The following is a 43,924-nucleotide window of genomic DNA, read 5'->3' on the forward strand; positions in this document are numbered from 1 at the left end:
TCCCGGCGGCTTCGTCAACCGCGAGGGCGAGGTGCACCCGGTGATCCAGGCCGCGCTCGATCGCGGCCTCAAGGTCGATGTCGGCCACGGCAGCCACTTCTCCTACCGGCTCGCCAAGAAGGCGATCGCCGCCGGCATCATTCCGACCACGCTGGGCGCCGACATTCACGGCTACAACACCCATGTGCCCGCGCCGGCCGGAACGCCCGACCAGCATGAGGACGACGAGAACCATCCGTTCGCGGGCCAGGCCAAGTTCAGCCTGGTGCAGGCCATGAGCTCGATGATGGCGCTCGGCCTGTCGCTGGAGCAGGTGGTGCCGATGGTCACCTCCAATCCCGCAAAAATGCTCGGACGCAGCAGCGAGATCGGCGCGCTCAAGGTCGGCATGGACGCCGACGTCTCCGTGCTCGCGGAGCAGAACGGCCGCTTCGTCCTGAAGGACAATGAGAAGAACGAGGTGATCGCCGAGCGTCTGCTGCAGCCGGCCTTCTGCCTGCGCGCAGGCACGCGCTTCGACGCGGTCGCGCCGATCCTGCCGCAAGCCGTCGCGGCGTAAGGCCCGGCGGTGAAGGAGGGCGCGGAGTTGCGCAACGAGCGAGAGTTTCCTTCGGGCAAGTCCGGGCAGGGCGTGGGCGCACGGCTGCCGCGCAAGGAGGACGACCGCCTGATGCGCGGCCGTGGCCTCTATGTCGGCGACGTCAGGCTCGCTGGCCTTCAGGACGTTGCCTTCGTCCGCAGCCCGCTGGCGCATGCACGCATTCGCGGCATCCACGTGCCCGAGCGCTATCGCGATCGCGTCTTCACGGCGGCCGATCTCGTCGGCATCAAGCCGATCCGCGCGGTGTCGGGACTTCCCGGTTTCAAGATTTCGGAGCAGCCGGTGCTGGCGACCGGCAAGGTGCGTCAGGTCGGCGAGCTCGTCGCGATGTGCCTCGCGCCGACGCGGGCCGAGGCGGAGGACATCGCGGCCTCCGTGACGCTCGATCTGGAGGAGTTGCCCGCGATCACCGACATGCTGAAGGCCCGCGAGCCCGGCTCGGCGCTGGTGCACGAGCATTGGGGCGACAACGTCTTCCTGGAGACCAACTACGAGGTCGACATCTCCGCCGCGCTCGATGCGCCGATCAAGGTAACGCGCGAGATCTCGACCGCGCGGCAATGCATGTCGCCGCTGGAAGGCCGCGGCGTGGTCGCGACCTTCGATTCCCGGCTGGACCAGCTCACGCTGCATTCGGCGGCTCAGATGCCGCACATCACGCGCAGCGGCCTTGCTGAATGCCTCGGCATGGAGGAGAGCCAGATCCGCGTCATCTCGCCCGACGTCGGCGGTGGTTTCGGCCACAAGGGCATTCTGCTGCCGGAAGAGGTCTGCCTGTCCTGGCTGACGATGCGCTGCGGCCATCCCGTGCGCTGGCTCGAAGATCGCCGCGAGCATCTCGTCGCCAGCTCCAACTGCCGCGAGCACCATTACAGGATCACGGTCTATGCTGACCGCGACGGCAGCTTGCGAGGCATCGATTGCGAGGCGACCGTGGATTCCGGCGCCTACTCGTCCTATCCGTTCTCGGCCTGCTTGGAGGCCGCGCAGGTCGCCAGCATCCTGCCGGGTCCTTACAAGATGCCGGCCTACCGTTGCCGCACCTTCTCGGTCGCCACCAACAAATGCCCGATCCTGCCGTATCGCGGCGTTGCGCGCACCGGCGTCTGCTTCGCACTGGAGCTGATGCTCGACCTCGTGGCGGCCGAGGCCGGCCTCGAGCCCGGCGAAGTGCGGCTGCGCAATCTGGTGCGCCCCGAGCAGATGCCGTTCGACAACATCACGAAGAAGCATTTCGACAGCGGCGATTATCCGGAAGCGATGCGGCGCGCGCTCGCCGCGATCGACATCGACGCCATCCGCACCAGGCAAAAGCAGGGCACGCCCGACGGCCGCCGCATCGGCGTCGGCGTCTCCATCTATTGCGAGCAGGCCGCGCACGGCACTTCCGTTTATTCCGGCTGGGGCATTCCGATGGTGCCGGGTCACGAGCAGGCCTCGGCGCGGCTGACGCCGGACGGCGGCCTCGAACTGCGCGTCGGCGTGCATTCGCACGGGCAGGGCATGGAGACCACGCTCGCCCAGGTCGCGCATGAGATCCTCGGCGTCGACGTCGCAAACATCCGCATCATCCTCGGCGACACCGCGATGACGCCTTATTCGACCGGTACCTGGGGCTCGCGCTCGATGGTGATGGCGGGCGGCGCGGTCGCAACCGCCAGCCGCGAGCTCGGCGAACGTGCCCGGCGCATCGGCGCGAAATTGTTACAGCACGATCCGGCCTCCGTGGTGTTGCAGAATGGCGAGGTGCGCGGCGTCAACGGCAGCGTCAGCCTGAAGGCGATCGCCCACACCTGGTATCGCCGCCCGCAGGACTTGCCGGCCGATGTCGATCCCGGCGGGCTGGAGGTGACGCAAGGCTACAAGCCCGTGCGCGACAGCGGGACGTTCAGCTACGCTGCCCATGCGGCCGTCGTCGCCGTCGATCCTGATCTCGGCGAGGTGGAAATTCTTGATTACGTGATCGTCGAGGATGGCGGCGTGCTGGTCAATCCGCTCGTCGTCGACGGCCAGATCTATGGCGGCCTCGCCCAAGGTATCGGCACCGCGCTCTACGAGGAAATGCCGTTCGATGCCTCCGGCCAGCCGCTGGCAACGACGCTCGCCGACTATCTGCTGCCCGGGCCGACCGAAGTTCCCGCCGCGCGCCTCGACCACATGGAGACGCCGTCGCCCTATACGCAGTTCGGCGTGAAGGGCATCGGCGAGGGCGGAGCGATCGCGCCGCCGGCCGCCATCGCCAACGCCGTCAACGACGCGCTGCGCCCGCTCGGCGTCGAGCTGATGCAGTCGCCGATCACGCCGCATCGGATTGTCGCAGCGGTGCTGGCCGCGCGCGCGACCGAGAGGAGCGCGGCATGAAACCGGCGCCCTTTGCTTATGAGCGTCCGCGCGATCTCAATGCCGCGCTGTCGATGCTGGCAGCAGGCAACGGGTCGGCAAAGATCATCGCCGGCGGCCAGTCGCTCGGTCCCATGCTCAATCTGCGGCTGGTACAGCCGGAGCTGATTATTGACATCTCCGGCCTTGTCGAGCTCAAGCGCGCCGAGATTTCCGGCGGCGAGCTCGTGCTGGGCGCCCTGGTTACGCATGCCGACATCGAGGACGGTCGCACCGCCGACGTGACGCGCGGCGCCATGCGCGGCGTCGCGACCAATATCGCCTATCGCGCAGTGCGCAACCGCGGCACGATCGGCGGCTCGCTCAGCCATGCCGATCCCGCCGCGGACTGGATCTCGGCGCTCGCGGCTCTCGGCGCGCGCGTGACGCTGCGCAGCCTTGCCGGTGCGCGATCGATGGCCGTCGAAGCGTTTGTGGTCGGTGCGCTGGAATCCGCGCTGCATGCCAGCGAGATCGTCGAAGCGGTCCATGTGCCGATGCGCGCGGCGTCGGCGCATTGGGGCTACGCCAAGAGCTGCCGCAAGACCGGCGAGTTCGCCCATGCCATCGGCGCGGTGCTGATCGATCCCGCCGCCGCCTCGGCGCGCGTCGTGATCGGTGCCATCGATACGACGCCGATCGTCATCACTGATGCCGCGGAGCTTTTCGGCGGCCGGATCGCCGCCGACTACAAGCAGCGTTTTGATGTCCGTGTCGCCGACGCGCTCCTTGCAAAAGCTGGTATCGACGACGCCGCGCAGCGCCACATCCATATCAGCGTGCTGAAGCGCGCCGTCCTGGAGGCTGGGGCATGACCACGATCGCGCTTCAGGTCAATCGCCGCGCGGTGGAGCTGTCGGCTGAGCCGCGCACCAGCCTTGCCGATTTCGTCCGCGACAAGCTCGACCTCACCGGCACGCATCTTGGCTGCGAGCATGGCGTCTGCGGCGCTTGCACGGTGCTGCTCGACGGCGTGCCGGCGCGGTCCTGCATCACCTACGCGGCAGCCTGCGAGGGCGCCGATGTCACCACGATCGAAGGCCTCGACGAGGACGAGATCTCGACCGAGCTGCGCGCCGCCTTCACCCGCGAGCACGCGCTGCAATGCGGCTATTGCACGCCGGGCATGCTGGTCTCGGCGCGTGACCTGGTGCTGCGTCTGCCCGACGCCGACGAGCGACGCATCCGCGTCGGCCTCAGCGGCAATCTGTGCCGCTGCACAGGCTATGTCGGCATCGTGCGCGCGGTGCAGTCCGTCATCGAGGCGAGGCGTGCGCGTAACGTCGCGCCGCTAGCCGATGGCGGCCGCACCAGCCTCGGCCCCGTCGGGTCTGGGCGCGCCACAGCTAGCCGCAGCGAGCGGCCTGTGCAGCAAGCGTTGGCTCCGGCATCAGAGAGTGCCACGCCGGGCAGCATTCCCGACTTCACGCCGGCAACCGTGCTCGACCAGCGCTTCACGCTGGCGCATCCGCCGGCCAAGGTGTTCGCGATGTTCGACGACATCGCGGGCATCGCGGCCTGTCTTCCCGGCGTATCGCTGAAATCGCCGCCAAGGCCGGAGCGCGTGGAAGGTTTGATCCGCGTCAGGCTCGGGCCGATCGCCGCGGCCTTCGAGGGGGCCGCGCGCGTCGAGCGCGATCCCGCGACGCTCTCGGGGCGCATCGTCGGCATCGGCACCGACCAGCGCAGCCATTCGGCGACGCAAGGCGAGATCCGCTACCGCCTGCTGCCGCTTGAAAACGGCGCGGCGACCGCGGTCGAACTGTCGATCGGTTACACGCTGACGGGAATGCTCGCTCAGGTCGGCCGGCCCGGCCTGGTGCGGGATCTTGCAAAACGTCTCGTTGCGGAGTTCGCCGCCAATCTCGACCGCCACATGTCCGGCGCGTCGTCGGGGCAGGCAGCCCCGGCGGAGCTCAGCTTCTGGTCGATCGTATCGGACGTCTTGCGAGCCCTGCTCGCGCGAATATTTGGCCGCGCCTTCACCGGAAGAGGTGGCGCGCAATGATCGGCGCGCCGGCGCCGCGTAGTGACGAAGCCTGGACTGCCTAGACATCAACAGCGTGGGATTTGGAGAGATAACATGACACGAACAATCCGACTGGTTCCGGCAATCGCGCTGGCAACGGCCTTGGTCGGCGGTGCTGTGCAGGCGCAGACCATCAAGATCGGCGTCAACGAGCCGCTCACCGGCGCCTTCGCGGCGTCAGGCACTTACGTCGTCAACGGGGCCAAGATCGCCGCCGACGAGATCAACGCCAAGGGCGGCATCCTCGGCAAGAAGATCGAGCTTGTCATCGAGGACAACAAGAGCAACCCGACGGAAGCCGCCGCCGTTGCCGAAAAGCTCATCACCAGCGACAAGGTGCCGGTGCTGATGGGCGCCTGGGGCTCGAGCCTGACGCTTGCGGTGATGCCGAAGCTGATGGAATATGAGACGCCGATGGTGGTGGAGACCTCGTCATCCGGCAAGATCACGACGACGGGCAATCCCTTCATCTTCCGTATCTCGCCGCCCTCGGCAGTCGAGGCCGCGGCCTTCAAGGGCATCGTCGACAAGCTCGCGCTGAAGAAAGTCGACTTCCTCGTCATCAACAACGACTGGGGCCGCGGCACCGCCGAGGACTTCAGCAAGATGATGAAGGACAAGGGCATCACCATCGGTCTCGTCGAGACCATGGACCAGGGCGCGCAGGACATGAGCGCGCAGCTCTCCAAGATCAAGAGCTCGGATTCCGAGACGGTCATCGTCACGACTGCGGTCGACCAGCTCACGCTGATCTTCAAGCAGGCGGCTGCCCTCGGCCTGAAGAAGCGCATCATCACCACCGGCGGCTCGCAGAACCCGGACCAGATCATCGCCCAGGCGGGCGCCGCCGCCAACGGCACCATGCATCTGACGACGTTCCTGCCGTGGTTCCCGGACAAGACGCCGAACCCGGAAGCCACCAACTATTTCATCACGGAATGGAAGAAGCGCGGCTTCGAGTTCGCCGGCTGCACCGAGAGTTTTCGCGGTTATGACGGCATCCGCACCGCTGCTGCGGCGATCGAGAAGGCCGGCAAGGCCGAGCCTGCCGCGATCAAGGCGGCGCTGTGGAACATCAACATCAAGGGGCTGAACGGCGACATCGTGTTCCGCAAGTCCGGCCCCGAGGGCAAGGAGAGCGGGCAGAGCCAGCCGAACGTCTATCTCATCGAGATCAACGACGGCAAGGTCGAGATGAAGACGCTTTAAATCACTGGGGACGAGGGCGGTACATCACCGCTCTCGCCTCTCTACCTAGGGCGATCGCATATGGCCAAAAACGTGGCGGGCAACTTGCCTGCGGCCCATCCTTCGAGACGCCCGCCTATGGCGGGCCCTCAGGATGAGGTCGCGTTTTGCGCCGAGATATTAGACCCTCATGGTGAGGAGCCCGCCAAAGCGGGCGTCTCGAACCATGCAGGCCGAGATCATCCGGCGGTCCCCACTGTCACAAGCGACAGCCGTAACTTACTGCGAGTCAGCCGGGAACAGCCTTGAGCGAATTCCTCCAGCATCTGATCAACATGCTCGTTCTCGGCGGCACCTATGCGCTGCTGGGTATCGGGCTGACCTTGATCTTCGGCATCATGAACGTCGTGAACTTCACGCATGGCGTGCTCTACACGTTCGGCGCCTACATCATGTTCATCGTGGTGCAGCAGCTCGGGCTCAACTTCTTTCTCGCTTTGCCCGTGGCCGTGCTGGCTGGATGGCTGTTAGGCGCGGCCATCGAATTGACATTGCTGCGTCCACTGCGCGGCTCCGACATCGACACCACCATGCTGGTGATGATCGGCGCCTGGATCGCGATGCAGTCGGGCACGCTGTGGATCTGGGGCGGCGTCGCCAAATCGGTGGCGACGCCGTTTCCGGAGGCGCCGCTGGTGCTCGGGCCGGTGTCCGTCTCCTGGCTGCGTCTGTTCGTGCTCGCCGCCGCGGCACTGTTGATCCTGGTGACGTATCTTTTGATCAACAAGACCAGCCTCGGCCGCGCGATGCGGGCGACGTTCCAGGACCACGACACGGCGTCGCTGATGGGCGTCAATGTCGACATGATCTACACCTCGACCTTCGCGATCGGCTCCAGCCTGGCCGCCGCCGCCGGCGCGCTGCTCGGGCCGGTCTACGTGATCTTTCCGCAGATGGGGGATCTCGCCGCGGTGAAGGCCTTCGCCATCGTCATCCTCGGCGGTCTCGGCAATATCACCGGCGCGGTGATCGGCGGCTTCATCCTGGCGCTCGCCGAGGAGCTCGGCGCGGGCTACGTTTCGTCCGGCTACCGTGATGCGATGGGCTTTCTGATCATCATCGCCGTCTTGATCTTTCGGCCGACCGGCCTGTTCGCGCGCGCGGAGCGCGTCGGATGAGGGCGATCATCACCATCCTCGTCATCGCAGCGCTGGCCTCGGTGCCGCTCTGGCTGCGCGATCCCTATCTCCTGAACGCGCTGATTACGACCGGGATCTTCGTCATCGGTGCGATGAGCCTCAATCTGCTGCTCGGATTCACCGGCCAGCTCAGCCTCGGCCATATCGCCTTCTTCGGTATCGGCGCCTATGTCAGCGCGCTGACATCGCTCGGCTTCGACATCGGCCTGCCCGGAGGCTTGCGGCTGGTTCACACGCCCTGGCCGCCGATAATAGGCTTCGTGCTGGCGATCCTGATTGCGGGATTGTGCGGCTATTTCGTCGGGCTGCTCTCGTTCCGCGTTCGCGGCGCCTATTTCGTCATCGTGACGATTTCCTTTGCCGAGGTGGTGCGGCTGGTCGCGCTGAACTGGGTCGAGCTGACGCAGGGTCCGTTGGCGCTGACCAACATTCCCTCCATCGCGCTGCCCTTGCCCGGCTTCGGCGAGCTGACGCTGCGCACCAAGATGCAGAACTACTATCTCGTTCTGGTCGTCGCGCTCACCGCCTACTTCCTGATCGCGCGCCTCGTTCATTCCCATTTCGGCCGCTCCATGCGCGGATTGATGGAAAATGAGACGCTGGCCGTTTCCGTCGGCATCGACGTGACCAGGACGCTGACGGTCGCGGCCGTGATCTCGGCCGCGATTGCGGGCGCGGCCGGCAGCCTCTATGCGCACTACATCCGGATCATCGACCCTGAGGTGTTCGCCTTCATCAACACCGTGACCATGGTCATCATGGTGATCTCGGGCGGCAAGGGCTCGCTCGCGGGGCCCGTCGTCGGCGGCCTGATCTTCGGGCTGCTGCCGGTCGCGCTTCGTCCGGTGATGGCGCCGGAAGCGCAATGGATCGCCTATGGCGGCGTTCTGATCGCGATCTTGTTCGTGCTGCCGCGCGGCATCGTGCCCTCGCTTGCGCAGCGGTTGACCCGGCGACGGAGCGCGACGACGGCGCTGGCACCGGTCGCGCTGACGGAAACCGGCGCCAAGGAGCCGGCGTGATGACGGCGCGCAGCATTGCCATGACGATCGATCAGGTCGCCGTCCGCTTCGGTGGGCTGGTTGCGATCTCCGACATGAGCTTTACGGTCGGCGACGGCGAGATCGTCAGCCTGATCGGGCCGAACGGTGCCGGCAAGACCACCGCCTTCAACGTCATGACCGGCTTCCTGACGCCGAGCGCGGGCCATGTCACTTATCAGGGCACCACGCTGACCGGATTGAAGCCGCATGAGATCGCCGATCTCGGCCTGATCCGCACCTTCCAGCGCACCAGCGTGTTCCCGAACGACACCGTCTACGACAATCTCCTGATCGGCCTGCATCGTCAGGGTCGGGTCCGGCTGCTCGACGCCATCCTCGGTCTCCCGGGTGCCCGCGCCTCGGAGCGCAGGCTGCGGCAGCGGGCGGGCGAGCTGCTCGAATGGGTCGGCCTCGAACGCCGCGCGCATGATGCCGCCGGATCGCTCTCCTATGGCGAGCAGCGCCTGGTCGGCGTCGCGCTGGCGCTGGCGGCCGAGCCTTCGATGCTGCTGCTCGACGAGCCCGTCTCCGGCATGAACGCCTCGGAAACGCACCGCTTCGTCGAGCTGATCCGCAGCATCCGCGACCGCGGCATCACGATTTTGCTGGTCGAGCACGACATGCCGATGGTGATGACCGTCTCGGACCGCATCGTGGTGCTCAACTATGGCCGCATCATCGCGGAGGGAACGCCGGACGTGATCCGCAACCATCCGGCCGTCATCGAAGCCTATCTCGGACATGGAGCGGGACGTGCTTGAGATCCGCGACATGGTCTGCGGCTATGGCGGCGTCACCGCGCTGCGCGGCATCTCGCTCGACGTGAGGGCCGGGCAGCTGGTCGCCCTGATCGGCGCCAACGGCGCCGGCAAGAGCACGACGCTGCGCGCGATTTCCGGCCTGGTGCCGCCGCGCTCCGGCCAGATGAAGTTCGAGGGCGTCGACATCACCGGCGCGAGGCCGCCGCGCGTGCTGGCGAGCGGGATCGCGCATTGTCCGGAAGGGCGGCGCGTGTTCCCGCACATGAGCGTCGAGGAGAATCTCGACATGGGGGCTTACCTCCGTCGTGGTTCGGGTGAGATCGCGGCGGACCGCGACCGCATCTACGCCGAATTTCCCCGGCTCGCCGAGCGGCGCCGGCAGGCCGCGGGCACGCTGTCCGGTGGCGAGCAGCAGATGCTCGCGATCGGCCGCGCGCTGATGTCGCGGCCGCGGCTGATCATGTTCGACGAGCCCTCGCTCGGGCTCGCGCCCAACATCGTCGAGCGGACCTTTGCGATCATCCGTGGCATCCGCGATGCTGGCACCACGGTGCTGCTGGTCGAGCAGAACGCCTTCGCCGCGCTCGAGATGTGCGATCATGCCTATCTGCTCGAGAACGGCCGCATCGTGCTGTCAGGCGCCGGCACCGAGCTGATCGAGAACGAGCATGTGCGCAAGGCCTATCTCGGTGGATGACGCGGCCGGGTGGATCCCGGTCTGCGATCTCGACCGGCTGAAGCTCGAGGCGATCGTCCGCGTCGCCGGGCGCGACCTGCTCGTGATCTGGAACGAGGGCAACATTGTTGCCTGCGAACGTGCGTGCCCGCACGAACAGGCGGATCTAGCCTTGGGGCAGGTGACGGCGGGGCGGCTCCATTGTCCGCGCCATGCGGCGTCATTCAACTTGCGCGACGGGACAATGACTGCCGGATGGCCAAGCCCGCCGTTGCGGCTCTATCCGGTGCGGATCACGGGCGAGCAAATCTGGATTGAGATGCAGGAGCGGCAGCCGGGGCGATGATGACATCATGCCCCTGTTTTGCCCGACGAGTCAAAGCGGTCACGACGGTGTCGATTGGCCTTCAAAAAATTCGCCTTTGAAAACAACGGGGTCTCTACTGTGCATGGGGTTGTTTTCGAACTTGTTCAATCCAGCAGCCGCCGCGCGGCCTTCACCAGGACGCCGTCGGGCCGACGTAGCGCCTCGAGAATGGTGAAATGATCGGCGCCTTCGATCGCAATGAGCTGGCCCGGCGCTCCCGCCGCCGCGCGCTTCTCATGGAAGTCGATTGAATCGCACACCAGCGCCGGCAGTTCGCTGCCGCCATAGGCGATGTCGAGGCGCTTGTTGGTCACCGGCAGGCGAAGCGGCGAGAGCGTTGCGATCTCCTCGTCCGTCAGCTTGAGCGCGGTGTTCAGTCCGGTATCGCGGATCGGCGCGAGATCGTATACGCCCGAGAGTGCGAGCCCGGCATGGACGCGCGGATGGTTCAGCGCCATCGCGACGAGATGGGCACCAGCGGACCAGCCCGACAGGATGACCGGCCCGGCAACGCCATAGGCTGCGCCGTGCGCGGCGAGCCAGTCGAGCGCACGCGGGATATCGGCGACGATGTCGGTGAGGGACACTTCGGGCGCCAGCGAATAGCCGGGAATGGCAACCGACCAGCCGTGGGCAGCAACGCCCTCGACCAGCATGGCGAACAGCTCGCGCGAATTGCGCTGCCAATAGCCGCCATGCACGAACACGAGGCAGGGCGCATCGGGCTTTGCGGCGGGGTAAAGATCGATCTTGTTGTTCGCCCGCTCGCCGTAAGGCAAGTCGAGATGGGATCTCAGCGTGCCGCGCAGCCGGGCGGACGCCTCGTTGCGCTCGGCGATCAGGGCCGGACTGTTCTTGACCGCCGCGTTGTTGTCATAGGCGGCGCTGCGCTCCGCCTGGGATAGTTCGGCCCATTTGCTGCGGGGATCGAAAGGGCGGCGCGTCGAGCTTGTGGTGTTGACCATGGAATCTCCGAGCGGCCCGTCGTGGCTGTGACCGGCGTCGCTCTTTCCTGTCTGCCACGAATCCCGCTCGATTAGAACGTCGCTCGCGCTCAGGCGAGGGATGCGCCGTTCGCGGGACCCTGCTTAAAAGGCGGTCGACGGGCTTGTTCGCGACGGCAGGACAGTCGACGGAAATTGACGCGTGAAGGCACGCGTCTTGGGCTGAACCCGCGATCCGTCGATCACCTCGAGCCGGCCGCAGCGGTTCAGCGTGTGCAGCTTCCGGCCGGGCCATAGCGGTCCGGGCTTGAGGGAGTGGCGGACGACCTGCCTGAACGTCGTCGGCGACAGCTCGACGATTTCCGCCAGGGCGAGGGCCGCGCCGTATCCGTCGGTGCAGTTTTGGACCGGCCGCCACAGCTTGTCGCCGAGGGTGACGAAGTTCCCCGCCGGTCGCGCGCTCGCGCGATCGATCAGGACCGGGTTGCTGGCATGGGGCAGCCAGGGGCCGAGCAGATGTTCGGCGTAATAGATCGCAAGCGAATCCGAATAGCCGCCGGTGCCGTCGCGCCAGGCGCCGAACAGGTAGTAGAGACCGTTGTGCCGCGTGATCGTCGCATCGGCGAGTTCGAGGCCGGACAGCAGCGTTGTGTGCCGCTCCCATTTGTCCGGAAACCGGACGCATCTGTAAAGGGCGACATCGCCGTTGAGCGAACTCTCCGGGATCATCCACAACTCGCCATCGTCCTCGATCAGGAAGGGATAGGAGAGGTGCCAGGGCTCTTCCAGCACCGGCACGACGTCGCCGACTGGCCCGGTGTCGCCGAACTCGATCGCCGAGATGATTCCCTTGCCGACGCGGTGATCGAGATCCTCGAAGAAGACGAATGTCCGCCCGCGCCAGGTGACCGGAAAGGGGTCGGCATAGAAATGGTTTCCGGGATCGCCGAGCACGGTCCAGCCCGGCCCGGACAGATCGCCGGTCTGCCAGACGCCGGCACCGTCATTGAAGCGCCACCCGATGTGCCAGTGCGGGGCGTAGCAGCAGAGGCGATAGATCTCCTTGGCGATCGACACCGCGAGCCCGCGCGCGACGTAGCTGGCAGGTCCGCGCTGGCTTGTCGTCGTGGCGGGATGCGCAAGCTGCGGCACGATGCGCGGTCGCCCCGACACGATTGCCGCCACCATGGTCAGGGTTCGCGCCATAACGGTTTCGAGCGCGCCGCTGAGACCGGCCGCAATCTCGCCGGACGGGTGGCCGCGATCGAGGACCGCTCCGTCGACCTCGTTGACGATCTCGATGACAGGCAGGTCGCCGGCGAGAATGGCGGCGAGCGCGGCGTTCTCGCCTGTGGCTCCGTTGAACCGTGGGCGGAGATACAGCCGGGCAGGGCAGTTCGGGTCCCGCGCAGCGCTGGTGAAATCGACGATCACGTCCGCTGCACCGGCGCGCGCCCGCGTCCGTTCCGGAATGACCTTGAGCTTGTCGGCGCCGCTGTGCTTGCCCCTGTGCAGTACCATGCGTTCGAGCTCGAACAGCATGTCGAGACCCGCCGGCCGCGGCGCCGCCGTTGCCGTCCATGCGATTTGAACCGGCACATCGCGTCCGTCGATCGACAGCGTCTCGCGGTCCATCCACCGCCGCGCATGTTCAATTTCACAGCGAAACTCGATGATCATGTCGAGCCCATTATTCGAACCTGTCAGGTCAAATGACTTGGCCGAGAATGCGAACGTATTCCTCCACCATGGCGTCTACCGAATAGCGCGACCTCAGGCCTTTGGCGTTTTGTCGCAGCTCATCGCGCAAGGGTTGGTCGGTCAGGAGTTTCGAGACCGCCGCCGACAGCTTCGCATGATCGGAGGCATCGACGAACAGTGCGGTCGGTTTTCCCTCGAAGGACAACACCTCGCGCAGCACGGGAAGATCGGTGACGACGGAGGGAACGCCGGCGTTCGCGGCCTCGACCGCTGCGAGACCGAAAGTCTCGGCCTGCGTCGGAAACACGAAGATGTCGAGACAGGCGAGAAAGTCCGCCATCCGGCGCGGCGTGATTTCGCCGAGCAGGTGCAGCCTGTCCGATACTTTCAACTCATCTGCCAGCTGCCTCAGCCGGGCCTCGTCGGCGCCCTGGCCGGCCAGTGCAAGGTGCCAGGACGGCTGGTCCGGCAACAGACGGATCGCCGCATCGAGCCGCTTGTGCGGATGCAGCCTCGCGGCGCAGCCGAGCAGGGTGCAGTCTTGCGGCAGATTGAATTTGGCTCGCGCGGCTTCCTTCGACAGGGTGAGCGCCTTGTCGTCGAAACCGTGCGGGACATGCACCATGCGCGAGCGATAGGCCGCGGGATAGCGCGAATATTCGCGCTGCATGTCCTGCGAGTTGAGGGTGATGCGGTCGAAGAAGCCGAGGCTGCCCATGACGATGTCGGCGGCGCGCACCGGCCAGCTCATCGACAGTGCGGACGAGACCTGATTGGCGATAACAGGTGCGCGGCAGACGAGGCGCGATGTGCCTGCGCCGATGACGTTGCCGAAATGCTGGAAGGTCAGAACCGCATCGGGCCTGGCGGTCCTGATATGACGACCGAGCGTCCAGAGCATCCGCAGCAGCGCCAGCGGATTGCCGGGCCGGCGCGATGCGCAATAGAGCGTATCCGGCGGCTCGTCGAAGGACTCCGACTTGCGGAAGAAGAACAGGTGGGTGACGCGATAGCCGCGCGCGGAGAGGCCGGCGCCGAGCAACCTGGAGATCTCCTGCGCACCGGCATTTTCGGCCTGGGTCTGGACGAGGAGCACGTGCGGCATGGTTGCGCCGCTGTCTGGTTTTGCGAGTGCTGCTGCGGTGGACGGCAGCTTCGGTGCATCGCCCAGTTCTGCGCCTGGTTGGTAATGGAGCACGAATCTCGACCCGCTAATGAAACGTTCACCTTCTTAACCCCGTACCTATCATGCGGGCATCGCGCGGACACCGACTAGCAACAAACGGAGTTAATGCGCGCGACGCCGGAACGGCGCCGATCACACGGGAATTCCGCTGGTTCGGGCACGGTGTGGCGCGAGCGCGTTAACCAATTGGTGACGGTCGCGCGAGGGGCGGGGTAACGGCCGATTAACCATAGATATTTACGGTGGAGCAGGCCACTGAACAGTGTTCGCCAGTTGGAATCCGAGTAAAGTCCATGACGTTCGGTCGCCGCGCAGACCCGACAAGTTCCGGATCGACCGGTGTCGCCGCGTCGTGGCAGACCCGGACAGCGTCGACCGACAAGCCTCGCGGAACGGCCGCGCGTCTTGGCGGCATGCTCACCGCCGCGGGTGCGTTCTCCTTCCTTCGCGACAATGCGCGCCGTATCCTGACGCTGGCGCTCGCGATCTTCGCCCTCGGCGTCGTCGTTCTTCTGGTGATTCCGGTTCGATTTGCCGCAACCGCCCTGGTCGTCGTGGATCCCCGCGAGCAGCGCGTGACTACGGACCAAGACGTTCTGCCGGGCATAGGGCAGGACAGCGCCGCGCTGCAGAGCCTGGTTGAAGTTGCGAAGTCCGACGGCTTCCTCAAGCCGCTAATCGAGCAGCTCAAGGTTCGCGACGACGAGGACATCTCCGGGGGGCACACCGACCCTGCGCGTCTGCTCGAGCGATTCCGCAATCGTCTCGATATTTCCCGGCGCGGGCTCACCTATGTCATCGCCATCCGATTCACCTCGAACCGGTCAGAGCGCGCGGCCTATTATGCCAACGCGATTGCCGAGGCGTTCGTCGCCAGCCAGACCCGCATCCGTACCGAGGCGACTGATGAAGCCGCCGACTGGCTGAGTGGCCGGCTCAAGACGTTGAACGACCGCTTGAAGGCATCGGAGGACGCCGTCGCCGCGTTCAAGCTCGAGCACCGGATTGTCAACGCCGGCAAGGATTCCACGACCCAGCAATTGCGCGTGACCGAGCTGTCGCAGCAGGTCGCCGCCGCGCGCGCCCGGACCGAAGAAGCAAGAGCCCGCTACGAGCAGGCGCAGCGCGACGTGAAGGCGAATGTCGAGGCTCCCGCCAAGCAGGATCTCCTGAGCGCGCTGCGCGCCCAGCGATCGGCCCTCAACGATCAGATTGCGCAGAAGCGCGCGGTGCTCGGCGATCGCCATCCCGACCTCGTGATGTCGTACAGCCAGCTGAACGACCTCAACCGGCAGATCGAGGTCGAGCGCTCCAAGGGCATCGACACCGCAAAGTCGGAATACGAGTCCCAGCGCGACCAGCAGAAGGCGCTCGAAAGCCAGATGAAGGCGGCTGAATCGCAGCTCCTGGTCGACGGTCAGGCGCTGGTGAAGCTCCAGGAGCTGCAGCGCGACGCCGAGGCCAACAGGAACATCTACGAACAATTCCTCTCGCGCTCGAAGACGACGAACGAGCAGCGTCTTCTGCAGAGCTCCCAGACCAAGGTGGCTTCGCCTGCCATTCCGCCGCTGCGTTCGACCCTACCGCCGCTGCCTTTGCTGCTCGCCGCTCTCGCGATCGGCTCGCTGCTGACTTCGACGGCGGTCGTTGCCGCGACCGGGCGCGGATCGGACAAGGCCGCTGAAGAGGATCCTGCTCCAGATCCGGCGCCGCGTCAGCCCGCGGCATGGCCGCGCCCGCCAGTGTGGGCCCGCATTCCCGACCTGTTGCCTGGCGATACGCCGAGGAACATCTGGCAAGGCCCGGTGTCCGCGACGGCCGAGCTCGATCTCGGTCCGCATCTGCGTCCGGTGCTCGACAGGCTGGAGAAGCTGCCGGGCGCCCGGGGCAAGGTTGCGCTCGTGATGTCGGTCGGCAAGCGCGCCGGCGGCAACACTGTGGCGCGATCGCTGAACCGGTGGGCGATCAACAGGGGAAAGCTGAGCGTCCTGATCCGGGTCGAGCCTGATCTCGGTGGTGCCGGGGCCGGTCTTGCCAAGGGACAGGCGGACGGTGTGAGCATCGCGAACTTCCGCAGCGTCAGTGCACTTCTCGGCGCGAGCAGGCAGCCCGAGGCGTTGCCCGCGGATGATATTCGTTCCGAGTTCGATCTGGTCGTCGTCCATGCAACCTCGCTGGCCCTGCAGCCCGAGGCGGCGGCGCTGGCCGCGCATGCCGATCTCGTCATTCTGGTTGCGCGCGAAGACGCGGTCGATTCAGCCGCCATGCGCCGGGCAATTGCCGCGCTCTCCCGCTTCGGTGGCGTGCCGACCGGGATCGTCGTCAATCATGTGCCGGCCGATTCGACCTCGGCTGAACGTCGGGGCGAAGTGCTGGGTCTGGTCGGTTGATCGGCGCCTACTCGCCGGGCTCGGCACCGCGGACCGCATAGGTGCCGCGTTTCCACGCCGAGAAGCGCAAAAGTGCGAGAATGGAAGGATCCACGCCGGTTCGCCACCGGCAGAGGATGTTGAGCGCGATGGTCGCGAGCGCCAGCGATACGGTCGCCGAGATCGCGGCGCCAAGCACGCCGAGCCAGGGAATCAGGACGAGGAATCCGACCAGCCGCAGCGCGACGTTCGCGGCGACGACGGGGACATAGATGCGCTCGTGGCCGGTCAGCTGCAGGATCGCCGCAGATGGACCGCCCGCCGCCTGGAAAGCCGTTCCGATCGCGAGCACGATCAGGACCCAGTGCTGCGCGGCGAAATGCGGCCCGAACAGATTGAGAAGATGGGGACCACCGACCCAGATCAGGAGCAGTCCGCTGACCACGCAAAGCGCGGTCACCTCCGCCATGAGCCGCAGCGTTCGCTCGAACTCCCGGTGGTTCTTGCTGAAGTACAGCGAAGGGAGGCGGCGCGCGCCGAAACTGTAAAGTGCGGCCGACACCATGGCGAAGATGTTGGCGAGGCGCGAGGCGGCGAAATAGATTCCGGCGGTTGCCGGATCGAGCATCCAGTAGACCAGGATGACGTCGAAATACTGGTTTGCCGCCTCAAGGATGGACGCGATCCAGAAATGAAGTGCGCTCAATCTCCAGCGCGACGGCTCGGACTGGGCCGTCGTGCCGCGGAAATCCGGCAGTGCTTGTGCAACCGCAACGATCTGCGTCACCAGACCAATCGACATCGCGATCGTCATCACGGCGATCAGTTCCGCAGGATCGAGCTGTCGATGGCTGAACAAGACGGCGAGCAGAAACAGGACGACGCCGACCCGCCAGAAGAATTCCCGGTTTCCTTCCCCCATGAGAATGCTGACCAGCGAACGTGCGACCTGGCTGCCGAGCATCACTCCCGCGCTCACGGCGGTGTAGGCAGACACAGCGAAGATCAGCAGCCACCCATCGCCTCTCATACTCGCCACGATCGCGGTTGCGCCGATCGCAATCAGCATCGCGACGGACGAGACCTTCAGGCTCGATATCAACACGCCCTTGGTCAGATCGGGCCGATCCTGCACCCGGTACTCGTTCAGAAAGCGCACCAGAAGCGATTCCTGCCCGACCAGTCCCACCACCGCCGCGATCTGGGCAACCGAGAGCCAGGTCGCAAAGATGCCGAACCCATCCGGCGACATCGCTCGCGCCGCCAGCGAGAACAACGCAAACGCGAGCGCGCCGCTGCCAACCTTGAGGAGGATGGTCCCGACGACACCGCGCGTTACGTCACGCCGCAGAAACTGAACAATGGATGCGATCATGGAAGATACGGGGCGTCCCCCGAAAATGTCCGTTGCGAGAGTGATGGCAACCTAGCACGCCGGGAAATCATGAGTGTTAATGCACCGTCTGCGGAATCATCGCATCCGCCGGCGGTGCCGGCGTGGGCCGCTGCTTCACCCTGAAACATCTGCGTCCCTCTTGTCCCAGATAGAGCAGAGACCGGCGCAATCGAAAAGCGACGTGATGCCGCGTCACCGCTCGACGGGCTGCTGATCTGACGGAAAACGGTCATGTGTTGAACCGTGACAGGACTGAAGGCCGGGTTTTGTGGATCATCCCGAGCAAGGGGCGTGCCGGGACGGGTCATCCCGTGATCCGTTAACCTCGATCTCTGGAAATGATCGCGTTCGGCCCTGCGATGCGACATCAGGCGGGAAAATTGCACGTGGAACCACCGTTAACTGTGGGAGCCTGGACCATGACGGCGGATAGCACCGTGACCGAAGCGATCGCGGCAGCGGAGACTTCGACGATCGCTGCGGACATCGCGATCGTCGGCGGCGGCCTTGCGGGATCGCTCGCGGCCGGCGTCCTTGCACGGGCAGGGCATCGCGTCGCTCTGATCGACAAGCGCGCGGTCCCCCCGGACGAGTTTCGGGTGGAGAAGATCGGCGGCCATCAGCTGGAGCTGTTCCGCAGGCTCGGCTTCATCGATGCTCTCGCGAGCGCCGGTTGCCTCTATGATCGCGTGCTCAATGTCAGGGAAGGCAAGGTGGTCGATGTCACCGTCGGCCGGGCTTACGGGCTTCCCTATGCCGATCTCGTTGCCATGGCGCGAAGCCAGTTACCTGATCCCTCAAGTCTGATCGTCGACGAGGTCGCCGCGATCAACTATAGCGACGATGTCCAGCATCTCGAGCTCGCCTCGGGGAGGCGCATCGATGCGCGCCTTGTCGTTCTGGCCACGGGCATGGCGGGAGCGCTCGGTTACAAGCTCGGCATCAGGCGGCGCGTGCTGGCGGAGCGCCATTCGGTCTCGTTCGGTTTCACCATCGCCCGCCGCGATGGCGCGCCGTTCGATTTCGAGGCGCTGACCTGCTACGGCGAGCGTACGGCGGACGGCGTCGATTATCTCAGCCTGTTTCCGGTGCGCGCAGGCATGCGGGCAAATCTCTTCATGTTCCGGGATCCGACAGATCCTGTCATGCGTGACCTGCGTCGAGATACCGAAGCGACATTGTTGCGGTTGCTGCCGGGATTGCAGAGCTTCCTCGGCGATTTCCGCGTGACGGAGCGGGTCCAGAACTGGGTGATGGATCTGTCCGTTGTCGAAGGACATCTCCAGCCCGGAATCGTGCTCATCGGCGATGCGTTCCAGACCAACTGCCCGGCGGCCGGCACGGGCGTCGCCCGCCTGCTGGTCGACGTCGAGCGTCTTTGCACCGAATATGCGCCGCGCTGGCTCGCAACTGCGGGCATGGGTACGGAGAAGATATCGCAGTTCTATTCCGATCCCGACAAGATCGCGGCGGACCAGCAGTCGCTGAAGATGGCGCGCTTCCGACAGGCGCTGACGTCCCGCAACGACATCAGCTGGGACGTACGGCGGCGGCTGCACTTCTTGCGGCGCAGTATCACCCATCGGGTCGATCAGATGCAGCCAGGCTGGCTCGCGCAAGTTCGAAGCGCGTTGCGCGCCTGAGTGCTGCGCGCCGTCGCGCCAGTTAGCGCGTGGGGGTCGTGCTGCGGGTCGGCAGGAGCCTGAACTCCGACATTCGCTTGGCGGCCAGCTTGAGCCAGGGCGCCTGCTTTAGTGCAAACAGCGATATGGCGCCCACCGTGCTGCCGGCCTGGGTGACGGTCCACATTGGCGAAGGCTGTGCGCCGAACAGTTTCTTGTATGGCTCGTCGCCAATCGTGAAGTCGAGCATCTGATCCCCGCGCTCGATGCAATCCCTCGCCACCTGCTCGAACATCAGCGCGCCCAGTGACTGGCTCTTGTAGCCGGCGATGTCGAAGGCACTCATGATGACGAGAAAGCTGTCACGGTGGTGCAATCCAAGCACGGCGGCGATCACCTCGCCATCCATCTTCATGGCATAGAGCCGCACAAAGGAGCCGAGGCCGCGGACCGCAACGTCGGAATAGAAGTCATAATATTCGGGTCGCTGGAGCAGGTCTCCGTCGCCCTGCGACTGGAAGCGTGGACCGCGGAATTTCCTCATCACGTCCAGCGCTTCGAGGATGGAGGCGCTGTCATCGCAGCATGAGAAGCTGAGTACGCCTTTCTTCTGGAGCTGACGATATTTCTTTGCGAGCTCCTTCTGGTAGGAGCGATCCAGGGCGCTGGCGCGCCATTGCTCGAATGGAGCGACGAGAACCGTCGCATAGGCATTGGTGTCCATCGTGACCCGGCGGGGTGCGTCCAGGAGGCTCTCGATTGGAAGCCGCCCGTCCGGCAGCTTGGTCATCCGGAGCAGGTCGAAGGGGCGGACGAGATGCCGGATCTCCGCGCATGCGTCCGCATCTCTGAGCAGTTCGGCAAACACCTGCGGGCTGCAAACGGGCGCCAGATAGTCGGAAACGCGCAGGTCGGCGAATTCGACGGTTCGTATCGGACCGCGCCGGACCCGCAGCAAAGGCAGCACCATCGCAAGGGCGCGGCTCGCATGGCGACGAGCCACGACGACCAGCGGGGTTGCGTCGGCATGAGATGCGAGCCTGCTGTAGAGGCTGTGCAGCCAGAGCGGATGCTGGAAGGCGGTCGCGGCCGAACCGTCGAACAGATCTGCATATTCCGGAGAGAGAAAGTCGAATGCCGGCTCGACGGCGATATCGAACGTATTGCTAGACGTCGTCATGCGTAACCAGGGAAATCATGTCGCTCGGGAATGGGTCGATCGAGCCGGAACCGAGGTTTTATAGCAGGGGAGTGGCGATCGAGATACCGACGCGGTACGATTTGCATTAATCCGTCGAGCCTGGTTCGTATCGTTACCGAATTCTTAACGTTTCGCGATCGCAAGGGCTCGGACGTGGACGTCAACCTGCGCTAGCAAATAATTAACCGCGTCTGGGGAAGGTCGGCTCATGGCCAGCCTACAGACCGATGCGGACTCCGGGGTACCCGAGAGCGCGATCTGGAAGACGCGCAGCGTTGGCATCGAGAAGATTGCCACGGCCGCAATCCGCTGTTCGATCACCATCAATGTCGTTGCGTCGATGGGCACCCTCAACACCGGGCTGCTGCCGGCGGAGTTGACTTATCTGCAGCAGGCCGTCGCGATCCTGATGTGGGTCGTCTTGATATATGCAAGCGCATTCGTGCGGCCGCGCCTGCGTCTGCAGATCAACCCCGATTTGATCGCGCTGGTCGCATTCTACGGTTTCGCCGTCATCTCCGTATTCTGGTCCAGCCTGAACGTCGCAGCGCTGATGAAGAGTGCGGCGCTCGCGATGACGACCTTCGGCGCCTTCTGCCTCGTCACGCGCATCGACATCGACGAGATTGTAGGAGCCACGTCCCTTGGACTCTTCGTCCTGGTCGCCGCATCGGCCTTCTTCGCGGTCGCTGTTCCCGACATCGGGATCGACCACAGCTGGATGCACAGCGGTCAATGGCAGGGCGTCTATGAATCGAAGCAGACGCTTGGCTTCGTCGGCGCCTATCTGATGTTCTTTGCCTGCTACCTGAAGATGAGAGGGCAGGGCTGGTCGGCGTTCCTCGCGACATTCCTTCTGGCGTCGACATGCGTCCTTGCCTCGGAATCGCGAGGCGCCGGTGCTGTCGCCCTGGCTGCCTGCGCATTGCTGGTAACCTCGATGTGGTCGGTCACCTGCATGAGGCTCTATGCGGTCCTGCCGTTCGTCATGTGCATATTGGCCGGTTTCCTGTTTCTCTACTTCTACACGACGGGATATGACGCCATCCATATCGGCGATGCGAGCATCGACTTTACCGAGCGGACCCTCATCTGGCACTACGCGATAAGCCATTTTGACGACGCCCCGCTGCTCGGCTTCGGGATCAACGGGTTCTGGACGATTCCGTCGATCTACGATTATTTCGAACAGAACCACACCTGGGTGCTGGACAATTATCACAGCGGCTACATCGCGATCCTGATCGAGACGGGATTTTTGGGGTATGTGCTGTTCGCGGGAAGCGTTCTTCTGTTCTCGAACAGGATGCTCCATCTCATTTCCGCCCGATCGATCGATCGGTCGCACTGCGCCCTCATCATCGGATTTGTCGTCCTGAGCTTCCAGACCAATTTCACGGAGACGACGTTCCTTCGCTCGACGATGTTCACGTCGGTGCTGCTGGTCGGGTTTTTCTTTGCGACGTGCAGACCTGTACGACGACAGACAGATTTCTAGTCTCTGGGATGGAAGCAGATGACCGTCATCCGTGTTCGCTGGCCGAAGAGTCTCGATCTTGCGGCAGCGGCTTTTTTCCTTGCGGCGCTCTGCTCGCCATCCCTCGCCGCCGCGCAGGTTGCTTCCAATGGCGTGCCGAAACTGGGACGCGGCATCAACATTCTCGGCTATGACGGGATCTGGGAAGGCGGTCAGAATGTGCCGTTCCGCCTGGACAATCTGACGGCCATCAAGAAGGCCGGGTTTGCGCATGTCAGGATTAATTTCTTCGGATTCAAGTTCATGGGGCCGGGGAATGTCCTGGACGAGATCGTGCTGAGGCGGCTTGACGCCGTCATCGAGGAGGTCCTCGCGCGCAATCTCATTCCCGTTCTCGACGAGCACGATACCCATGTCTGCCAGAGCGACGTGGCCGGATGTGCGGAAAAGCTGAAGGCGTTCTGGCGGCAGATCGCCGAGCGCTATACCGGCAAGTATCCGAAACTCATCTTCGAGGTCTTGAACGAGCCGGGCGGACAGATGACCTCCGCCGAGTGGAATTCGCTGCTCAACGAATGCCTCGGCATCATCCGCCGCACCAATCCAGTGCGGCCGGTCATTGCAGCCGTTCTCAACGTCGATGAGAATCCCGTCGACGAACTGGTTCTGCCGGCCGACGACCGGAACCTCATCGTCACGTTTCACTATTACGCGCCCTTGCGGTTCACGCATCAGGGTGCGCCGTGGTCGCCGACGTTTTCGCGGATCGGTCCGCTGGATTGGGGCTCGCAGGACGATGAAGCGCGGGCCGCGGCCGACTTCAAGAAGATGAGCCTCTGGGCAGAGAAAGAGAAGCGCCCGGTTTACCTCGGCGAGTTCGGCGTGTACGAGCGCGCGCCATCCGATAGTCGCGCGCGATACCTGTCGTATGTCGCCAAAAGCGCCGACAGGCTGGGCTGGTCATGGGCCTATTGGCAGTTCGACCATGATTTCGCGGCTTTCGACAGCGCGCGCCAGGCCTGGAAGCCGGACATTCTGCGAGCGCTGATCCCGCCCTCGCGTTAAAGAGACATGCTGGTGCGCGGCGAATAGCGGCGAGGATCGACGGCGGCTCGCGCCGGGACACTGTTTGGATCCCGGGTGAGACTCCCGGGCGGGACGGTCAAACCTCGAAAGTCCCAAGTCGGAAGATCGCCGCGTTCGAGTAGGGCGAGCGGTGGATGACACAGCACTGATCGCGCGCCAATCGTAAGCTGCGCGTGGAGGGGCGCCGATGGTCCCGGGGTCGGCGCCTCATTTCTGCGCCTCTGATCCGGCCAATTCTCATGTAGCAATAGGCGACAGACGCTTGCGGGCCCGCCGGATCGCGCCGAGACCGCGCGGCGAAGGGTCAATAACGACCACCGTCGCTTTTCTGTTGAGCGATCCATTGTGACAGGGTTTTCGGCCTGGACGCCAATGCTGCTGCCGTCCGGCTGGTTCGCGTCGACGATGCGATCGGTTTGGCCCCAGTGCTTCGTTCCGGTTGCCGATTCAAGCCTGGCTTTGCCGGCGCAGCCGCGCTTGCTGCGGCGGCCTCCCGCTCAAGTCGCAGTTGCTTCAATCGCGCCATCTTGTTGCGCTCGGCTTCCAGTTCGGTGCTGTCGGACAGCAGCTTTCTGTGCGGAAGACTCTCTGCTGCGACCTCGACGGCAATGACGGACATTTCACCAAGGGCCTTGCAGGCCTCAAGCCGATGCAGTCCGTCGACCAGAACGAACTGAGCATCTTCGGCGCGAACGGAAATAGGAACCTGCTGTCCGATCTCCAGGATGCTTTCCGCGATCTTTTGAACGAGTGCAGGATCGAGCGTCCTTCTGCTCTTGGTCGGAACGCGAATTTTGTCGATCGACAAGCTTTCCGCTTTGGGCATAGCTTCTGCTCCGGCACACTTGATCCCGTCGCCGCGCGGCGAAGCGAGGGAGTGCAGCTATCCTAGGAGCGAGCGGGCGCGTGAAGCAACCAGTTTCCATTCGCCTTGTGCACGGCGCACGGGAACTGGGGAATAGCGCATCGAGGCAGGCGTGCCGACGGTGGGTGAAAGTTCTTGTCGGACGTGCCGTACGCTTCAGCGCCCCGCGCTCGTGGCAGTCTGATCGGTCAGCCGTGAAAAACCGTCTGGTCCGGTTCAATCCCCTTCCGTTTCGATGGCCGGACCCGCTCGAGCTGTTATCACGCTTCGCAGCGATGCCGACCAACCATTCCTGACATTTTTCCCGATGCGGGACGGACGGTAGAGCGGCTATCGATTAAAGGGGGGGATCCGTTTGGACTGAGGTCCGGGCTGTTTCCCCCGACCCTCCGCGAGCCCGAGGTCGCGTTCGGATAAACGAAAAAGCTCACTGCGAAAATTAAGATTCAGAAGCATTTTCAATCGCCTGGCGCGGATTTGCGTCGGGCTTCTTCGCCATCCGCGGTCCGAATTAATTACGGTGCCGAAAACTCGCCCAGGACGTTCGTCCCTACTTTTCGCGGGAACTTCGAAATGGTACTTAAAATCGATTTAATTAATTTTTAACTATTTACGGTGGCGTCTTGAACCACACCGACAGGTTTTTGCCGAACGGCTTGGGGCACCAATCCCTTCAATTCGAGAGCGACGCGTTGGCGGAAACGCCGCGCGCTGTGGTTGCGGTCCCGGACGCACACCTTCTCTTCTCCGGCGACTTCGTGCGCATCGGCGCCGACCTGATCCTCTCGGATCCGCTCCATCGCGTCGTCGTGCCAAACTATTTCCGCGATCACGCGCGCCCGTTGCTCGTTTCCCCGGAAGGCGCACACCTTGATCCCGGCGTCATCGATGCTCTGACCGGACACACCCAATATGCGCAGGCCGGCGCGCCCGCGGCTGGCGGCAAGGTGGTGGGCCATGTCGTCAAGATGACCGGCAGCGCGAGCATCGTCCGCAATGGCGTGACGATCGTCACCAACGTCGGTGATGCGGTCTACCAGAACGACTTGGTGCAGACAGGTAGCGACTCGACCCTTGGTCTCGTGCTCGACGACGGCACGACATTCAACCTTTCCGCCAGTTCGCGGTTCATGCTGAACGAACTGACCTATGATGCCAGCAGCACATCCAACAGCTCGCTGATGACCTTGGTTCAGGGCGCCGCCAGCTTTGTGGCGGGACAAGTTGCGAAGACTGGCGACATGCGGGTGGCAACACCCAGCGCCACGATCGGGATTCGCGGCACGGCTGTGATCCTCGACGTTTCGGCGACCGACGGCAGGATTTCGGTTTCCGTCATCGATCAGCGCGACGGTCTGGTGCACGCCGTTCAGGTTTTCAATACGGCCGGCGTCCTGATCGGCACTGTCACGAGCAACGGATCGACGCTGACGCTGACGCCGACGGCGAGTTTCGACGTGATTGCTCAGCAGAGCAACAAGACGACAGATCAGGTCGCGCAGGAATTCGGTGCATTCCAGCAGGTGCTGAGCACATATGATGCCGGCAAACAGCTGTTTCCAAATCTTCCCCAGCACACGGAGAACAGGGACCAGAACAACAACAACCCGAATCCGAACAGCACGACGAAATTCGCCGGAAGCCCGCCGCTGCAGCCGCCCGGCACGGAATATCATTCTCTGCCCGGGACAAGCGCCACTCCGCCCTCGAGCGCAGTGCCCCCGGTCGTTGTCGTCACGGTCAACCCGGCTTCCGACGCCGGCACAAGCCCGCCTGCGAGCAGCACCGTTGCGGAGGGGCCGATCGTTGTCCCGGTCAAACTGTCGGCCGTTCCATTCGTCGTCACTCCGCCGAACGTAGCGGCGATCACCTCCGGGCCGGGAGATCACATCGGCCCGGTCATGAGCGCCAATGGCGACGTCGTCTACGATCCCGACGGCACGATCTATTTTTTCAGCCACGAGGCGGGCGCGACCACCACCATCGCGTCTCCGGCGAACGGCTGGAGTTACGGTTCACCGACGATCAGCTCTGATGGTCGTTATATCGTCTATCAGGGCTCTGATGGTGGTGGGAGCTTCGTCTTCGTCTATGGCACCGATCCTTCCGATCCGGCGCACTATCATGTTCAAACCGCGCTGGCGCCGGGAAGCGCCCCCGCCGTCAGCGGTGACGGCAGCACGATCGTCGTGCAACAGGATGGCGGCAACGTTGCAATCTACAGTCTTGACGGCACGCTCAAAGGAACGGTGACGCCAGGAGCGGTGGGGAGCTCGGGGGCGCTTTGGAAGCCCGCCATCAGCGCCGACGGCCACCTGATTGCCTTCTGGAACTCGGATGTGGCTGCTCCAGGAGGCGGGGGCAGGCTCCTTGCCTTCGATTTATCGACGGGTGAACTGGCCGAGATTGCCCGCACCTCCGTCGGGGCCGGTGCGGTTGCGCCGACCATCAGCGCAGATGGCCGCATGATCGCCTATCAGGGGACTGACGGCACCGGCCATTCCGAGATCTATCTCTATGATTTGAATGCCGGGGCCGTCGTGTTTCACACGTCCAACGCCTCGGGCAGCAGCTATAGTCCGGTGCTGAGCCCGGACGGCCACTTCATCGTCTTCACGAGCGAGGCAAGGCTGACCTCGGCCGATCAGAACGGGTTCGCCGATATCTATATCGTCGACGTCACGGATCCGGCGGCCCCCGCCTATCGGCTGGTTTCGGACGGGGTGGGTACAGCGTCCAATGGCGGCGCCGCGATCAGCGCCGGCGGCCAGTACGTCGCCTTCGGCAGCAGCAGCAACATCTTCTTTGCCGATCCGACCTCGGGACTTAGCGCGATCATTCTGGAGACGGTGAAGTCGCCCGACGTCCTGACTGCCAAAGGATCGATTGCTGTCACGGGTGACTACACGGGCGTCACGGTCGGCGTATCGGATCAATTTGGCGATGCGACCCCATATTTCAGCGCCAGCTTTGACGCAAACGGGCATATCAACTGGAACTTCGCTGAGGCGAAGAGCGACTTTGCGGCGCTGTCTTTCGGCGAGACAGCCACGCAAGAATTCATCATCAGGCTCTCCGCTGACAATGGCTTTATAACCATCCCCGTCTTCGTAACGGTGCACGACGGCATTCAGCCTGCCATCCAGACGACCGATGCGGCACCGGTGGCGGCGCCGGTAACGCTCGCACAAGGGCAGCAGGACAGCCCCTACGTCATCACGCCGACGGCCTTGCTCAAGGGCGTCGCCGACATCGACGGTCCCTCCCTGTTCATCTCGTCACTGACGATCCAGAGTGGAGGCGGGGGTCTGGTCCAGAATAGCGATCAGACGTGGACGTACACGCCGTATCCGGGATTCAGCGGCCACGTTGTCTTCGGCTACACGGTCTCTGATACGATCAAGTCTGCGGCTTCGACCGCAAGTCTCAACATCACGCTGCCGCTGGCCATTACGGCGATCAGTCCTGATAGTGGAGCGTCCGGCGATTTCATCACAAACAGCACCCAGTTGTCGGTCTCCGGCAGCAACGGAGCGCTCTCGCCCGGCGAGAAGATCCAGGTCAGCAGCGACAACGGTCTCACGTGGAGTGACGTTGTTCAGGCGACAGGGACGACGTGGAGCCTGACCGATCCGAGCATCCACAATGCGAGCTTTTCGTACCAGGTGCGTGTTGTCGATTCCGTCGGCAACACCGTCGGCTCCGCCGCGCAGGCCGTCACAATCGACACAGCTCCGCCTGCGGTCACGATCGACAATTCGGATGTGCTGACCAACCAGGCCATCCAAAGAATCTCCGGAACGGTCGATTTGGCGGATGCCGGAACCACCGTGATCGTGTTCGACAATGCGCAGGCCATAGCCGGTGCCGTCGTCCAGGCAGACGGCAGCTGGAGCGTGATCGTACAGCTTTCCGAGGGCGGCAATAGTTTCGTCGCCCAGGACATCGACGTGGCCGGCAATTTGGGTCTGAGCAATACGGTCGTCCTGACGCTGGATTCGACGCCGCCGGCGGCGGCTGCATCCGTCGGGGCATTGAGCGCCGACAGCGGTAACTCGGCGACCGACTTCAATACCAACGTGACCTCGCAGACGGTCAGCGGCACCTATAGCGGTGCTTTGGGGCAGGGGGAGACGATCCAGGTCAGCGCCAACAATGGCACCACGTGGGTGACGGCGGCCGCATCGGGCGGCGTCTGGTCAGCATCTGGTGTGTCGCTATCGCTTGGCACCAACTTCCTTTCCGTTCGCACGATCGACCTCGCCGGTAACATCACGTCGGGGACGGGACGCAGCTACACTCTGGATACTGTGGCACCCACGGCGGTTGCGACGATGACGCTGCTGAGTTCCGACAGCGGCAGCTCCTCGACCGATTTCGTCACCAACGTGCCGTCGCAAACCGTAAGCGGCACCTATACGGGTGTCCTGGCTTTCGGCGAAACGTTTCAAGTCAGCGCGGATGGCGGTGTGACCTGGGTCAGCGCTACGGCCAATGCGGCCAACAGCACCTGGTCAGCATCCGGCATGACACTGTCGCCAACGGGGAACATGCTGTCGGTCCGCACGGTCGACCTGGCGGGCAATATCGCGGCCGGGGCCGGCCACAGCTACAGCTTCGATACCATCGTGCCGTCAGCGGTTGCGACGGTGACGGCACTGGGGGCGGACAGCGGCAGCTCCTCGAGTGATTTCGTCACCAATATCGCGTCGCAGACGGTCAGCGGCACCTATTCCGGTAGCCTGGGTCCCGGCGAGTCCATCCAGGTTAGCACCGACGGCGGCGCGACCTGGGTAACTGCGGTCGCCAATGCATCGAATGGCACCTGGTCAGCATCCGGAGTATCGCTGTCGGCCGCTGGGAGCACGCTGTCGGTTCGGACCATCGATCTGGCTGGCAACAGCCTCGCCGGCAGCGGGCATGCTTACACGCTGGACACCGGCGCTCCGTCCGCGGTTGCGACGGTGACGGCACTGGGTTCGGACAGCGGCAGCTCGTCGAGCGATTTCGTCACCAATGTGGCGTCGCAGACCGTGACAGGAACGTACACGGACGCGCTGGATCCCGGTGAGTCGATTCAGCTGAGCATCGACGGCACGAACTGGGTGACGGCAAACGCCGCAGGGGGCGTGTGGTCCGCATCGGGGGTGATCCTCTCCGGGGCAGGCAGTTTGTTGTCGGTCCGCACCATCGATTTGGCCGGCAATATCGCTACGGGCATTGGCCACAGCTACGTGCTGAACCAGACCGCCCCGTCCGGCGGCACGCCGGATCTGATTGCGAGCTCGGATTCCGGCACCTCCAGCAGCGACAACAACACCAACCTATTGGCGCCGACGCTGTCGGTCGCGCTTGGTGCCGGTGTTGCTGTGGGCGACACGGTCGAGCTGCTGCTGAACGCGTCGTCATTCTCCCATCCTCTGGTGCGAACCGTCACCTCCGGCGATATCGCGGCCCAAAGCGTCAGTTTCACGGTGAGCCCCGGTGATCTTGGATCTGACGGGCTCAAGCTGATCTCCGGCCGGTTTACCGATCTGGCGGGCAACAGCTCGACCACCAACGCCTTGACGATCACGCTCGACACGAGTGCGCCCGTGCTGGCGATCACCAGTCCGGGCGGCAACACCAATCAATCCGTGCAGACGATTGCCGGCACGGCGGATCCCGCTGACGCGGGCGCGATTGTGACCGTGCTGGACGATGGCGCCGTCGTTGGCGTTGCAACCATCCAGGCCAACGGCACCTGGAGCACCGACGTCACGCTGCACAGCGACACCAACAGTTTGACCGCGCAAGCGACCGACGCCGCCGGCAACCAGGGCGTCAGCAACACGGTGGTCATCACCTTGAACACCAATGCCCCGACCGGCGGCACACCGGACCTGGTGGCAGGCTCCGATTCCGGAAGTTCCAGCAGTGACAACACGACGAACGTGACCGCGCCGACTTTCACGGTCGTGCTCGGTGCCAACGTCGTGGCGGGAGATACGATCCAGCTATTGCTCAATGGTTCGCCGTTCGCCCATCCCGTCACGCACACGATCAGCGCAGCCGACATCGGCGCGCAGAGCGTGAGCTTGACCGTAACCGACGGTGATCTCGGCCCTGACGGCGCCAAGTCAATCTCGGCCAGACTAAACGACAGTTTCGGCAACAGTTCAACGACCGCAGCACTGATCATCACGCTCGATACCGCCGCGCCGACGGTGAGCAGCGAGGCAATCACCAGCGCGACGGGCGCGCAGAACAGCACGCTCAATGCCGGCGACGTGGTCAGCGTCACCGTGACGTTCAACGAGAGCGTCACGGTGACCGGGACGCCACAGCTGGCATTGAACATCGGCGGCACGCCGGTGCAGGCCAACTACGGTTCCGGCACCGGCACCACCCAGCTCGTGTTCACCTATACGATCCAGGCCGGGCAGAACGATGCCACCGGCATCAGCCTCAATGCCAACGCGCTGAGCCTGAACGGCGGCACGATCACGGATGCCGCCGGCAACGCGGCGGTGCTGACCGCGGCAGCGGTGGCCGACAATGCCAGCTACAAGGTTGATACCGCCGCGCCGGTGGTGAGCAGCGAAGCGATCACCAGCGCGACGGGGGCTCAGAACAGCACGCTCAATGCCGGTGACGTCGTCAGCGTGACCGTGACGTTCAGCGAGGCCGTCACGGTGACCGGGACGCCACAGCTGGCATTGAACATCGGCGGCACGCCGGTGCAGGCCAACTACGCTTCCGGCACCGGCACCACCCAGCTCATGTTCACCTATACGATCCAGGCCGGGCAGAACGATGCCACCGGCATCAGCATCAATGCCAACGCGCTGAGCCTGAACGGCGGCACGATCACGGATCCCGCCGGCAATTCGGCGGTGCTGACTGCGGCCGCGGTGGCGGACAATGCCAGCTACAAGGTTGATACCGCCGCGCCGGCGGTGAGCAGCGAAGCGATCACCAGCGCGACGGGGGCTCAGAACAGCACGCTCAATGCCGGTGACGTCGTCAGCGTGACCGTGACGTTCAGCGAGAGCGTCTCTGTGACGGGGACGCCGCAACTGGCCTTGAACATCGGCGGAACATCGATACAGGCGAGCTACGCCTCGGGCAGCGGCAGCAGCCAGCTCGTGTTCACCTACGCGATCCAGGCCGGCCAGAACGATGCCAGCGGCATCAGCATCGACGCCAATGCGCTGAGCCTGAACGGCGGCACGATCACGGATGCAGCCGGCAATGCCGCGGTGCTGACCGCGGCCGCAGTGACCGACAACGCGAGCTACAAGGTCGATACGGCCGCGCCGGCGGTGAGCAGCGAAGCGATCACCAGCGCGACGGGGGCGCAGAACAATACGCTCAATGCCGGCGACGTGGTCAGCGTCACCGTGACGTTCAACGAGAGCGTCACGGTGACGGGAGCACCGCAACTGGCACTGAACATCGGCGGCACACCGGTGCAGGCCAATTATGCCTCCGGCAGCGGCACCACCCAGCTGGTGTTCACCTACGCGATCCAGGCCGGCCAGAACGATGCCAGCGGCATCAGCATCGACGCCAACGCGCTGAGCCTGAACGGCGGCACGATCACGGATGCGGCCGGCAATACGGCGGTGCTGACGGCGGCCGCGGTGGCCGACAATGCCAGCTACAAGGTCGATACGGCCGCGCCGACGGTGAGCAGCGAGGCGATCACCAGTGCGACGGGCGCGCAGAACAATACGCTCAATGCCGGTGACGTCGTCAGCGTGACCGTGACGTTCAGCGAGAGCGTCACGGTGACCGGGACGCCACAGCTGGCATTGAACATCGGCGGCACGCCGGTGCAGGCCAACTACGCTTCCGGCACCGGCACCACCCAGCTGGTGTTCACCTATACGATCCAGGCCGGGCAGAATGATGCCACCGGCATCAGCATCAATGCCAACGCGCTGAGCCTGAACGGCGGCACGATCACGGATCCCGCCGGCAATTCGGCGGTGCTGACTGCGGCCGCGGTGGCGGACAATGCCAGCTACAAGGTCGATACCGCCGCGCCGGCGGTGAGCAGCGAAGCGATCACCGGCGCGACGGGCGCGCAGAACAATACGCTCAATGCCGTCGACGTCGTCAGCGTCACCGTGACGTTCGGCGAGAGCGTCTCTGTGACGGGGACGCCGCAACTGGCCTTGAACATCGGTGGGACACCGGTGCAGGCCAGCTACGCCTCGGGCAGCGGCACCACGCAGCTCGTGTTCACCTACGCGATCCAGGCCGGGCAGAACGATACCAACGGCATCAGCATCGACGCCAATGCGCTGAGCCTGAACGGCGGCACGATCACGGATGCCGCCGGCAACGCGGCCGTGCTGACCTCGGCGGCGGTGGCCGACAATGCCAGCTACAAGGTTGATACCGCCGCGCCGGCGGTGAGCAGCGAAGCGATCACCAGCGCGACGGGGGCTCAGAACAGCACGCTCAATGCCGGTGACGTCGTCAGCGTCACGGTGTCGTTCAACGAGAGCGTCACGGTGACGGGGACACCGCAGCTGGCACTGAACATCGGCGGCACACCGGTGCAGGCCGGCTACACCTCGGGCAGCGGCACCACGCAGCTCGTGTTCACCTACACGATCCAGGCCGGCCAAAATGACGCCAACGGCATCAGCCTCGACGCCAACGCGCTGAGCCTGAACGGCGGCACGATCACGGATGCAGCCGGCAATGCCGCGGTGCTGACCGCGGCTGCGGTGGCCGACAATGCGAGCTTCATTGTCGACACGAGTCTGCCAACTGAATCCGTCGCGATTTCGTCCGTCGCCGGAAGCTCGTCTTCGACCAGCACCTCGATCATCGTGACGGGCACGAATGGCACGCTTGCGTTTGGCGACAAGGTCCAGATCAGCACGGACAATTTGACGTGGACGGATGTCGCCCGGAACGGCTTGACCCGATGGACCTTCACTGACAGTTCGATCCGAAGCTCGAATTTCACCTACTTCACGCGCGTGGTCGATTCGGCGGGCAATGTCGAGACGACGGCGAGCCTGCCGATACTGGTGGCCAGCGGTGGCGCCAGCGTCTCGATGAACCCGGCAGGCGGTGTCGTCGAGTTCACGGGATCCGGCGGCACTTTGCAGATTGGTGCGGCCGTCACTGCAGCGATCAATGCCATTTCGATCGCAAGCGGGCCGGTCGCGATCGGCGGAAGCGGCAACATCACGACCAGCGCGGGCGATGCGATCGACCTCTATGCGACCGGCGCAAATGCGGGCAATCCCGCGAACCTGACCGTCAATCCCACCGGCCAGATCACCGGAGCCGGAAGCGCTATCTCCGTGGTCCAGAATGCCGCCGGATCGATCACGGTCACGACGTCGGGGACGGTGATCGGCCAGGCGGGCAGGGGTATCCTTGCTCAGCAGAACGCGACAGGCACGGGCAGCATCCTGATCAACGGATCAGGCAACGTGACGGGAACGGGCGCCGCATTCAGCGGGATCGTCGCCGTCAACCTCAATTCCGCGAGCAACAGCGACATCACCGTCAACCAAAGCGGAAATGTCACGGGTGGTCACGACGGCATCCGCGTTCAGACCAATGGCAACGGCAATATCAGTGTAACCACGGCGCCCAATCCGCTCGAGGCAACAGCGCAGATCACAGGTTCGACGCTCTACGGTATCGAGGCGCAATCCAAGGGTGCCGGCAATATCCAGATCAATGCGGGCGCCGGCACGGTCATCACGTCAGCTAGTGTTGGCATCAACGCGTACAATGAAGCGATCTCTCTGCCCAAGGTCGGCGGGGTGATCGCAAGTTCGATTTCGGTCAATGCGAGCGGCGCGATCAACTCAGGTACGGCCCTGACCGGACAGGGCGGCCGTCCAGCCGGCATCCTCGCCGGCTATAAGGGCGGCACGACCAATACCGTCAATGCCAACGTGTTCGGCAACGTTGTCATCAACAACTCCGCCACCATCAATGCGGCGGGTGGTGACGGCATCCGCGGCTACAATTTCGGGCCCGGCAATGTTTTCATCAGCAATTCCGGGACCATTATTGCCGGAGATGTCTACGGCATCGCCGGTTCAAGCAGCAGCACCGGCAACGTTTCGGTCACGACGATTGCGGGCTCCAGCATCACCTCGGGATCGCACGGTATCCTGGCGATCAATCAGGCCAGTTCTATTTTGCAGAGCGCGGGCTCGACCGTCACCGTCACGGCCGCCGGCACGATCAACTCGGGTGTGCATCTGTCGGCCGGAGGTGCCCAGCCGGCGGGCATTTCCGCTGGATACTATGGTAGCAACGGGACTTCAAACCCGAACATCAACGGCTCGGTCCTTGTCGATAATGCAGCCAATATTTCGGCGAGAGCCGGATATGGCATCATCGGCTTCAATGTCGGCTACGGCAACATCACGATCATAAACAGGGCCGACAAGTCTGTGAGCGGTGCGCAATTCGGCATCGCCGCTGGTTCGTCCGTCAACGGCACCGCGTCGCCTTCCAATGTTTCGATCAGTGTCGAAGCCAATTCGACGCCGACGGCTGCCGCGGTGACTGCGAGTTCGCTCATGGGCCTTGCCGCAATCAACGCCAACAACACGAGCGGCGGCAATATCACGATCACGACCGGCGCCAATGACCAGTTCATCTCCGGCGGCTATGGCATCAACGCCAATTCGGCGGCCGCCAGCGTCGCATCCGGAAATCAGATATCGGTCACCACGTCGACGGGCACAATCAACTCGGGCTTCAATTTCTTCTCGGGCGGCGGCACGCCTGCCGGCATCTCGGCTGGCTACTCCGTCCTCTCGCCGGCCAACATTCACGGTAACGTCGTTCTGGACAATGCGGCGACTGTCACCGCGGCTTCGGGATCCGGCATCAATCTCTACAACAACGGCAATGGCAGTATCAGCGCAACGCTGCGGCCGACGTCGTCGATCACAGCTGCGCAGGGAGCCGGCGTCACGGCATTCTCGGCCGCGGGTGGCAACATTACGATCGACAACCAGGGCGCCATCAGCGCGGCGGCCATCGGCGTCTCGGCCGGCAACGGATCCAGTGCTTCGGTCAACGGGCTGATCTCGATTTCCAATTCTGGAACGATCAATGCGCCCGGTGTGCCGTTCATGCCCGTCGTGACGATCGGCAACGGCAACAGCACTCAGACTGCAACGGTGTCCAACGCCGCGGGCAAGTCCATCGCCTCGACGCTCTTTGCCCGCACAACCAACAACGTCGCCATCTCGTTCTTCGCCGGCAATGGGTCGGTCACCAACAACGGCTCGATCACCGGCAATATCAGCTTCAGCGGGACTGGCAGCGGCAGCTTCAGCAACGCGCTTGGGGCAACCTGGAAGACCAACGGCTGGAACTCCTTTGGCAGCGGCACGAATGTGATCAGCAATGCCGGCACCATTAGCATGTCCGGCCTTGCCGCCCTCTTCGGCCCAAGCGCAATTTCGCTGTGGAACACTGGCTCCATCCAGATTGCGTCGAACAGCTCGGCGCAGATTTTTGCCAATGTGAGTAACGCTCCCGGCAATCCAGTCGGCTCGACCGGCACAATATCCTTGGGCGACCGCTCGGCGCTCGAACTCGGTCTCTCCGTCGACACCACACAGGTGATCAGTTTGACCGGCCGTGGGCTGCTGATGCTGGACAATCCCGCTGCAGTCACCGCACCGGTTAACTTCAATCCCGATCCAGGCAAGAGCAACATCGGCTCCGTCATCACGCTGCAGGGCGCCAATTTCACTGGCCCGACGATGACGGTCAGTTCCGCGCAGAGCTTTTTCAATGCGACGGGCGCCGGGCTTACAGGAAACATATTTGACGTGCTGTCCGCGAACCGTTTGGTTCTGGTGCCCAATGTAGGCGCAGGTACGACAATCGTCACGGGCGTCACCGCGCCGACCACTATCACTCCGGTGGCGCCGGTCAACGGCTACAGCGTCTATGTTCTTGACGGCGATCTTATCAGCGGCAACACGGGCTCCGGCTACAACATCAACACGGCCGATACCGCGGCCGCCAACACCTATGCGCTCGTGGTCAACGCGAACTCGTCCGTCTCGGTGACCGGACCGACCACCAATTCCGCCTTGCGCGTTGGAACGTCCGGCGCCAGCGGCGCGATCATCAACGCAGCAACTGTTTCCGGAGGCGATCTCGGCATCAACGTCAATCTCACCAACCTTCCGAGCAGCGGTAGCGGAAATGCCGACGTCGTCGATTACGGCAACGTCACCGGCGGACAGTCGGCCATTCAGGCCCTTACGTGGGACGGCAATGGCAATGTCGTCGTCGGGCCCGGCGCAACGCTAACTGGTACACTCGCGTTTGGAATTGTCGCCATTGCCAATGGCGGTGGCGGCGTCAGCATTGCGACGTCGAATGCTGCGCCGTCGAATGTTACAACCATCAGCGCCGGCACTTCGGGCATCATTGCGATCGCGCGGCAACAAACATTCACTTCTGCCGGCGTCCAGGTCTACAACTCCGCAAATATCACCAGCGGCAACAATGGTGCGGCCAATGCCTTGGGAGCCGGGGTGTCCGGTATTCGCGCGGGCATTCTCAACAATAACACGTCGCCTACGCAAAACACGCCGAACCTGCAGATCACGGGCAATGTCATTATTGAGTCTCGCGGCAGCATCACTGCGAAGTACGGTGATGGCCTTCACGCCTTCAACTTCGGGTCTGGGGATGCCTCGGTCACGCTAGGGACGGACCAGACGATCACGGCCACCGCTGCCGGCGTCACCAATGATGGAGTCAATCCTGCCACCAGTGACGCCCAGTATGGCATCTTCGCCTACACCTATGGCAAAGGCAGCACGCTGGTAAATACAGGCTTTAACAGCACGATCACCTCGGGCAGCACGGGCATCAACGCCGGTAACCAGGCCATCGCCATTGCTCAAGGCAGCGGCAGCACAGTCTCGGTATACAGCCAGGGGTCCATTTCATCAGGCACCAATCTCCACAACTCAGGCGGTCCGCCGTCTGCCATGCAGGCGGGCTACAATCCGGGACTGCAGGGCGTATTCAACTCCGCCGTCTATGGCGATGTCATTGTCAACGCTGCAGCGGCTGGCACGTCGACCATCTTCGCGGCCGCAGGCGCAGGCATCAGCGCCTACAACTATGCCGTGGGCGATATCACCGTCACGGTCGGCTCGGGTGTCTCGATACAGACCCAGGCGCCCGCAACGTCCTCTTTGGGCGGCAATGCTCCCTATGGCATCGCAGCAACCAATCGTGGTCCGGGCGATATCCTTGTTGTGACGTCGAACGGGTCCTCCATCAATGCCGGCAGCACCGGCATCAACGCCGTCAATGACGCAAACCCGACGGCGGGCTCGGATCTGGCCAATTTGTTTGCGGCGAGCGTCGCCGCTGGTAAACCTGCCGTGGTCGCGGTGACGGCAGCCGGCACGATCACCGCCGGCGCATTGTCCACCAACAGTGGCGGCACGCCGTCCGGTATCGCCGCCGGGTTCTTTGGCGGAGGAGGGCATGCGAACCAGTATGTCAGCGGCAACGTCTTCATCAACAACGCGGCGGTCGTCTCCGCCGCCGGTGTCGGCCTGCAGGGCTATAATTTCGGCTACGGCAATATCACCATTGACGTTGCTTCCGGTGCCAACATCACGGCGGGCTCAAATGGCATCTATGCTCACGCCGATGGCGGATTCACCGATCCGGTAACGGCGAGCGCGCTGGCCCGTGACGTTGCCGTCACCGTCTATGCCAACACGACCATTACCGCCGGCTCCGCAACGTTCAACAAGGCTTACGGTATCCTCGCCCTGAGCACCAACGCCGGCAGCATTTCGGTGGTCACATCGACGGGAGATACAATCGACTCCCACCAGGGCAGCGCCGGCATCAACGCGGTCAACGAGGCCACCAGCATTGCGCCGTCGTTCAACAGTTCGGTGATCGTGACGAACGCGGCCTCCATACACTCCGGCACCGGCACCACCGGATTCAACAACCAGCCGGCCGGTATTCTCGCAGGCTATATCGGCCAGGCGACAGACCCGAGCCTGAACAATCCGCCGAATCCCGCGAACTATGGCGTCAATGGCGAGGTTGTCGTCAACAATTTCGGCAATATCACCGCCGATGCGGGCGATGGCATCAGGGCGTACAACTTCGGTGTCGGCGACGTCAGCGTCAACAATTTCTCGGGGATCATCACGGCGCTCGGCGGTGCAAATCCGCCGAACGGATCGGGAGTTGGCATCCTCGCCCAGAACTTCGGTCCCGGCAGCGTCTATGTCACGACGTCGGCGAGCACGAGCATCACGTCCGGGAGCACGGGCATTGCTGCCCTGAACAAGGCGACCACGGCAGATCCGCTCAATCCCACCGTGGTCGTGCCGGCGACGGCGGAGATCTTCGTGAATGCGTCCGGTACGATCCATTCCGGAACGACGCCGACGGGCACCGTCGCCGCCGACCCCGCCGCAGGCATTCTGGCCGGCTACAATCCCAACAATCAGAACACGGCGAACAATGCGGTCCACGGAAATGTATTTGTCTACGACCACGCCACGATCGTCGCGCCGACCGGAACCGACGGCATCCGCGCGGTGAATTACGGAGACGGCGACATAGCTGTTACGGTCGAGTCGGATTCCCGTGTTTTCGCGGGACGGTACGGCGTTGCGGCGTTCGGCTTCGATGGTGGCGATGTGAGCGTGACGATCGACGGTTCGGTGATTGGTGGCACGGCGGGGCTCGACGTCACCACGACCGGCACGGGCTTGGTCACCATAGACAATGCCGGCGTCGTTGAGGGTATCGTCCTCGCCTACAACGCGACGTTCACGAACGAGGCGGGGGCGGACTGGCAATTCAGCGGTGCCAGCACGTTCACCGGCACCAGTACGCTCTCGAATTTCGGCACGATCGAAAGCGCCGGCACGTCGTCGATTCTGGGCCTGGCAGGCTTCACCAATACCGGAACAATCGCGGTGGAATCCGGCGGCCTGACCATCGGGACCGCGGTGACCGGCGGCGGCGCGGCGGTCATCTATAGTGCTTCGCTGGTGTTCAACGCGGCGTCGGACGCCAACGTTACATTCGACACCGGCACGAGCACGCCCGGGACGCTGGTGCTTGCCGATGCCGCTGATTTCACCGGCACGGTCACCGGCTTTGCATTTGGAGACACGATCGATCTCGTCGGGATCGCTCCTGCGAACGTCAGCGTGTCCGGTTCGGGTGGTCTGCATGTCGATTTCGGCACCGGTTCGTTCGCTCTCGGCGGCAGCTACGATCCGGCCGGATTCCTCATCGCTTCCGACGGGCAGGGCGGCACGAAGATCAGCTGGAATCATCAGGGGCCTGTCATCGATACCAGCCAGCTGGCCGTCAGTTTCAACGGCGGCACGTACACCGTGAACGGGATTCAGGTGACCGACAGCGATCCGGGCGTTCCGACCGCGCCTGTCGTGACTTACACGCCCGGCAGTACGCCACCCGCGTATGAAAAGGTGGCGCTGACGATGTCGGACATTGCCGGCGCCACTCAGAGCGTGAATTTCATCTTCCAGAACGGCACCGGGTCGACCGTGCAGGGCACCTCCGGCAACGACGTCCTCTTCGCTGCGAGCGGTCAGGACGTGCTTACCGGGGGCGTGGGACGGGACCAGTTCGTGTTCGCATCCCCTCCGGCTTCGACGCCCGTCCAGCATACGATCACCGACTTCACGGTGGGAATCGACAGGCTCGACGTTCGCCAGTTCACGAACGTGTCCTGGGCTTCGGCGGCGGACAGTCCCAACGACACGCTGGTGACGCTGGATGCCAACGACTCCATTCTGCTCAAGAATATTGTGGCGTCGAACCTCAAGGCCGCCGACTTCATCTTCCATGTGTAGTTGGCGCTAACAGGCGGACTGAACTGAATGCGTGAAGTAGAGGCCTTGTTGAATTCGCTCATTGATGTCGATCGCGGCACGCTGATCTCGGTGTTGTCCATGGAGGTGCAGACGGCCACAAAGCTCGCCATGAGTGGGCATCAGCGCACTGCCTGGCAGCGCGCGAAGAGGCGAAGCGCCATCGAGCACGCTGCTCGTCTGGCGCATATCCTGGCCTATTTCAAATATGGAGAGACGCCGTCCGGCATGTCGGAGGATGATCGCCGGCTTTGCAGCAGCCTCGTGGAGAAGCGTAGCCTGTAGCTTGACCGGGTGATCCTGTCCTAGAGACGTTTGATGAAGAGTTGATCGCCATGAATGAAAACGACGCGCTCTTGCTGGATCTTGCGATCGGCAGCCGCTTCCGGGTGAAGTCCCTCGGCAAGCATAGCAAGCGTTTGGACGGCAGGACCGGACGGGTTATCGGCTTTGCCCACACCAAGAACGCGTTGCGGGTCATTCTGGACGGACACAAGCATCCGCAAACGCTGCATCGCAGCTATCTGGAGCCGCTGGTCGAGACCGCCTCCTGAAGTGGCTACGCTTCAGTTCGATTCGATCGGTGCGATCAGGTCTACGATGCGGAGCAGGCCCTGGCAGACACGCCAGATGCAGCCGGTGCCGAGAAACAGTTCGGTCGCTGCGTTCATGTCGCCAAACTGGAGGTGATATCCATTGGCGATCACGTTGATGGATATCCTGATGCCGTTCGTGCCAACCAGCTGGGTGCGCGCCGTATGGACCGCTTCGACCAGCCGCCGCCCGAACTCCCTGGCATCGTCGAGATCAAGCGCTGCGAGCCGCGGTGGCGTGCGCGCCTGGTTGAACGGATACACGGCATCGATGAGGATGGTGTGGCCGTCCGACAGCAACAGCAACTGGCTGACCGACTTCCCGGCCGGAAACAGGAAGCATCGCTCGTCGAGGTCGATCTTGATCTCGTACTTCGGCCGCAACTCTGCAATGATCCGGGAAGCGGGATTGATATTCATCGTGCTGCAATGCGAATTGACCGTAACAAGGCTTTATCCTAGGTCGCTCGTGTGGAAGCGGCAAGGCGGATGAGTCAAGGTTGGTGCGTCGCCTGATCTTCGGGCGACCAGCGGAGGTGCTATCGCAGGCCGCCCTCGGCGGTATAGTCGGCGGATAGTTGGGAAACAGGGGCCAGCGAGGCCCCAACCATATTTCGGGGCATTGGGCTAATGGCGATCAGGATTGCGGCGGTGAGTTCCGCCACCATGTCGGATGACAAAAAGGAATTCATTGTCCAGACCACGGGCAAATATACCGGTGCACTGGAGCTGAGATTGGCCAGTGACTGCGTCGATGATCTGATCGCGGCGCTGACAAAGGTGCGAGGCGGCGCGCAGCCAGCGGCTTCAAATGGAGGGGGACCGGCCTTCGCCGCCGAAGCAGCCGCCCCCAGCGCTGAAGCCGCAGCGCAGACCCAACCGGGCGCGGCCGGCAAGGCCGAAGAGGTGAGGTTCGAAATCCCGAAGAACTGCACGATTTCCGCAGACACCAGCGGCCGCGGTCTCGTGCTCTTCATCCTCAATCACCGGCTGGATCGCCAGGCCGGCTACGCGTTCTCGCCGGACGCTGCGAAGCAGTTGGCCGGCGGGCTCATCAAGAGCGCCGATGCAGTGCTGGCGCAGCGGGTGATACCCAAGGGCTAGACGCGTGTGGTCCTGACGACCGAGGTCTGGCGTCAAGCTTGCGGGGGTGCCTCGCGCCAACCGGCGCCGCACAGGGATGGAATGCGGCGCCCACCAAAGGCTCGGGCGCCGGCCTGGGACAGCCCGGAGACCTTCATCCCGGTAACATTCCCTCCTGGGGCAATACGGGGCGCAATATTGCAGGCCGAACGACAGCCAGACGTTCCCGGGACCGCTGGCCTTTTCGATCTCGTCCACGAACCCGAACGGGATTACCTCCGGGCCAGCGCCTTGATATGCCAGTCATCTCGGTTGCGGGCGGATCGGGAAAAAGTGGAAATTTGTGTTTACATTCTGAGCAAAAGACGCTTAGCTATTTACATCCTGGAAAGGATGTGCCTGCCGCGACGTTGTCCGACAGGCACGATTTTGTGCGAAGCATTCGCAGGCGTTGGATTGATGCGTGCATGTAGCGTCTTTGAAGTTTGGATTTAGGTCGCCGGAACGCGCTGTTCGCGTTGCCGGCTTTTTTGTTGCCCTGGCTGCAATGAAGCGGCCGAACAAATTTGATTCTCGGTCGATTGGATTTTGTTGGACGTGAGGTATTCGAACTTCCTCCATCGTGACGAGCCGGAGGGTTTAGGCTGTGAAGGGTTTCTAAAGCACTAGATTTTCGAACTGGGTCGATAGATTTCAGGCGACCCTGCTCGACATCGCGATCGACGAAGTCTTCCAAGGTCCAGAACCGAGCGTTCACGGGCAGAGCGGTCGCGCGCCCGGGCTGCTGTGGCTCTCCACAGCGGCGGATTGATAGCTTCGACACCGATAAATTTACAGGAGTATGATGATGGCCACAGAGATTGATCTTACGGCTGCCGGTTCGCAAACCACTATCGACGGGGCCATTTTCCTCGACTCCGCCAACATCGGTTCGGGCACCGGCAACTACAACACGTTCCTTGCCCTGAGCCCGACGCCCTCCCAGTCCGGAAACGAGCAAGGATTCAATTCGGACGACACGCCGCCGATCAACTCGACCAACCAGGACATCGATCAATCGAAAACCCACACAGTCCTTCTGTCCTCGGTGCCTATCATCGTCGTCAACGGCATCGAATATTACGAATTCCGCGTCGACCTCAACGAGGCCAATAGCAATCCAAATGGCCAGATCTCGCTGGACCAGTTCAAGATCTACTCCTCGACAAGCGGCACCATCGAAAGCACTACGACGCTTTTCACTCAGAATCTCGTTTACAGCATGGATGGAAGTCCGACCGGCGACGTCTCGCTGAAATTGAGCGAAGTGTCGACCGGAAGCGGCACGGATGATTACGCAGTCCTGGTTCCCGTCTCGAAGTTCGCCGGCCTCGATCCGGCGACGACCTACATGTATCTCTATGTCGATATGGGCTCACTAGGCGGGGACTATGTCGCCGCTGGCGGTTTCGAGGAGTGGAACCTGCAGTCGGCGGGGACGCTGACCGGCACCAAGTTCAGTGACGTCGACTCAGATGGCATCAGGGACGCGGGCGAGCCCGGCGTCGCGGGCGTCACCATCTTCATCGATGCCAACAAGAATGGCGTGCTCGACGCAGGCGAGCGATCCACGGTCACCGATGCCAACGGCAATTATACTTTCTACGGGGTGCCGCTGGGTACATGGCAGATTGACGAAGTAACGCCGGCAGGTGAGACGCAGACCACCGGGAACTTCGAGACCGCCACGATTACGACCGTGGGCCAAGTCGTCACGGTCGATCCGATCGGCAATCACATTCCGCAGCCGGCGCTGAACGTCACCAAGACGGTGACGGATGTTGACGGCGACACGGTTACCAAGGTGGTCGACAAGGCCGGCGACGTCGTCCATTACACGATCGCGGTCGAGAATACCGGCGAAGTGGCACTGACCGGGATCACGGTGACCGACAAGGTCGAGGCGGGCGGAACGACCAACGCAACCTTCGTGGGTGGCGACACCAACAGTAACGGCAAGCTCGATGTCGGCGAGACCTGGACCTACACCGCCAGCTATACGGCGACGCAGGACGACATCGACAGCAACGGCGTGACGGGCGACGGCGACATCGACAACCTTGCGACGGCGGACAGCGACCAGACCGGTCCCGATACCGCGACGGCATCGGTGCCGATCGTGCTGAAGCCGGCGCTGAACGTCACCAAGACGGTGGCGGATGTTGACGGCGACACGGTTACCAAGGTGGTCGACAAGGCCGGCGACGTGGTCCACTA

Annotated in this window: 26 protein-coding genes (1 of these 26 cut by a window edge); 19 read left to right on the forward strand and 7 right to left on the reverse strand. The window is 63.5% G+C overall.

Annotated features, from left to right (window positions below; translation table 11 throughout):
• From GGD63_RS10530 to GGD63_RS10575, 10 genes are all read left to right on the forward strand, one after another.
• Positions 1-559 carry the 3' portion of an amidohydrolase/deacetylase family metallohydrolase gene (locus GGD63_RS10530; protein ID WP_183241476.1) on the forward strand. Its footprint begins 719 nt before the window's first position, so 559 of the gene's 1,278 nt are visible here — the last part of the coding sequence; its start codon lies beyond the left edge, outside the window; the stop codon is at positions 557-559.
• Between the two features lie 9 nt (positions 560-568).
• Positions 569-2,962, forward strand: a complete 2,394-nt coding sequence (locus GGD63_RS10535) for a xanthine dehydrogenase family protein molybdopterin-binding subunit (protein WP_183241477.1) — start codon at positions 569-571, stop codon at positions 2,960-2,962.
• Complete coding sequence (locus GGD63_RS10540) at positions 2,959-3,795, forward strand: xanthine dehydrogenase family protein subunit M (RefSeq protein WP_183241479.1); 837 nt, start codon at positions 2,959-2,961, stop codon at positions 3,793-3,795. Before GGD63_RS10535 ends, GGD63_RS10540 begins: the two co-directional genes overlap by 4 nt.
• Complete coding sequence (locus tag GGD63_RS10545; RefSeq protein ID WP_183241481.1) at positions 3,792-4,988, forward strand: 2Fe-2S iron-sulfur cluster-binding protein; 1,197 nt, start codon at positions 3,792-3,794, stop codon at positions 4,986-4,988. The genes GGD63_RS10540 and GGD63_RS10545 overlap by 4 nt, the downstream gene beginning before the upstream one ends.
• A 75-nt stretch (positions 4,989-5,063) precedes the next feature.
• Positions 5,064-6,218, forward strand: coding sequence for an ABC transporter substrate-binding protein (locus GGD63_RS10550; RefSeq protein WP_183241483.1), 1,155 nt, complete (start codon positions 5,064-5,066; stop codon positions 6,216-6,218).
• A 284-nt stretch (positions 6,219-6,502) separates the two neighbouring features.
• Positions 6,503-7,375: a branched-chain amino acid ABC transporter permease gene (locus tag GGD63_RS10555; protein ID WP_061882058.1), complete on the forward strand. Its 873-nt coding sequence runs from the start codon at positions 6,503-6,505 to the stop codon at positions 7,373-7,375.
• Positions 7,372-8,418, forward strand: a complete 1,047-nt coding sequence (locus tag GGD63_RS10560) for a branched-chain amino acid ABC transporter permease (RefSeq protein WP_183241485.1) — start codon at positions 7,372-7,374, stop codon at positions 8,416-8,418. Before GGD63_RS10555 ends, GGD63_RS10560 begins: the two co-directional genes overlap by 4 nt.
• Complete coding sequence (locus GGD63_RS10565; protein ID WP_183241487.1) at positions 8,418-9,200, forward strand: ABC transporter ATP-binding protein; 783 nt, start codon at positions 8,418-8,420, stop codon at positions 9,198-9,200. The genes GGD63_RS10560 and GGD63_RS10565 overlap by 1 nt, the downstream gene beginning before the upstream one ends.
• Positions 9,193-9,897, forward strand: a complete 705-nt coding sequence (locus GGD63_RS10570) for an ABC transporter ATP-binding protein (protein WP_183241489.1) — start codon at positions 9,193-9,195, stop codon at positions 9,895-9,897. Before GGD63_RS10565 ends, GGD63_RS10570 begins: the two co-directional genes overlap by 8 nt.
• The gene (locus tag GGD63_RS10575; protein ID WP_409334052.1) at positions 9,890-10,222 is read left to right on the forward strand and encodes a Rieske (2Fe-2S) protein; all 333 of its coding nucleotides are present in this window, start codon (positions 9,890-9,892) and stop codon (positions 10,220-10,222) included. Before GGD63_RS10570 ends, GGD63_RS10575 begins: the two co-directional genes overlap by 8 nt.
• Positions 10,223-10,347: 125 nt before the next feature.
• Here GGD63_RS10575 and GGD63_RS10580 read toward each other — a convergent pair whose 3' ends face one another.
• The 3 genes from GGD63_RS10580 to GGD63_RS10590 all read right to left on the reverse strand — a co-directional run bounded on the left by GGD63_RS10580 (position 10,348) and on the right by GGD63_RS10590 (position 14,086).
• The gene (locus GGD63_RS10580; RefSeq protein WP_183241502.1) at positions 10,348-11,208 is read right to left on the reverse strand and encodes an alpha/beta hydrolase; all 861 of its coding nucleotides are present in this window, start codon (positions 11,206-11,208) and stop codon (positions 10,348-10,350) included.
• 123 nt (positions 11,209-11,331) lie between these two features.
• On the reverse strand, positions 11,332-12,867 hold the full coding sequence (locus tag GGD63_RS10585; protein ID WP_183241504.1) for a hypothetical protein: 1,536 nt from the start codon (positions 12,865-12,867) through the stop codon (positions 11,332-11,334).
• 28 nt (positions 12,868-12,895) lie between these two features.
• Entirely contained in the window at positions 12,896-14,086 is a 1,191-nt protein-coding gene (locus GGD63_RS10590; RefSeq protein WP_183241506.1) for a glycosyltransferase family 4 protein, read from the reverse strand.
• Positions 14,087-14,367: 281 nt separating this feature from the next.
• Between GGD63_RS10590 and GGD63_RS10595 the strand changes: the two genes are divergently transcribed.
• The gene (locus tag GGD63_RS10595) at positions 14,368-16,464 is read left to right on the forward strand and encodes a GumC family protein (protein ID WP_183241508.1); all 2,097 of its coding nucleotides are present in this window, start codon (positions 14,368-14,370) and stop codon (positions 16,462-16,464) included.
• A 7-nt stretch (positions 16,465-16,471) separates the two neighbouring features.
• On the opposite strand, the gene GGD63_RS10600 is transcribed toward GGD63_RS10595, so the two are convergent.
• Positions 16,472-17,818, reverse strand: a complete 1,347-nt coding sequence (locus GGD63_RS10600) for a lipopolysaccharide biosynthesis protein (RefSeq protein ID WP_183241510.1) — start codon at positions 17,816-17,818, stop codon at positions 16,472-16,474.
• Positions 17,819-18,258: 440 nt separating this feature from the next.
• On the opposite strand from GGD63_RS10600, the gene GGD63_RS10605 reads away from it, so the two are divergent.
• The gene (locus GGD63_RS10605; protein WP_183241512.1) at positions 18,259-19,482 is read left to right on the forward strand and encodes an NAD(P)/FAD-dependent oxidoreductase; all 1,224 of its coding nucleotides are present in this window, start codon (positions 18,259-18,261) and stop codon (positions 19,480-19,482) included.
• Positions 19,483-19,504: 22 nt separating this feature from the next.
• On the opposite strand, the gene GGD63_RS10610 is transcribed toward GGD63_RS10605, so the two are convergent.
• Positions 19,505-20,641, reverse strand: a complete 1,137-nt coding sequence (locus GGD63_RS10610) for a GNAT family N-acetyltransferase (protein WP_183241514.1) — start codon at positions 20,639-20,641, stop codon at positions 19,505-19,507.
• Between the two features lie 229 nt (positions 20,642-20,870).
• On the opposite strand from GGD63_RS10610, the gene GGD63_RS10615 reads away from it, so the two are divergent.
• Both GGD63_RS10615 and GGD63_RS10620 read left to right on the forward strand, forming a co-directional pair.
• Complete coding sequence (locus GGD63_RS10615) at positions 20,871-22,160, forward strand: O-antigen ligase family protein (protein ID WP_183241516.1); 1,290 nt, start codon at positions 20,871-20,873, stop codon at positions 22,158-22,160.
• An 18-nt stretch (positions 22,161-22,178) separates the two neighbouring features.
• Positions 22,179-23,204 (forward strand): glycoside hydrolase family 5 protein, encoded by a 1,026-nt coding sequence (locus tag GGD63_RS10620; protein WP_183241518.1) that lies wholly within the window; start codon positions 22,179-22,181, stop codon positions 23,202-23,204.
• A gap of 325 nt (positions 23,205-23,529) precedes the next feature.
• Here GGD63_RS10620 and GGD63_RS10625 read toward each other — a convergent pair whose 3' ends face one another.
• Positions 23,530-24,051 (reverse strand): ParB N-terminal domain-containing protein, encoded by a 522-nt coding sequence (locus GGD63_RS10625; RefSeq protein ID WP_183241520.1) that lies wholly within the window; start codon positions 24,049-24,051, stop codon positions 23,530-23,532.
• Positions 24,052-24,713: 662 nt separating this feature from the next.
• On the opposite strand from GGD63_RS10625, the gene GGD63_RS10630 reads away from it, so the two are divergent.
• The 3 genes from GGD63_RS10630 to GGD63_RS10640 are packed head-to-tail and all read left to right on the forward strand — an operon-like array spanning position 24,714 to position 40,546.
• Positions 24,714-39,974 carry an Ig-like domain-containing protein gene (locus tag GGD63_RS10630; protein ID WP_183241522.1) on the forward strand — a complete coding sequence of 5,087 codons (15,261 nt, stop codon included), beginning with the start codon at positions 24,714-24,716 and terminating at the stop codon, positions 39,972-39,974.
• Positions 39,975-40,022: 48 nt separating this feature from the next.
• On the forward strand, positions 40,023-40,277 hold the full coding sequence (locus GGD63_RS10635) for a hypothetical protein (protein WP_183241524.1): 255 nt from the start codon (positions 40,023-40,025) through the stop codon (positions 40,275-40,277).
• Positions 40,278-40,318: 41 nt separating this feature from the next.
• Positions 40,319-40,546, forward strand: coding sequence for a hypothetical protein (locus GGD63_RS10640; protein WP_409334053.1), 228 nt, complete (start codon positions 40,319-40,321; stop codon positions 40,544-40,546).
• Between the two features lie 12 nt (positions 40,547-40,558).
• Here GGD63_RS10640 and GGD63_RS10645 read toward each other — a convergent pair whose 3' ends face one another.
• Positions 40,559-41,005 (reverse strand): hypothetical protein, encoded by a 447-nt coding sequence (locus tag GGD63_RS10645; protein WP_183241526.1) that lies wholly within the window; start codon positions 41,003-41,005, stop codon positions 40,559-40,561.
• 210 nt (positions 41,006-41,215) lie between these two features.
• Between GGD63_RS10645 and GGD63_RS10650 the strand changes: the two genes are divergently transcribed.
• Positions 41,216-41,689, forward strand: a complete 474-nt coding sequence (locus GGD63_RS10650) for a hypothetical protein (protein ID WP_183241528.1) — start codon at positions 41,216-41,218, stop codon at positions 41,687-41,689.
• 826 nt (positions 41,690-42,515) lie between these two features.
• The coding region (locus tag GGD63_RS10655; protein ID WP_210315727.1) for an SdrD B-like domain-containing protein at positions 42,516-43,924 on the forward strand (1,409 nt) is incomplete at its 3' end.

The sequence above is a fragment of the Bradyrhizobium sp. cir1 genome (assembly GCF_014198245.1).
Lineage (GTDB): Bacteria > Pseudomonadota > Alphaproteobacteria > Rhizobiales > Xanthobacteraceae > Bradyrhizobium.

Coding starts and splice junctions, on each gene's coding strand:
- GGD63_RS10565 (WP_183241487.1), top strand. CDS start 8,418: ATGACGGCGCGCAGCATTGCCATGACGATCGATCAGGTCGCCGTCCGC.
- GGD63_RS10600 (WP_183241510.1), bottom strand. CDS start 17,818: ATGATCGCATCCATTGTTCAGTTTCTGCGGCGTGACGTAACGCGCGGT.
- GGD63_RS10595 (WP_183241508.1), top strand. CDS start 14,368: ATGACGTTCGGTCGCCGCGCAGACCCGACAAGTTCCGGATCGACCGGT.
- GGD63_RS10620 (WP_183241518.1), top strand. CDS start 22,179: ATGACCGTCATCCGTGTTCGCTGGCCGAAGAGTCTCGATCTTGCGGCA.
- GGD63_RS10540 (WP_183241479.1), top strand. CDS start 2,959: ATGAAACCGGCGCCCTTTGCTTATGAGCGTCCGCGCGATCTCAATGCC.
- GGD63_RS10645 (WP_183241526.1), bottom strand. CDS start 41,005: ATGAATATCAATCCCGCTTCCCGGATCATTGCAGAGTTGCGGCCGAAG.
- GGD63_RS10615 (WP_183241516.1), top strand. CDS start 20,871: ATGGCCAGCCTACAGACCGATGCGGACTCCGGGGTACCCGAGAGCGCG.
- GGD63_RS10625 (WP_183241520.1), bottom strand. CDS start 24,051: ATGCCCAAAGCGGAAAGCTTGTCGATCGACAAAATTCGCGTTCCGACC.
- GGD63_RS10605 (WP_183241512.1), top strand. CDS start 18,259: ATGACGGCGGATAGCACCGTGACCGAAGCGATCGCGGCAGCGGAGACT.
- GGD63_RS10550 (WP_183241483.1), top strand. CDS start 5,064: ATGACACGAACAATCCGACTGGTTCCGGCAATCGCGCTGGCAACGGCC.
- GGD63_RS10580 (WP_183241502.1), bottom strand. CDS start 11,208: ATGGTCAACACCACAAGCTCGACGCGCCGCCCTTTCGATCCCCGCAGC.
- GGD63_RS10650 (WP_183241528.1), top strand. CDS start 41,216: ATGGCGATCAGGATTGCGGCGGTGAGTTCCGCCACCATGTCGGATGAC.
- GGD63_RS10545 (WP_183241481.1), top strand. CDS start 3,792: ATGACCACGATCGCGCTTCAGGTCAATCGCCGCGCGGTGGAGCTGTCG.
- GGD63_RS10585 (WP_183241504.1), bottom strand. CDS start 12,867: ATGATCATCGAGTTTCGCTGTGAAATTGAACATGCGCGGCGGTGGATG.
- GGD63_RS10610 (WP_183241514.1), bottom strand. CDS start 20,641: ATGACGACGTCTAGCAATACGTTCGATATCGCCGTCGAGCCGGCATTC.
- GGD63_RS10560 (WP_183241485.1), top strand. CDS start 7,372: ATGAGGGCGATCATCACCATCCTCGTCATCGCAGCGCTGGCCTCGGTG.